At 71.1% G+C, this 57053-nt stretch carries 51 protein-coding genes (1 of these 51 running past the window's edge); 31 read left to right on the top strand and 20 right to left on the bottom strand.

What is annotated here, in order from left to right; genetic code table 11:
• The 3 genes from AC3EO4_RS24595 to AC3EO4_RS24585 form a co-directional block, all read left to right on the top strand.
• Positions 1-444, top strand: the final stretch of a protein-coding gene (locus AC3EO4_RS24595; RefSeq protein WP_379569189.1) for a site-2 protease family protein. Its footprint begins 651 nt before the window's first position; 444 of the gene's 1095 nt are visible here — the last part of the coding sequence; the start codon falls outside the window, past its left edge; its stop codon occupies positions 442-444.
• Positions 445-599: 155 nt separating this feature from the next.
• Positions 600-2000 carry an FHA domain-containing protein gene (locus AC3EO4_RS24590; protein WP_431898039.1) on the top strand — a complete coding sequence of 467 codons (1401 nt, stop codon included), beginning with the start codon at positions 600-602 and terminating at the stop codon, positions 1998-2000.
• Positions 2001-2345: 345 nt separating this feature from the next.
• Complete coding sequence (locus AC3EO4_RS24585) at positions 2346-2693, top strand: tetratricopeptide repeat protein (RefSeq protein ID WP_379568818.1); 348 nt, start codon at positions 2346-2348, stop codon at positions 2691-2693.
• A 588-nt stretch (positions 2694-3281) separates the two neighbouring features.
• Here AC3EO4_RS24585 and AC3EO4_RS24580 read toward each other — a convergent pair.
• Positions 3282-5888, bottom strand: a complete 2607-nt coding sequence (locus tag AC3EO4_RS24580) for an AAA family ATPase (RefSeq protein ID WP_379568816.1) — start codon at positions 5886-5888, stop codon at positions 3282-3284.
• 135 nt (positions 5889-6023) lie between these two features.
• Between AC3EO4_RS24580 and AC3EO4_RS24575 the strand changes: the two genes are divergently transcribed.
• Together AC3EO4_RS24575 and AC3EO4_RS24570 are read left to right on the top strand one after the other, a co-directional pair.
• Positions 6024-7034: a DUF4145 domain-containing protein gene (locus AC3EO4_RS24575; protein WP_379568814.1), complete on the top strand. Its 1011-nt coding sequence runs from the start codon at positions 6024-6026 to the stop codon at positions 7032-7034.
• 4 nt (positions 7035-7038) lie between these two features.
• Positions 7039-7398 (top strand): effector-associated constant component EACC1, encoded by a 360-nt coding sequence (locus AC3EO4_RS24570; RefSeq protein ID WP_379568812.1) that lies wholly within the window; start codon positions 7039-7041, stop codon positions 7396-7398.
• Positions 7399-7455: 57 nt separating this feature from the next.
• Here AC3EO4_RS24570 and AC3EO4_RS24565 read toward each other — a convergent pair whose 3' ends face one another.
• The 3 genes from AC3EO4_RS24565 to AC3EO4_RS24555 form a co-directional block, all read right to left on the bottom strand.
• Complete coding sequence (locus AC3EO4_RS24565; RefSeq protein WP_431898037.1) at positions 7456-7938, bottom strand: hypothetical protein; 483 nt, start codon at positions 7936-7938, stop codon at positions 7456-7458.
• A gap of 115 nt (positions 7939-8053) precedes the next feature.
• Positions 8054-9157, bottom strand: a complete 1104-nt coding sequence (locus AC3EO4_RS24560; protein ID WP_379568808.1) for a GNAT family N-acetyltransferase — start codon at positions 9155-9157, stop codon at positions 8054-8056.
• 12 nt (positions 9158-9169) lie between these two features.
• Entirely contained in the window at positions 9170-11797 is a 2628-nt protein-coding gene (locus AC3EO4_RS24555; RefSeq protein ID WP_431898035.1) for a helix-turn-helix transcriptional regulator, read from the bottom strand.
• An 86-nt stretch (positions 11798-11883) separates the two neighbouring features.
• Here AC3EO4_RS24555 and AC3EO4_RS24550 point away from each other — a divergent pair, with 86 nt between their 5' ends.
• Positions 11884-12732, top strand: a complete 849-nt coding sequence (locus AC3EO4_RS24550) for a tRNA (adenine-N1)-methyltransferase (RefSeq protein ID WP_379568804.1) — start codon at positions 11884-11886, stop codon at positions 12730-12732.
• A gap of 204 nt (positions 12733-12936) precedes the next feature.
• On the top strand, positions 12937-14700 hold the full coding sequence (arc, locus tag AC3EO4_RS24545) for a proteasome ATPase (RefSeq protein ID WP_379568802.1): 1764 nt from the start codon (positions 12937-12939) through the stop codon (positions 14698-14700).
• A 192-nt stretch (positions 14701-14892) separates the two neighbouring features.
• Here the strand turns inward: arc and AC3EO4_RS24540 are convergent, their stop codons facing one another.
• The 3 genes from AC3EO4_RS24540 to AC3EO4_RS24530 are packed head-to-tail and all read right to left on the bottom strand — an operon-like array spanning position 14893 to position 19741.
• Positions 14893-16248: a family 2B encapsulin nanocompartment shell protein gene (locus AC3EO4_RS24540; RefSeq protein ID WP_379568800.1), complete on the bottom strand. Its 1356-nt coding sequence runs from the start codon at positions 16246-16248 to the stop codon at positions 14893-14895.
• Positions 16245-18371 carry a terpene synthase family protein gene (locus AC3EO4_RS24535; RefSeq protein WP_431898033.1) on the bottom strand — a complete coding sequence of 709 codons (2127 nt, stop codon included), beginning with the start codon at positions 18369-18371 and terminating at the stop codon, positions 16245-16247. The genes AC3EO4_RS24540 and AC3EO4_RS24535 overlap by 4 nt, the downstream gene beginning before the upstream one ends.
• Positions 18371-19741, bottom strand: coding sequence for a family 2B encapsulin nanocompartment shell protein (locus tag AC3EO4_RS24530; protein WP_431898032.1), 1371 nt, complete (start codon positions 19739-19741; stop codon positions 18371-18373). The genes AC3EO4_RS24535 and AC3EO4_RS24530 overlap by 1 nt, the downstream gene beginning before the upstream one ends.
• A 133-nt stretch (positions 19742-19874) precedes the next feature.
• Here AC3EO4_RS24530 and AC3EO4_RS24525 point away from each other — a divergent pair, with 133 nt between their 5' ends.
• Both AC3EO4_RS24525 and dop read left to right on the top strand, forming a co-directional pair.
• Entirely contained in the window at positions 19875-21050 is a 1176-nt protein-coding gene (locus AC3EO4_RS24525) for an acyltransferase family protein (protein WP_379568794.1), read from the top strand.
• Between the two features lie 97 nt (positions 21051-21147).
• A complete protein-coding gene (dop, locus tag AC3EO4_RS24520) occupies positions 21148-22662 on the top strand; it encodes a depupylase/deamidase Dop (protein ID WP_379568792.1) in 1515 nt (504 codons plus the stop codon).
• Between the two features lie 221 nt (positions 22663-22883).
• On the opposite strand, the gene AC3EO4_RS24515 is transcribed toward dop, so the two are convergent.
• Positions 22884-23288: a hypothetical protein gene (locus AC3EO4_RS24515; protein WP_379568790.1), complete on the bottom strand. Its 405-nt coding sequence runs from the start codon at positions 23286-23288 to the stop codon at positions 22884-22886.
• A gap of 148 nt (positions 23289-23436) precedes the next feature.
• Here AC3EO4_RS24515 and AC3EO4_RS24510 point away from each other — a divergent pair, with 148 nt between their 5' ends.
• Complete coding sequence (locus AC3EO4_RS24510; protein ID WP_379569187.1) at positions 23437-23646, top strand: ubiquitin-like protein Pup; 210 nt, start codon at positions 23437-23439, stop codon at positions 23644-23646.
• A gap of 444 nt (positions 23647-24090) precedes the next feature.
• Here the strand turns inward: AC3EO4_RS24510 and AC3EO4_RS24505 are convergent, their stop codons facing one another.
• The 3 genes from AC3EO4_RS24505 to AC3EO4_RS24495 all read right to left on the bottom strand — a co-directional run bounded on the left by AC3EO4_RS24505 (position 24091) and on the right by AC3EO4_RS24495 (position 26257).
• Positions 24091-25125, bottom strand: a complete 1035-nt coding sequence (locus AC3EO4_RS24505) for a DNA polymerase IV (RefSeq protein ID WP_431898030.1) — start codon at positions 25123-25125, stop codon at positions 24091-24093.
• A gap of 71 nt (positions 25126-25196) precedes the next feature.
• Positions 25197-25370 carry a hypothetical protein gene (locus AC3EO4_RS24500; protein ID WP_431898028.1) on the bottom strand — a complete coding sequence of 58 codons (174 nt, stop codon included), beginning with the start codon at positions 25368-25370 and terminating at the stop codon, positions 25197-25199.
• 17 nt (positions 25371-25387) lie between these two features.
• Entirely contained in the window at positions 25388-26257 is an 870-nt protein-coding gene (locus AC3EO4_RS24495; RefSeq protein ID WP_431898026.1) for an ABC transporter substrate-binding protein, read from the bottom strand.
• Between the two features lie 190 nt (positions 26258-26447).
• Here AC3EO4_RS24495 and prcB point away from each other — a divergent pair, with 190 nt between their 5' ends.
• The 9 genes from prcB to AC3EO4_RS24450 all read left to right on the top strand — a co-directional run bounded on the left by prcB (position 26448) and on the right by AC3EO4_RS24450 (position 34066).
• Complete coding sequence (gene prcB / locus AC3EO4_RS24490; protein ID WP_379569185.1) at positions 26448-27263, top strand: proteasome subunit beta; 816 nt, start codon at positions 26448-26450, stop codon at positions 27261-27263.
• A gap of 21 nt (positions 27264-27284) precedes the next feature.
• The gene (prcA, locus tag AC3EO4_RS24485; RefSeq protein ID WP_379569183.1) at positions 27285-28034 is read left to right on the top strand and encodes a proteasome subunit alpha; all 750 of its coding nucleotides are present in this window, start codon (positions 27285-27287) and stop codon (positions 28032-28034) included.
• A 334-nt stretch (positions 28035-28368) separates the two neighbouring features.
• Positions 28369-28896 (top strand): hypothetical protein, encoded by a 528-nt coding sequence (locus tag AC3EO4_RS24480; RefSeq protein WP_379568785.1) that lies wholly within the window; start codon positions 28369-28371, stop codon positions 28894-28896.
• A 298-nt stretch (positions 28897-29194) separates the two neighbouring features.
• Positions 29195-30553 carry a Pup--protein ligase gene (pafA, locus tag AC3EO4_RS24475; RefSeq protein WP_379568783.1) on the top strand — a complete coding sequence of 453 codons (1359 nt, stop codon included), beginning with the start codon at positions 29195-29197 and terminating at the stop codon, positions 30551-30553.
• A 121-nt stretch (positions 30554-30674) separates the two neighbouring features.
• Positions 30675-31568, top strand: a complete 894-nt coding sequence (locus AC3EO4_RS24470) for an FKBP-type peptidyl-prolyl cis-trans isomerase (RefSeq protein WP_379568781.1) — start codon at positions 30675-30677, stop codon at positions 31566-31568.
• 60 nt (positions 31569-31628) lie between these two features.
• On the top strand, positions 31629-32519 hold the full coding sequence (locus tag AC3EO4_RS24465; RefSeq protein ID WP_379568779.1) for an FKBP-type peptidyl-prolyl cis-trans isomerase: 891 nt from the start codon (positions 31629-31631) through the stop codon (positions 32517-32519).
• 42 nt (positions 32520-32561) lie between these two features.
• The gene (locus tag AC3EO4_RS24460; protein WP_379568777.1) at positions 32562-32921 is read left to right on the top strand and encodes a hypothetical protein; all 360 of its coding nucleotides are present in this window, start codon (positions 32562-32564) and stop codon (positions 32919-32921) included.
• 10 nt (positions 32922-32931) lie between these two features.
• Positions 32932-33564, top strand: a complete 633-nt coding sequence (locus AC3EO4_RS24455; RefSeq protein WP_431898024.1) for a helix-turn-helix transcriptional regulator — start codon at positions 32932-32934, stop codon at positions 33562-33564.
• Entirely contained in the window at positions 33554-34066 is a 513-nt protein-coding gene (locus tag AC3EO4_RS24450) for a DUF3291 domain-containing protein (RefSeq protein ID WP_431898023.1), read from the top strand. Before AC3EO4_RS24455 ends, AC3EO4_RS24450 begins: the two co-directional genes overlap by 11 nt.
• On the opposite strand, the gene AC3EO4_RS24445 is transcribed toward AC3EO4_RS24450, so the two are convergent.
• Both AC3EO4_RS24445 and AC3EO4_RS24440 read right to left on the bottom strand, forming a co-directional pair.
• Positions 34003-35145, bottom strand: a complete 1143-nt coding sequence (locus AC3EO4_RS24445; protein ID WP_431898022.1) for a monooxygenase — start codon at positions 35143-35145, stop codon at positions 34003-34005. The genes AC3EO4_RS24450 and AC3EO4_RS24445 overlap by 64 nt on opposite strands.
• Positions 35146-35203: 58 nt before the next feature.
• Entirely contained in the window at positions 35204-36262 is a 1059-nt protein-coding gene (locus AC3EO4_RS24440; protein WP_379568769.1) for a DUF3866 family protein, read from the bottom strand.
• A 39-nt stretch (positions 36263-36301) separates the two neighbouring features.
• Here AC3EO4_RS24440 and AC3EO4_RS24435 point away from each other — a divergent pair, with 39 nt between their 5' ends.
• The 7 genes from AC3EO4_RS24435 to AC3EO4_RS24405 all read left to right on the top strand — a co-directional run bounded on the left by AC3EO4_RS24435 (position 36302) and on the right by AC3EO4_RS24405 (position 41692).
• Positions 36302-37249 carry a helix-turn-helix transcriptional regulator gene (locus tag AC3EO4_RS24435; RefSeq protein ID WP_379568767.1) on the top strand — a complete coding sequence of 316 codons (948 nt, stop codon included), beginning with the start codon at positions 36302-36304 and terminating at the stop codon, positions 37247-37249.
• Positions 37246-38214, top strand: coding sequence for a helix-turn-helix transcriptional regulator (locus AC3EO4_RS24430; protein ID WP_431898020.1), 969 nt, complete (start codon positions 37246-37248; stop codon positions 38212-38214). Before AC3EO4_RS24435 ends, AC3EO4_RS24430 begins: the two co-directional genes overlap by 4 nt.
• Before the next feature lie 247 nt (positions 38215-38461).
• Positions 38462-38785: a Sec-independent protein translocase subunit TatA gene (tatA, locus tag AC3EO4_RS24425; RefSeq protein WP_379568763.1), complete on the top strand. Its 324-nt coding sequence runs from the start codon at positions 38462-38464 to the stop codon at positions 38783-38785.
• Positions 38786-38815: 30 nt separating this feature from the next.
• Positions 38816-39649: a twin-arginine translocase subunit TatC gene (gene tatC / locus AC3EO4_RS24420; RefSeq protein WP_379568761.1), complete on the top strand. Its 834-nt coding sequence runs from the start codon at positions 38816-38818 to the stop codon at positions 39647-39649.
• A gap of 3 nt (positions 39650-39652) precedes the next feature.
• Entirely contained in the window at positions 39653-40513 is an 861-nt protein-coding gene (locus AC3EO4_RS24415; RefSeq protein WP_379568759.1) for a diacylglycerol/lipid kinase family protein, read from the top strand.
• 49 nt (positions 40514-40562) lie between these two features.
• Positions 40563-41333: an FHA domain-containing protein gene (locus AC3EO4_RS24410; RefSeq protein ID WP_431898018.1), complete on the top strand. Its 771-nt coding sequence runs from the start codon at positions 40563-40565 to the stop codon at positions 41331-41333.
• A gap of 2 nt (positions 41334-41335) precedes the next feature.
• Positions 41336-41692, top strand: coding sequence for a hypothetical protein (locus tag AC3EO4_RS24405; protein ID WP_379568755.1), 357 nt, complete (start codon positions 41336-41338; stop codon positions 41690-41692).
• A 54-nt stretch (positions 41693-41746) separates the two neighbouring features.
• Here the strand turns inward: AC3EO4_RS24405 and AC3EO4_RS24400 are convergent, their stop codons facing one another.
• Entirely contained in the window at positions 41747-43111 is a 1365-nt protein-coding gene (locus AC3EO4_RS24400; protein WP_431898016.1) for an MFS transporter, read from the bottom strand.
• 53 nt (positions 43112-43164) lie between these two features.
• Here AC3EO4_RS24400 and AC3EO4_RS24395 point away from each other — a divergent pair, with 53 nt between their 5' ends.
• The 3 genes from AC3EO4_RS24395 (at position 43165) to AC3EO4_RS24385 (ending at position 46901) form a co-directional block, all read left to right on the top strand.
• Positions 43165-43773, top strand: a complete 609-nt coding sequence (locus AC3EO4_RS24395; RefSeq protein ID WP_379568751.1) for a TetR/AcrR family transcriptional regulator — start codon at positions 43165-43167, stop codon at positions 43771-43773.
• 30 nt (positions 43774-43803) lie between these two features.
• Complete coding sequence (locus tag AC3EO4_RS24390; RefSeq protein ID WP_379568749.1) at positions 43804-46533, top strand: DEAD/DEAH box helicase; 2730 nt, start codon at positions 43804-43806, stop codon at positions 46531-46533.
• 197 nt (positions 46534-46730) lie between these two features.
• Entirely contained in the window at positions 46731-46901 is a 171-nt protein-coding gene (locus AC3EO4_RS24385) for a hypothetical protein (protein ID WP_379568747.1), read from the top strand.
• Between the two features lie 75 nt (positions 46902-46976).
• On the opposite strand, the gene AC3EO4_RS24380 is transcribed toward AC3EO4_RS24385, so the two are convergent.
• Positions 46977-48404, bottom strand: coding sequence for an RNB domain-containing ribonuclease (locus tag AC3EO4_RS24380; RefSeq protein WP_379568745.1), 1428 nt, complete (start codon positions 48402-48404; stop codon positions 46977-46979).
• A 178-nt stretch (positions 48405-48582) separates the two neighbouring features.
• On the opposite strand from AC3EO4_RS24380, the gene AC3EO4_RS24375 reads away from it, so the two are divergent.
• Positions 48583-49599: a LacI family DNA-binding transcriptional regulator gene (locus AC3EO4_RS24375; RefSeq protein WP_379568743.1), complete on the top strand. Its 1017-nt coding sequence runs from the start codon at positions 48583-48585 to the stop codon at positions 49597-49599.
• Positions 49600-49703: 104 nt separating this feature from the next.
• Here AC3EO4_RS24375 and AC3EO4_RS24370 read toward each other — a convergent pair whose 3' ends face one another.
• The 5 genes from AC3EO4_RS24370 to AC3EO4_RS24350 form a co-directional block, all read right to left on the bottom strand.
• Positions 49704-51908, bottom strand: coding sequence for a xanthine dehydrogenase family protein molybdopterin-binding subunit (locus tag AC3EO4_RS24370; RefSeq protein WP_431898014.1), 2205 nt, complete (start codon positions 51906-51908; stop codon positions 49704-49706).
• The gene (locus tag AC3EO4_RS24365) at positions 51905-52894 is read right to left on the bottom strand and encodes an FAD binding domain-containing protein (protein ID WP_379568739.1); all 990 of its coding nucleotides are present in this window, start codon (positions 52892-52894) and stop codon (positions 51905-51907) included. The genes AC3EO4_RS24370 and AC3EO4_RS24365 overlap by 4 nt, the downstream gene beginning before the upstream one ends.
• On the bottom strand, positions 52887-53411 hold the full coding sequence (locus tag AC3EO4_RS24360) for a (2Fe-2S)-binding protein (protein WP_379568737.1): 525 nt from the start codon (positions 53409-53411) through the stop codon (positions 52887-52889). The genes AC3EO4_RS24365 and AC3EO4_RS24360 overlap by 8 nt, the downstream gene beginning before the upstream one ends.
• Positions 53412-53544: 133 nt before the next feature.
• Positions 53545-54438, bottom strand: coding sequence for a 5'-3' exonuclease (locus AC3EO4_RS24355; protein ID WP_379569181.1), 894 nt, complete (start codon positions 54436-54438; stop codon positions 53545-53547).
• A 60-nt stretch (positions 54439-54498) separates the two neighbouring features.
• Positions 54499-55770 (bottom strand): PP2C family protein-serine/threonine phosphatase, encoded by a 1272-nt coding sequence (locus AC3EO4_RS24350; protein ID WP_379568735.1) that lies wholly within the window; start codon positions 55768-55770, stop codon positions 54499-54501.
• Between the two features lie 145 nt (positions 55771-55915).
• Between AC3EO4_RS24350 and AC3EO4_RS24345 the strand changes: the two genes are divergently transcribed.
• Entirely contained in the window at positions 55916-57025 is a 1110-nt protein-coding gene (locus AC3EO4_RS24345) for a M24 family metallopeptidase (RefSeq protein ID WP_379568733.1), read from the top strand.
• Positions 57026-57053: the final 28 nt, after the last annotated feature.

Raw genomic sequence — 57053 nt, 5'->3', positions numbered from 1 at the left:
GCCAGCTTCATCTGGTTCGGCGCCACCCAGTCGCTGCGCGTGGCCAGGGTCCGCGCCAGGCTCCCGCAGGCCAACGCCCGCGCCCTCGCCCGCCGCGCCATCCCCGTCACCGCCGAGACCCCCCTGTCGGAGGCCCTGCGCAAGGCGGCCGAGGCCTCCGCGGGCGCCATGGTCATCGTCGGCCACGACGGCAAGCCGCTGGCCATCGTCAACGAGGCGGCCGTCCAGGCCACGCCCGAACACCGCAGGCCGTGGGTGAACGTCGGATCCCTCTCCCGCACGATCGAGCCGTCCATGGTGCTGCCCGCCGACCTCACGGGTGAGTCACTGATCGACGCCATGCGCGACGCCCCCGCGGGCGAGTACCTCTTGGTCGAACGCGGAGGCGAGGTCTACGGCGTGCTGGCCACCGCGGACGTCAACAAGGTGTTCAGCGGGGTGTGACCTCTCGTCTGAACGGCCAGGTAGGACTAGTGTTCTGACAAACTGATCACGTACTGCGGATTCGGGGCGAGCAGCTCGGGCCGATACTGTTCCTCCTCGTCTGGGTATGCGTATGGCTGGCGGTTGACCGGCGATTTCCGTGGAGGGAGAGTTCTGTGGCAGAGCAGGGCTTCGGGGTGGTGCGCCCACTGCCGGGCAGCGGGCTGGTCGCCCACATGGGCGGTTTGTTGCTGGTCTGTGACGCGGCTGAGGGAGCGAGCGGCGAGCTGCTCGAGGCACTCCGTGAGAGCGCGGCATCGGGGGCGGACGGTCTCGCGCTGGCCCGCCGTGCCGCACAGGTGTTGTTCAGGACGATGTCGGGCGACCCGGTGACGTGCGCGGTCGCCGGACCCTCGGGCGGCGGCATGGCCGTGCTGGTCAGCGGGGCCGCCTCCGCCGTGGTCGTCACCGACGACGGCGAGAGCAGGCTGTCCGGGCGTGACTCCCTCACCTGGACCGACCGGCTGATCCCCGGACCGGTGCAGCGGGTGGAGCTGTTGCTGCCGGGCACGGGCGAGGCCCACCCCGCGGTCCGCCTCGACGCCGGCGTCGTTCTCGGCGCCGGGCTGCGCGGCGAGGTCGGTCGGCCGGGCGAGGCCCCCGCCAAGCCGAAGGTCAAGCCGCTGGAGACGAGCGAGCTGCCCGCGACGGGCCTGCACTTCGAGCCCGACCTGCTGCCCCCGCCGCCCAGGCAGGAGCCGCCGCAGCCCGAAGAGCCGCCGCAGGTCCAGCCGCCGTCCCAGCCCATGGCCCCCTACCCGATGGGCGCTCCTTCGGGACCGCAGGCCCCCTACGGCCCGCCGCCGCTGCAGGAACCCCACCCGATGCCCGAGCCGCAGCAGCCGGGCCCGCCCATGCAGGGCCCTCCCTCCGGCCCGATGCCGCCGGTCGGCCCGCCCATGCCGCAGGGCCCGCCGCAGGGGCCGGGACCGATGCCCTACGAGGACGTTCCCCACGGCGGGCCCGCCGCGCCCGAACACCACGATCAGCCCCCCTACGGCCCGCCGCAGGAGCCGCAGGGCGAGCAGGAGTCGGCCGACGGCAGGCCCATGGTGTTCGGCGTCGACTGCAAGAACGACCACTTCAACGACCCGCGCTCGCCGTACTGCGTGATCTGCGGGATCGAGCTGGTGCAGCGGACGCTCGTGCCGTACAAGGGGCCGCGGCCGCCGCTCGGCGTGCTGATGCTCGACGACGGCACCTCGCTGCCGCTCGACAGCGACTACCTGCTGGGCCGCGACCCCGAGCGGGCGCCCGAGGTCGCCGGCGGCACCGCCAGGCCCGCCAAGGTCACCAGCCCCGACGGCTCGGTCTCCCGCCGCCACCTGCGGGTCGCGCTCGACGGCTGGGACGTCAACCTGGTCGACCTCGGCTCGGTCAACGGCACCCAGATCCAGCCGCCCGGCGACCCCAACTTCTACGACATCCCGCCGAACGAGCCCGTCACCATCGCCCCGGGGACGACCGTCCGCATCGGCGTCTCCCGCACGATGCGCTACGAATCCCACCGCGGCTGACCACCGGGGCGAGCCACCGGCTCGCCCCGCCGCCCGTCTCCCTCCGATACGGCGCCCCCGCCCCCCTCCGGCACGCCGCCCGTCTGCTTCCGCCCGTCCGTCTCCTCCGGCACGCCGCCCGTCTGCTTCCGCCCGCCCGCCCTCCTCCGGTACGGGCGGCCCGTCTGCTTCTGGCCGCCCGTCTTCCTCCGGTACGGCAAGCCAGGCGAAGCCCACCGCGGTCACCGGTCACCGCCCGTCCGTCACGCCACTCCAGGCGACTCCGGCCGCCGCCGTCACGTCGTCCCCGAGTTGAGTAGCGCGCTACTCAGGCGCACCGGCCGCCCAGGACGGATCATCGAGGGCGTGGACAGCCCGGAACGATACGCGCGAGCCGCCGAAGCGATGGACGCCGGACGGCTGGACGAGGCGCGCAGACTGCTCGAAGCGTGCCTCATGGAGGCGCCCGACCACCTGCCGAGCCGGTTCGACCTGGGGGTGTGCTACCTGCGGATGGAGCTGACCGCCCGCGCGGAGGGCATGCTGCGCAGCGTCACCGCCCTCGACCCGCTGCACGTCGGGGCCCGCCTGTGCCTCGCGGACCTGCTCGTCGCGCAGGGACGCTCCGACGAGGCGCTGACCGAGTATCGCGCCGTTCTCACCCACGATCCCGCCAACCCCAGAGCCCGCCGCGGCCTCCTGGGCCCCTCCTGACCCCGCCCCTCCCGACCTGTCCTCCCCGACCCTGTTCTTCGCGGATCCCCGCCTTCTCCTGACTCCTCCGGAATCCTGCCGCTCCGGGATTCCGCCGCTCCGGATCCCACCCTCTCAGCATCCCGCCCCCGCAGCTCGCCGATCTCCGGAGCTTCAACCCTGCGGAGCCCACGGACCCCGGTCCCCGTGAGCGTCGGCCGGGCTGGCGTGGGTGGTGGTCGGCCGGGGTCCGTCGAACGCCTGCCTCGTGAGCGTCGGCCCGGGGTGGCGTGGGTGGTGGTCGGTTGGGGTCCATCGAACGCCTGCCTCGTGAGGTCGGCCTGGGGTGGCGTGGGTGGTGGTCGGCCGGGGTCCACCGAACGCCCGCCCGTGAGCGTCGGCCGGGGTCTCACGGGAACGTCGGCCGGGGTCCACCGAACACCCGCCCGTGAACGTCGGCCGGGGTGGCGTGGGTGGACGTCGGCCGGAATCCACTGAACGCCCCCGCGGACGCGGCATGTGACGAACCTCAATCCACCCGATGCTCCGCCCCACCGACGCGTTCAGCCGAAATCCCTCCGATCCGAGGGAGGGGACCGGGCGGGCGGGTCAGCGGAAGCGGTTCAGGGCCTTCGCCAGTTCGGCGGGCGAGTTCACGCCCAGCTTCCAGTACGCCTGGTTCCTGTGGTTCATGGCCGTGCGCATCGCGATCCCCAGCTCCAGGGCGATCTGCCGGTGCGACAGGCCCGCCGCCGTCAGCTGCGCGACCTGGAGCTCCCTGTCGGTCAGGTCGGGCGCTGCCAGCCCTCGTAACGCGGGTGTGTCCGGGCCCTGGCACGCTCCAGCCATCGACCATGCCTCTGTGGCGGCCGCGCGTGCCGCCTTCTCACCACGGGAGCGGCGCAGCCGTGCCGCGGCCTGCGCCGCCGCCTCCGCCGCGTGCAGGCGCAGCCCGAGCGCGTCGAAGCCCGCCGCCACGGCCAGCAGCCCGTCCGCGTCTCCCTCCGCCAGCGCCGCCGCGTGCCTGGCGGCCAGCTTCACGCGCGGCCCCTCGTGCACCTCGGCCAGCTCGGCCAGCCGGCGGACGACGGAGGAGGGCGCGCCGAGCCGTACCGCGTCGTGGAGGGCGACCGCCTCGAACGCGGCGAGCCCGCTCTCCCTGCAGTCGGCGGCGGCCGCCAGCGCCAGCTCGACCGCGCGCGCGTTCTCGCCGCCGGCGGCGGCGATCCACACGCGGGTGAGCGCCACCCAGCGCATGAACGCGGTCCACGTGGCGCGGTTGCGGTCCGTGGCCGCCTGGAGGGTGTCGCGGGCGGCGGCGGACTCGCCGCGCAGCGCCTGGGCGGCGGCGTAGGCGGCCATGCAGCCGCCCACGGTCAGCGCCGTCTCGTGGTTGGCGGGCGCGTGCAGGATCAGCAGGGCCGCGCCGAGCTGCCCGCGCAGGGTGGCGGCGTTGCCGCGGGCGAGCGCCAGGCTGCCCTCGCCGCGTGACCAGCCGCGCTGGCCCGCGAGGGCGGCGCGCATGGAGGCGATGGCCTGGTCCATCACGGCCAGGTCGCCGGAGAAGTAGCCGCACATCGACCATGTGGAGTGCAGCGGAGAGACGAGGGCGGGGATCTCGTCGCGCCAGGCCGCCGACTCGTCGAGCGCCTCGCGGACCAGCGCCGCCGCCTCGGTGGTGCGTCCGGCGTAGCAGAGGGCGAGGGCGCGTGAGTTGAGCACCTGGGCGCGCTGGGCGGGCCCGAGTTCCCCCGCGAGCAGGTCAGCGCTGAGCCGTAGCGCGTCGCCTGTGCGGGCGGCCGACGCGGTCAGCCCGAGGCGCTGGACGGCCACCTGGCGGCGCCGCGCCGTCCCCGTCAGGTCCTTCTCGGTGGCGGCGAGCAGGTCGAGGGCGTCGCCGAGCCGGTCCATGCCCCATGCCAGGTTGCTCGCCCTGGCCAGCACGAGGCGGGCCATGGACGGCTCGTCGTCCGGCCGGCGCGTGGCGTCGAGCACGGCCCTGGCCCTGTCGGGCTGCTGGGCGTAGTCGAGGAGCGTGGCCAGCTGGATCGCCGCGGTGGTGCCGCCGCCCGCGTCGAGGGCCGCCTCGCCGAGCCTGATGGCCAGCGGGTAGTCGTGCGCCGACCATGCCAGGCGGGAGGCGTCGAGCAGCGGTCCCGGCGCGGCGCCCAGCCCGCCCGCCAGCCGCCACACCGTCACCCGCAGCGGATCCTCCCTGCGGTGCAGGCCGGTCGACTCCAGCGCGGCGACCAGGTCGGCGTGCCTGCGGCGGCGGCGCAGTTCGGGGCAGCGTTCGCGGGCGACCTCGCCGTAGAGCGGGTGGCCGAGGCGGGCGATCTCCCGCCGCCGGTCGACGCGCACCCTGATCAGCCCGCGCTCCTCGGCCTCCAGCAGCGCCCGCTCGCTGGTGAGCGCGCTCAGCATGCGGGCGCCGATCGGCTCGGCCAGCGCCGTGTACTCCAGCACGTCCTTCAGCTCCGGCGACAGCGCGCCGATCCGCTCGTGGATCAGGTCGACCAGCCGGGGCGCGAGCGGCGGGTCGCCGGTCAGCTTCCACATCCCGTGGATCTCCGACAGCGCGCCCGAGGCGATGGCCGCGCCCACCACTTCGTAGAGGAACAGCGCGTTGCCCTCGGTCACCTCGCCCAGCCTGCGCACGGTGGCGTCGTCGGGCGGGCCGCCGAGCGCGGCGGTCAGCACGGCGGTGACGTCGTCGTCGCTGAGCGGGTCGGTGTCGTAGCGCCGCACGTGACCGTCGCGCCACAGCAGCGTCACCGGATCGGGCGCGGGCTCGCCCGTGCGGAGTGTGGCCACCAGCCGCGCCTGCCCGCCCCTGACCAGCGAGGCGATCACTTCGGCCGAGTGGCTGTCGAGCAGGTGCGCGTCGTCGACCGACAGCACCAGCACCCTGCCCCTGGCGTGGGCGAGCAGTTCGTCGGCCGCCCAGCGCAGCGTGTTGACCAGGTGCGGAGGGTGCTGGCGCGGGATGAGGTCGGCGAGCGCGCCGTTCGGGATCGCGCTGGCCGCCTTGGTCGCCCTGACGCGCAGCAGTGTCACCTTGGCCGCGTGGAAGTGCGTCAGGACCTCGCCGGCCAGGCGTGACTTCCCGACCCCTGCGGGTCCGGCGATGATGACGCCCTGCGCGGTCGGGTCGCGGGCGAGGCGGACCAGGTCGGCGAGTTCGTGTCTGCGGCCCGCGAATGGCCAGCGTTTCATGTTGGCCCCTCGATACCTTATTGTCCTTTTGTGGCGCGATGGGGAGCGAAATTCGACGTCGATTGCCCGGGTTGTGCCCGACCTACTGTCGCACGCGAAGCCGACGGATTACACAGGGTTTTTCTGCCGGAACAGTTGCGGCCCTATTGGCTGGCGGTCTGCCAGAGTTGCGGGCAGGCATTGCTGCTGGAGAACCGCGCCGACGTCGACGACCGTGATCCCGACGAACTGCCCGCCAGGCCCGCGCAGGTGCTGTGGCCGCCGTCGGGGCGGCCGATCGGCGCCGAGGTGCCGCCCGTGGTGCGCCAGGAGCTCACGTACGCTCGCGCGGGCCTGCGCTCGGGCTCGCCCGCCTCGGCCGTCCTGCACGTGCGGCGGCTGTTGGAGGCGGTCTGCGCCGACCACGGGGTGAGCGGGCGCACGCTCTTCCACGCCCTGCGGGAGCTGCGCGGAGGCGGCCTGATCGACGGCTGGCTGCTGGGCTGGGCCGAGGAACTGCGCGAGCTGGGAAACGAGGCCGCCCACCTCGGCGACCACCCGCTGGCGAAGGCCGAGGCGGAGGACGCGGTGCAACTGGCCGAGGCGTTCGTCGACTACCTTTACGTCTTCTCCCGAAAATACCGGTCCTTTCGGGTACGGCGCGGCGCCACCAAAACGCCAAATAACCGAAATGTCCTACGAGACACCCCAGTGATGCGGATTCTTCGTAAATCACAGGTGTCGTTCAGGGTCCATCCCTATCCGCACGATCCGGCCAGAACGAAATCGAGGACGGCGGTCGCGGAGGAGCTCGGCATCCCGCCCATGCGCCTGCTCAAAGCCGTCATCCTCTACCTCGGCGAACACGCCGTCGTCGCCATCGCCCCCAGCGAGGGCGTCATCGACGAGCGGGCGCTGGCCCGCGCCTTCGGGGCCGCCGACGCCAGAGTGGCGGGACTGGCCGACGTCATGCGCATCGGCGAGACGATCGCCGCCGAGATCCTCAGCCCGCTGGCGCTGCCGTACCTGCCGTCGGTGCTGGAGGAGACCTCGGCCGCCGCGGCCTCCGTCTACGTCTCCAGTGGCCGCCACGGCCTCGAACTCGAACTCGACCCCGCCGACCTGGTCCGCCTCACCAGGGCCAGGACCGCCCCGATCGTGAGGTGACAGCGTGCCCGACGTCGTCTTCGAGGGATCCTTCGACGAGCTGGGCTCGCTGGAGGACTGGCTGCGCGACGCCGACGCCCTGCGCGGAAGGACGCGCCTGGAGCACGGCACGCCGGGTGCAGGGCGGATGGGCGGCGAACCGCCCGCGCTGGTGGTGGACGTCGCCTCGCAGGGACAGGCGACGGCGCTGGCCAGGACGGTCGAGTTCTGGCTGCGGTCGCGCGGCAGGCACGTGGCGCTCAGGCTGCGGGTCGGCTCGGAGATCACCGTGGACCTCGACCTGCGGGCCAAGCTGGACACCGAGGCCCTGGTCGCCCAGGTGGCCGCCATCCTGCGTGACGCGCTCGGCACCGCCGCCGACTGACCCCGGCTCCGCCCCGGGCCGCCGCGAGCCCTGCTCGCCGTACGGGGGAGGAGCCCGTCAGGCCGTGAAGGCGTGCACCGAGCGCAGCATGCGCGCGGCCACCTCCAGGCCGCGCGACGCCTCGATCGCGCGGCCCGCGGCCGTCGCCAGCCTGCCGAGCAGGTGCTCCTCACGGTTGGTGAACCGCCGGCCCGCCACCCACAGGTACGCCTGGTCACGCGTGGCCAGCGGTACCGGCACCGCCAGGAATCCCGGCCCGCCCACCGACCAGTCCTGCGGCAGCAGCACCGGATCCGAGGCGATCGCCAGCTCCTTCAGCACCCCGGACTCCAGCAGCCAGCGGCTCACGCCCAGCGGGTCGCCTGGCGCGATCAGGGCATGAGAGGGGTAGGCGATCTCCTGCAGCGGGTCCACGTCCACGAACCCCGCGTACGGCGTGCCGCCCACCGCGGCCGCGCACAGGACCACCCGGTCCAGCAGCGCGCCCGACTCCACATGGGAGAACGAATCGATGAGCTCCTTCACGCAGTCGCTGCTCATGCCTCATCCCCTGACGCCAGGCTCGCCGAGAACGGCGGAGTGTTAACGGGTGGCGACTCGGAGTATTACCGTCAAAACCGCCCGTGGCCACCCCCACATCAGGTAATAGATATTTTCAGCTTCGCCCCGGCCGTAGCAGGAGCCATTCCACGTCGTCTCCGCGGGTCCCGTCGGCGCGCGGGAACAGCTGGCGCTGGACGCCCTCCCTGCTGAACCCCGCCCGCCGCAGCACCTGCTGCGAGGCCTCGTTGTCGACGTCCGTGCCCGCCACGAGCCTGTGCAGCGCCGTGTGGGAGAACGCCCAGTCGGCCAGCAGTCGCACCGACCGCGTCATGAACCCTCTGCCCCTGTAGGCGCGCCGCAGCGAGTAGCCGACCATCGCCTGCCCGATGGAGGGCAGCACCTGCACGAGCTGGATGTGGCCGGCGAACGCGTCCGTCTCCGCGTCGCGGATCGCCAGCTCGGCGCGCTGCCCTGACAGCCACCAGTAGCCGGTGTAGCGGCAGCGCCGCTCGGCGGCGTCGGCCGTCGGCGGCGGCCCGAGCATCCAGTGCGAGACGCTCGGCTCGCCCACCATGGCGTGGAAGGCGCCGGAGTCGCTCGGCGCCAGCTGCGTCAGCCGCACCACCCCGTCCGACAGCTCGCCGCCCTCCAGGAACGGCAGATACTGCGCGGCCGCCTCGCCGGGATCGCCCGCCAGCCTGGCGAAGGCCACGAAGTCGGCGGCCCTGCCGTCCCGTGTGCGCGCCCGTTCCCTCTCGACGCCCTCCTGCAGGTAACCGGCCGCGTAGGCGACGCGGAGGCTGGCCAGGTTCTCCACCTCGGCGCGCAGCTCGATGCGCCGCACCCCCTTGTCGAAGGCCCACTCGGTGACCGCCCGCGTCGCCGCGCTCGCCACACCCTTGCCCCTGGCCCACTCGGCCACCCGGTAGCCGATGGACAGGGCCCCGTGAGAGTCCGGCGGGCGCAACCCGACCGCGCCCAGGTACTGCCCGCTGCCGGCGTCGGCGATCGTGAACTCGGCGCCGCCCTCCGTCCACCGCTGCGCGGCGACCGCGAGATAGGCCTCGGCGTCCTCGATCGTGTACGGCATGGGCAGCCGGTACAGGAACCTGGCGGTGTCGGCGTCGGACGTGGCCCGCACGATCGCGGGCAGATCGTCACGGGAGGGGGGACGCAGGATCAGCGAACCCGTCGAGATCACTTCACGCGGCAACATGGTCCATTGCTATCAATCTCCGTCCCATGGCGGCGAATCGACGTCCAGCAGCGCCGCCAGCTCCGTCCTGCCGTTCACGCCGAGCTTGCCGTAGACCGACTGCAGGTGGTTGTCGACCGTCCTGATCGACAGCACCAGCGACGCGGCGATGTCCTTGCTGGCCAGCCCGGAGGCCGCCAGTCCGGCGATCTCCCTCTCGCGCGGCGTCAGCACCGGCCCCGCCAGGCGGGCCAGCGCGGGCGAGCGGGCGCCCTGGCACGAGGCCGCGTAGGCCGCCGCCCTCGCCGCCGTGGCCCTGCCCTGCTGTGGCCGCCCCCTGGCCCGGTGCGCGGCCGAGGCCTGCGCGCAGGCCTCGGCGGCGTGCAGCAGCATGCCGAGCCCGGCGAACGAGGCCGCCACCCGCTCCAACCCCTCCGCGTCGCCGGCGGCCGCGGCCACCCCGTGCGCGGCGTAGATCGCCGACAGCCTCCCGTCGTGCCGCCGGGCCACCTCGGACAGGCGCGCCTCGACCTTCGCCGCCGCGCCGAACCGCACCGCGTCGTGCAGGGCGACGAGCTCGATGCCGTACAGCTCCTGCGTGCGGGCACGGGCGGCGTGGGCCAGCGCCAGCTCCACCGCGCGCGGCACCTGCCCGCCCGTCGCCGCCACCCAGCGCTGCGCCGAGTCGATCGAGGTCTGCAGCAGGTACAGCACGTCGGTGCGGTTCCGCTCCGCCTCCGCCAGCAGCGCCCTGGCCCTGCTCTGGTCGCCCAGCAGGGCGGTGCAGTGCGCCAGCTCGGCCACGGCCAGCGCGGTGAAGTGGCCCGCGCCCGCCAGCGTCGTCGCCTCCCTGGTGATCCGCGCCGCCTCGCCGACCCTGCCGCGCATCCTGGCGATCTCGCCGTGCCACTGCAGGAACATCCGCCGGAACAGGCGCACCTCGCTGTCCTCGCCCAGCAGCTCCTGGCCGTGCTCGACCACCTGCTCGGCCGCGGCCAGATCGCCGGTGAACAGGTCGGCCAGGTAGCGGCCGGCCACCAGCTTGAGCACCTCCGTGGGCGCGGCGTCGTGCCAGGACTCCTCCACCGCCCTGGCCCGGTCGAACATCCGCCGAGCGTCGGCGCACCTGCCCGCGTACGGCAGGCCGTAGGTGGTGATCCCCAGCGCCATCGCCGTGCCCACGACCGAGCCCGTGTCCTCGGCCAGCATCCGCTCGGCCGCCTCGGCGCACTGGTGGACCTCGCCGCGCAGGATGCGCAGGTTCAGCCGCATGGCCTGCACCATCATCCGCAGCGCAGGGTCCTTCAGCCTCGCCTCGGCGTCGTCGAGCACCGCGTCGGCCTCGGCGGGCCTGCGCAGCCCGAAGTTCAGGTTCCACGCCCGCTGCATCGCCAGCTGTGCCCGCAGCCGGGGGTCACACGGCTCCTCCCACACCGAGGTGAGCGCCGCCTCGGAGTCGGCGAACGACTCCGAGAACGACAGCACGTCCGACAGCGTGATCGCCGCCTCCGCCCCGCCGCCGGCGTTCAGCGCCGCCCAGCCCAGCCTCGCGGCCAGCGTGGCGTCGTGCGCCGCCCACGCGATCCTGCAGCCCGACAGCAGCGGCCCCGGGTCCTTCGCGGTGCCGCTCGCCAGCCGCCACATGGCCGTCCTGACCACGTCGTCGCGCCGCCTGGCGCCCGTGGCCTCCAGCGCCTCGGCCAGCTGCCGGTAGCGGCGGCGGGTGCGCAGCAGCGGGCAGCGCGCCCTGATCGCCTCGCCGTACAGGGGGTGGGCCAGGCGCACCAGCGTCCGCCTGCCGTCGACGAGCACTCTCACGAGGTCCTTGGCCTCCAGGGACTCGACCGCCGCCGCGGGCACCAGACCGGCCAGCAGCTGCGCTCCCAGCGGCTCGCCGAGCGCGATGTACTCCAGAGCCTCCTCCTCGGCCGCCTCCAGCGTGCCGATGCGGACGGCCACCAGCTCGGCCAGCGGGGGAGCGACGGGCGGGGCCGACTCCAGCCGCCACAGCCCCTGCACCCGCACCAGCGCCCCGAGGTCCAGCGCGCCCGCCACCAGCTCGCGCAGGAACAGGGCGTTGCCCTCGGTGAGCCGGTGCAGCCTGGCCACGCTCTGGGACTCCACGGGATCGCCCAGCACCCCCGCCAGGATGCGGCCCACGTCGGGCAGGCTCAGCGGCGCCAGCTCCATCCTGGCCAGGCCCAGGTCCTTCCACAGCGTCACCACCGCCTCGGGCACCGGCTCGCCGCTGCGCAGCGTCAGCAGCAGCTGCGCGGCGGCGTCCTGGGCCATGTGGTGCAGGACCGCCGCCGAGCCGGAATCCAGCAGGTGGGCGTCGTCGACGAGCATCAGCGGCCGCCGCTCGGTCCCCACCAGCGTGTCGGAGATCCACTTCAGCGGGTTGGCGCCCTGGGGGAGCGCCGCCGGCAGCAGGTGGGCGAGCGCGCCGAACGGCAGCTCGCGGGCCGCCATCGAGGCGATGGCGTGCACCGCCGTACGGCCGCGCGAGCGCAGCGAGGTCACCACCTCAAGGGCGAGTCTGCTCTTGCCCGCACCCGCCGGGCCGAAGATGGCGACACCGCAGGTCGCGGGGTCGTTCATCAGCGCCAGCAACCGGTCGGTCTCCTCGATCCGGCCGGCGAAGGGCCACCGTGTCGACACGTGAGGATGTTACGGTCAAGAAGGAGGCAAATACAGGGGGTTGCCATCGGCCGACCGACCCTGTGATTCGCCCTATCCTCATCCCCATGGGTTTTCGCAGGCACGGGCCGTTCCAGGTGGGGGATCAGGTGCAGCTCACCGACCCCAAGAACAAGCGTCACACGATCACGCTCAAGCAGGACGGGGTCTTCCACACGCACAAGGGGGCGATCCCGCACAGCGACCTGATCGGCCAGCCTGAAGGCTCGGTGGTCCGCTCGTCCGGCGGCACGCAGTACCTGGCCTTCCGCCACCTGCTTCAGGACTACACGCTGTCGATGCCGCGCGGCGCGGCCGTGATCTACCCCAAGGACGCCGCCCAGATCGTCGGCATGGCCGACATCTTCCCCGGAGCCCGCGTCATCGAGGCGGGCGTCGGATCCGGCGCGCTGACCTGCTTCCTGCTGCGCGCCGTCGGCGCCGAGGGCAAGGTCATCTCCTACGAGCGGCGCCAGGAGTTCGCCGACGTCGCCCGCAAGAACGTCGAGAAGTTCTTCGGCGGTGAGATGGACAGCTGGCGCCTGGTCGTCGGCGACCTCAACGAGTCCATCGACGAAGGCGACGTCGACCGCGTCATCCTCGACATGCTCGCCCCGTGGGAGTGCGTCGACGCCGTGTCCAAGGCCCTGACGCCGGGCGGCGTGATCTGCGTTTACGTGGCCACGACCACCCAGATGTCGAAGACCGTCGAAACCCTTCGAGAGCACGGGAGTTTCACCGAGCCCCACGCGTGGGAGACCCTGGTTCGCGACTGGCATGTCGAGGGACTGGCCGTACGCCCAGATCACCGGATGATCGGGCACACCGGCTTCCTCGTCACCGCCCGCCGCATGGCGGACGGCGTCACGCCCCCGCCACGGCGCCGACGACCGAAGGGGACCACCGAAGAACTATGACGATTTGGCCACGGCGGTGCCTTGGTGCGTGACACGGGAACAGATGACCGTGTTCATATGCTGGAAGTACTAAACACGCCAATAGGGATTATTCACCGAATACCGAATGTCACTCTACGAACACTTTCCGGGCAGGTAGCGGAAAGCCGGGAGATGGGTAAGGTCCTTAGTAGTCGCTCTCGACTGGGAAGGAGGTGACGGGGCGTGGCAGCTCGCGATGATGCAGAGGCTCGAGCCGCGCAGCGCGAACGGGAGGTCGCTGATCTTTCAACACAGGTCTCCTTCCTGCAGGAGGAGATCACAGCGCTGCGGAGGAAGCTGGCCGAGTCACCCCGTCAGGCCAGGGTCCTCGAGGAGCGTCTCCACGAGGCGCAGGCCAACCTTGCCGCGGTCACCAGCCAGAACGAACGGCTGGTCGCCACACTCAAGGAGGCCAGGGATCAGATCGTCGCCCTCAAGGAGGAAGTCGACCGGCTGGCCCAGCCGCCGTCCGGCTTCGGCGTCTTCCTCGAGGCAAGAGAAGACGGCACGGTGGAAGTCTTCACCGGCGGCCGCAAACTGCGGGTCAACGTCAGTCCCGCAGTCGATGTCGATGTGCTCAAGCGTGGCCAGGAGGTCATGCTGAACGAGGCGCTCAACGTGGTCGAGGCACTCGGCTACGAAGAGGTCGGCGAGATCGTGATGCTCAAGGAACTGCTCGAAGACGGCGAGCGCGCCCTGGTCATCTCCCACGCCGACGAGGAGCGCGTCGTGCGCCTGGCCGAGTCGCTGCTCGGACAGCCCGTCCGCGCGGGCGACTCGCTGCTGCTGGAGCCCCGCTCCGGCTACGTCTACGAGCGCATCCCCAAGTCCGAAGTGGAAGAGCTCGTCCTCGAAGAGGTCCCCGACATCTCCTACGAGGAGATCGGCGGCCTCATGCGGCAGATTGAGCAGATCAGGGACGCCATCGAGCTGCCCTACCTGCACGCCGACCTGTTCCGCGAGCACAAGCTCCGCCCGCCCAAGGGCGTGCTGCTGTACGGCCCGCCCGGATGCGGCAAGACGCTCATCGCCAAGGCCGTCGCCAACTCCCTGGCCAAGCAGGTCGCGGAGAAGACGGGACAGTCGGGCAAGAGCTTCTTCCTCAACATCAAGGGCCCCGAACTCCTCAACAAGTACGTCGGCGAGACCGAGCGGCACATCCGCCTGGTCTTCCAGCGCGCGAGGGAGAAGGCCTCCGAGGGCACCCCGGTGATCGTGTTCTTCGACGAGATGGACTCGATCTTCAGGACCCGAGGCTCGGGCGTCTCCTCCGACGTCGAGAACACCATCGTCCCTCAGCTGCTGTCGGAGATCGACGGCGTCGAGGGCCTGGAGAACGTCATCGTCATCGGCGCCTCCAACCGCGAAGACATGATCGACCCGGCGATCCTGCGGCCCGGCCGCCTGGACGTCAAGATCAAGATCGAGCGGCCGGACGCCGAGGCGGCCAAGGACATCTTCTCCAAGTACCTCATCGCCGACCTCCCGCTGCACCCGGACGACCTGGCCGAACACTCCGACTCTCGCGAGTCCACGATCGCGGGAATGATCCAGAGCGTCGTCGAGCGCATGTACACCGAGAGCGAAGAGAACCGCTTCCTCGAGGTCACCTACGCCAACGGCGACAAGGAAGTCCTGTACTTCAAGGACTTCAACTCCGGTGCGATGATCCAGAACATCGTCGACCGTGGCAAGAAGATGGCCATCAAGCAGTTCCTCGAGACCGGGCAGAAGGGTCTGCGGGTGCAGCACCTGCTGGCCGCCTGCGTGGACGAGTTCTCCGAGAACGAGGACCTGCCCAACACCACCAACCCCGACGACTGGGCCCGCATCTCCGGCAAGAAGGGCGAGCGGATCGTGTACATCCGCACGCTGGTCTCCGGCAAGCAGGGCACCGAGGCCGGCCGGTCGATCGACACGGTCGCCAACACCGGCCAGTACCTGTAGTTCTCTGGTCGAAAGGGCCGTTCCCCACCGGCGGGAGCGGCCCTTTCGGCATCCCATGGGCGCCCCGCTGACCGCCCCACGCCGCCTCCCCGGCGCGCCCGACCACGAAAGGGGCCGCTCGGCCCCGATCGGCCCGAGCGGCCCCTCATCGTGATCCTTCCGGCCGGACGCACCGCGCGCCGGGCCGTACCGCTAGCCGACCTCGACGCTCTCCAGCAGCCCCAGCGCGTCAGGGACCAGGACGGCCGCCGAATGGTAGGCGGTGACCAGGTAGGAGGCGATCGCCTGGTCGGAGATCCCGGCGAAGCGTACAGAAAGGCCGGGCTCCCGCTCGTCCGGCAGCCCCGTGCGGCGCAACCCGATCACACCCTGGTCGTCCTGCCCCAGGCGCATCGCCATGATCGAGGTCAGGCCCCGGTCCGAGACCGGGATCTTGTCGCACGGCAGCAGCGGCACACCCCGCCACGCGATCACCTTCCCGCCCGGGACGTCGGTCGTCGACGGATACACCCCTCGGGCGTTGCACTGCCTCCCGAACGCGGCGATCGCCCTCGGATGGGCCAGGAAGCAGTGCGTCTTCCTCCGCCTGGCCAGCAGATCGTCCAGGTCGTCCGGCGTCGGAGGGCCGTCCCTGGTGTGGACGCGCTGCTTCAGATCGGCGTTGTGCAACAGCCCGAACTCCCTGTTGTTGAGCAGCTCGAACTCCTGTCGCTCCCGCAACGCCTCCACGGTCAGCCGCAGCTGCTGCTCGACCTGATCCATCGGGTCGCTGTACAGGTCGGCCACCCTGGTGTGCACGCGCAGGATCGTCTGGGCCACGCTCAGCTCGTAGACCCTGGGCGCCAGGTCGTAGTCGACGAACGTGCCGGGCAGGCGCGCCTCGCCCACGTGCCCTGCCGCCAGCGCCACCTCCGCCTCGCCGTACCTGTTCTGCGGCCTGACCACGCCCGAAGGCGTCAGATGGGCTCGCAGGGCAGGGGAGCGGCCGAGCAGGCCCCGCAACGCGGGGCCCGGCAACGCCAGCACCGTGCAGGCGGTGATCGCCCGCACCGTGAACGGCCAGCTGGGCGCGCCGCCCGTCAGCAGCGCATCGCCCAGATGGTCACCGTCCGCCAGCCGCCCCAGCTCGGCCGAACCGTCGTAGGCGCCGTGCGCCGACTTGGCCAGCTTGCCGTGAGCGACCAGCAACAGCTCCTCGACAGGAGCGCCCTCCTCGGCGATCACCTGCTCGGGCTCGTACTCCCGCTGCTCGAACAGCCCGGCCAGCTCCGCCAGCGCCTCGGCGTCGGAAAAGCCCCGCAGCGCGGGCAACTCGCACAGCTCGCCGGGCACCACCCGCACGTCGGCGCCCGTCGAGGTGAAGCTCACCCTGCCGTCGCCGACCTGGTAGGAAAGGCGCCGGTTGAGGCGGTAGGAGCCACCCGTCACCTCCACCCACGGCAGCACCCGCAGCAGATGCCGCGGCGAGATCTCCTGCATGAACGGCACGGACTTGGTGGTGGTCGCCAGGTTCCTGGCCGCCGCCGTGCTCAGACTCAACGCGGTCATGACGCGACCCTCCCCAGCAGCGTCCCGATCCTCGTGCCTGCCGTGCCGAGCCCCGTCGGCCCAGGCACCCAGCGGGTGCCCTTCAACGTCGACTCGTCATAGCGCCTGCACTCCCTGTGCCAGCGCAGGATGGCGGCCATCCAGTCGCCCAGCTCGCCCACGTAGTCGGCCACCGACGCCCGCAACGCGGCGTCGGCGTCGATGTCGTCGAGCAGCGCCGGCAGGTCGACCTCGGCCACCTTCTGGAACTGGCGCATCCTCGCCGCCATCAGCGAGCCGACCAGCTCCGCCGCCCTGGGCAGGTCGCAGTCGAAGAACGTCTGCATGACCAGCACCATGTTGTGCAGCTCGCCCTCGAACTCGATCTCCTTCTGGTAGGAGAACAGGTCGTTCATCATGCAGGCGTAGTCGGAGGCCGCGGCGGTCATCGCCGTCATCGGCCGCGACCCCCACACCTCGGCGGGAATCGACCGTCCGGGCGCCAGCCGCGCCAGCGCCATCGTCATGTCGGAGCCGAACGTCCTGCGCCGCATCTCGACGTAGTCGACGGGATCGGGGACCCGGTTCTGGATGTGGTTGGACAGCTCCCACAACCAGCTCTCCGTCATGGCCTCCACCGCCGCCCTGAACGCCGCCCGCCCCTCTGGCGACATCGGCTCGGCCGTACGGGCCCACAGGTCCGCCAGGCCGCGCTCGATCGGGTTGGCCGCCACCGCGGTCACCACCAGATCCAGCGGCATGAACTCCGACAGGCGCCGGTTGAACGCCTTCGCCCCCGTGAAGTCGCGGGAACGGCCGAACACCACCGGCAGGTAGTCGTCGCCGTAGGTGCCCCAGCTCAGCCAGTCGGAGGCCAGGATCAGCCCCTCAAGGCTCGCGTCGGGATCGATCCCCGCCGCGCACAGGGCCAGATCGTAACCGTCGTGACGGGCCCTGTCCCACACCATCGTGTAGAAGCCCATCGCCTCCGCGTAGTCGAGCGTCGCCTCGCGGGCCGCATCCAGATGCGGGTTCTCCCGCGCCTGGAACGGCATGTGGATGTCCGGCAGCGGCAGATGGCCCACTTTCCGGTACGGGACGTGGGCGTGGTTCCTGAGCCCGCCGGGCCCCAGGACGTGCCGGGGCGAGACGTGGAACCCGGTGCGCCCTCCGCCGTTCATGTAGCGGTTGGAGCGCATGTGCCACTCGTGCCCGCCCGACTGCCAGTCCTGAAGGCCCCGCGCGTACAGCAGCACCGCCTCCTGCTCGTGCGGCAGCAGCGCCTGCTCGGCGAACAGGACCGGCAGCTCGGTGAACGTCGTGTGCTCGAACACGTGCAGCCGCGAGGTCAGCAGATCATTGGTGATCTCCGCCGCCTTCTGCGTGTCGCAGCCGAGGAAACGCTCCACGACCAGCACGCAGTTGGACAGCTCGCCCTCCTCCTCCACCTCCCGCTGGTAGGAGAACAGGTCGTTGCGCAGGTGCACCGCGTCGGCGAACGTCTCCGTGAGCACCCTGATCGGACGGCTGCCCGCCACCCGCTCGGGCACCTCCGCGCCCACCGCGTGCTCGACCAGGCACGCCGACCACGGAGCACCGCCCACCTTGCGGCGCTCCTCGATGTACTCGATCGGATTGGACACCTGGCCGTCCTCGATGTGGAACAGCTCCCACATCGACTCCTGCATCAGCTCGTGGTTGGCCCTGGTGAAGCGCTCCCGCCACAGGTCCGACATGCCGGGCACCGTACGGGCCCACAGATCCCGCAGCCCCCTCTCCGCCGGATTCTCCGGTTCGGGCGGATCGTCGGTCATGAACAGATCGAGCCGATCCAGGTACGCCTGGGCACCCGCCACGTCCCGCGTCCGCTTGAAGATCTCGAGGAAGTGGTCGTCGAAGAAGAACACCCACACGTACCAGTCGGTGATCAGATCCAGCTCGACGGCGTCGCACTCCGGATGGGTGTACGCGCACAGCAGGCCGTAGTCCATGCCGTCGAACCGGCGTTCCTCCCAGATCTCCGGATCGTCCAGCATGCCCATCTCCCGCGCCCACTCCTTGGTGTGGACGCGGGCCGACTCGACATGCGGATTCAGCCTGGCTGGGTAGGGACAGTAGAAGTCGGGCAGCTCGAAGGGGCCCATCAGCCGACTTCGACGCTTTCCAGGATGCCCAGCGCGTCGGGCACCAGCACCGCCGCCGAGTAGTACGTCGTCACGAGGTAGGAGATGACCGCCTGGTCGTTGATGCCCATGAACCGCACCGAGAGCCCCGGCTGGTACTCATCCGGCAGGCCCGTCCTGTGCAGGCCGACCACGCCCTGGTTCGCCTCGCCCAGCCGCATCGCCATGATCGAGGTGACGCCCCTGTCGCTGACCGGGATCTTGTTGCACGGCAGCACGGGAATGCCCCGCCAGGCCGGCACGCTCTGCCCGCCGTGGTCGGTGTTCGACGGGTACAGGCCGCGGGCGTTGCACTCCCTGGCGAAGGCCGCGATCGCCCTCGGGTGGGCGAGGAACACCGCGGGGTCCTTCCACACCTTGGACAGCAGCTCGTCCATGTCGTCCGGCGTCGGCGGCCCGCTGCGGGTGTGGACGCGCTGCTTGAGGTCGGCGTTGTGCAGCAGGCCGAACTCCTTGTTGTTGACCAGTTCGTCCTCCTGCCGCTCCCGCAACGCCTCGATCGTCAGCCGCAACTGCTGCTCGGTCTGGTTCATCGGCTCGTTGTAGAGATCGGCCACCCGCGAGTGCACCCGCAGGATCGTCTGCGCGACGCTCAGCTCGTACTGCCTCGGCGCCAGCTCGTAGTCGACGAACGTGCCCGGCAGCCGCGCCTCGCCCACATGCCCCGCCGCCAGCGCGATCGCCGCCTCGCCGAAGGCGTTCTGCGCGTGGCCGTCCCAGTTCGCCGCGTTCTCCAGCCGCGCGTGCAGGGCATCGGAGTTGCCGCGCACCTCGGCCAGCGCCTGCGCCGACAGCGTCAGCACCGTGCACGCCGTCACCGCCGTCGCCGTGAACTCCCACTGGCCGTCCACGCCCACCAGGATCTGCTCGCCCAGGTAGTCGCCGTCGGCCAGCACTCCCAGCACGGTCTCGTTGTCGTAGGCGCCCTGCGCCACCTTGCGCACCTTGCCGTGCGCGATCAGCACCACCGAATCGCGCGGGGTGCCGGACTCCACGATCGTCTCGCCCGGTTGCACCTCCCGCTGGGTGAACCGGCCCGCGAGCGCCGCGAGCGCCTCCTGGTCGTCGAAACCGCGCAGTGCCGGCAGCTCGGCCAGCTCTCCGGGGATGACGCGGACCTCCGCTCCGGTCGAGGTGAACGTGACGCGCCCGTCGCCCACCGCGTACGTCAGCCGCCTGTTGACCCGGTAGACACCGCCGATCGCCTGCACCCACGGCAGCACCCGCAGCAGGTGCCGCGAGGTGATCTCCTGCATCTGGGGAACGGACTTGGTCGTCGTCGCCAGATTGCGTGCCGCCGCTGTACTGAGGCTGAGCTGGTCGTCGGTCATTCCCTCACCTTGTTCGCTCGGAGATGTGCGCCACGTAAAGTTATCCACTGATCACGCAAAGTAAAACCTCTGTAGCGGCAAAGTCTCAGGGGCCACATGGAACCCAACTGTCACAACCCGCCGTCAAAGGGGCGTGCGCAGACGACGGATCACCGCCAGGCCCGCCCAGGCGAGCGGGAGGCTCGCGGAACTCGACCTTCTCCGCTTCATCGCGGCCATGGCCGTCCTCGCCTTCCACTTCTTCGTCGCCTTCGCCTCCGTCTGGGGTCAGCGGCCCTCGGCGCTCTTCCCGTGGCTCGCCCCCGTCGCAGGACTGGGCATCCTCGGCGTCGAACTGTTCTTCGTCATCAGCGGGTTCGTCATCCTCATGACCGTGTGGGGCAGAGGGCTCGGCGCGTTCGCCTGGTCCAGGTTCGTCCGCCTGTACCCGGCCTACTGGCTGAGCCTGGCCGCCGTCGTGATCGTGTACGGCGTGCTCGCCGCCAAGCCGCTCGACCCCAAGTTGTCGGTGGCCGGCTACCTGGCCAACGCCACGATGCTGCAGCGCCTGTTCGACGTCACCGAGATCATGAATGTCCACGACGCGATGGGGGTGTACTGGTCGCTCTGGGCCGAGCTGCGCTTCTACCTGCTCATCTCCATCGTGGTGATCATCGGCGTCACCTACCGGCGCGTCCTGGTCTTCATGGGCGTCTGGCTCGCGGCCGCCTTGGCCGTCGTGGCCCCCGGCTGGTTCGGCTACGAGGTGGCCCTGCTCCGCCACGAGATCGTCACCGAGATCGTCATGCCCGCCTACGCCGGCTATTTCATCGCCGGCATGGCCCTCTATCTCATCCACCGGCACGGCTCGGCGTGGCTGCCGTGGCTGCTGTTCGCCCTCTCGTGGGTCCTGGCCGTCGACTCGGCGATCGACCGTGTGGCCAGGCGCATCAAGGCGGCCGGCTTCGCGGCCATGCCCGTCACGGAGACCGGCGTCGTCTTCACCATCACCCTCATCTTCGCCGTCATGGCCATGGTCGCCCTCGGCTACTTGCGCATGCCGTCCTCGCCCGTCCTCACCGCGCTCGGCGGCACCACCTACCCGCTGTACCTCTTCCACAGCATCGTGGCCGTCGCCCTCATCCCGCCCCTGGTCGGCGCCATGCCCGCCTGGGCCGTCGGCGTGATCGCCACGCTCGTCACCCTGCTCTTGTCGTATCTTGTCTATTCCTGTGCCGAACGGCCCATCCAGCGGCTTCTACGGCCCCGTCGCACCCCGCAAAGCACGCCAATGCCCGCCGTACGGGTGGAAAAGGCGTCGGTGCCATAACTCTGTGACCCTCAGGGACTGTGAAGGGCATAGGCTCGGGCATATAAACGGCGGATAGACAGACCGGACTCTGTAGGCCGGACTACGAGAGGTGCGCATGACGGTGCGTCGGGTGATGGGCATCGAGACCGAGTACGGGATCTCCGTACCCGGCCAGCCAGGCGCCAACGCGATGGTGACCTCCTCCCAGGTCGTGAACGCCTACCTGGCCGCCTCGGCCGCCAGGGCGCGCCGGGCGCGCTGGGACTTCGAGGAGGAGAACCCCCTGCGCGACGCCAGAGGCTTCGACCTCGCCCGCGAGGTCGCCGACCCCAGCCAGCTGACCGACGAGGACCTCGGCCTGGCCAACGTCATCCTCACCAACGGCGCCCGCCTCTACGTCGACCATGCCCACCCCGAGTACTCCACGCCCGAGGTCACCAATCCGCGCGCCGCCGTCATCTGGGACAAGGCGGGCGAGCGGGTCATGTACGACGCCGCCGTGCGCGCCTCCGCCGTCCCCACGAACGCGCCCATCCAGCTCTACAAGAACAACACCGACGCCAAGGGCGCCTCCTACGGCTGCCACGAGAACTACCTCATGCGGCGCGCCACGCCCTTCGCCGACATCGTCCGGCACCTGACGCCGTTCTTCGTCTCGCGGCAGGTCGTCGTCGGCGCGGGCAAGGTCGGCATCGGGCAGGACTCGCGCGGCGAGGGTTTCCAGATCAGCCAGCGCGCCGACTTCTTCGAGGTCGAGGTCGGGCTGGAGACGACGCTCAAGCGGCCCATCATCAACACCCGCGACGAGCCCCACGCCGACCCGGAGAAGTACCGCAGGCTCCACGTCATCATCGGCGACGCCAACATGTCGGAAATATCGACATACCTGAAGCTGGGGACGACGGCCCTCGTGCTCGCGATGATCGAGGACAACTTCCTCACCCGCGACCTCGCCGTCGAGAACCCCGTCCAGGCCCTGCGCGCGGTCTCGCACGACCCCACCTGCCGCTACGAGATCCCCATGCGCGACGGGCGCAGGCTCACCGCCATCCAGCTGCAGATGGAATACCTCGAGCAGGCCCGCAAGTACGTCGAGGAACGCGGCACCGCCACCGAGGAAATGAACAAGGACGTCCTCGACCGCTGGGAATCCGTCCTCACCCGCCTCGCCGAGGACCCCATGCAGCTGTCGCGCGAACTCGACTGGGTCGCCAAGCTCGAGCTCCTCGAGGGCTACCGCACCCGCGACGGCCTCGCCTGGTCGCACCCCAGGCTCCAGCTCGTCGACCTCCAGTACTCCGACATCAGGCCCGACCGAGGGCTCTACAACCGGCTCGTCGCCCGCGGGCGCATGCAGCGCCTGGTCAGCGAGGAGCAGGTCCAGCGCGCCGTCGAGAACCCGCCCACCGACACCCGTGCCTACTTCCGCGGCCGCTGCCTGCGCCAATACAGCGAATCGGTCGCCGCGGCCTCGTGGGACTCCGTCATCTTCGACATCCCCGGCCGCGAATCGCTCCAGCGCGTGCCCACCCTGGAGCCCCTACGCGGCACCAAGGCCCACGTCGGCGAGCTCTTCGACCGCTGTCGTACCGCGGCCGACCTCGTCGCCGCCCTCACCGGCGGCGAGTAGCCGGGGCTCCTGGAATCGGCCTGACACGATCGCCTTCCGCGGCGACGGGCGCCTTCCCCGGTGACGGTGGCCCGCCTCTTTCCGCGCCTGCGGCGACGGTCGCCTTCGCTGGTGACGGTGGCCCGCCTCATTCCGCGCCTGCGGCGACGGTCGCCTTCGCTGGTGCCGGGTGTCCTGCCGTGCCCGTGTCGGCGGTGAAGCGCTCTTGCGCGCCCGTGCGGCTACAGCAGGGAGATGCCCAGGATCAGCGTGCCCGCGGCCAGCGACAGGCCGCCGGCGAACGTGAGCCAGATCAGCCGGCTCGGCTTCGTGTCGCTCGGCCGGATCACCGACAGGAAGAACCCCAGCGGCATCAGGATCGGCGCGGCCACGATCAGCGCGCGCACGAGCGAGCGCATGCCGTCCGACAGGCCGGACTGGTCGATGTACAGCAGCGCCACCAGGCTGAACAGCACCAGCACACCCGCGTGGGCATGACCCGCGCGCCAGAGACCTCGGCGGACCGGATTGTCGTTGTATCCGGGGACGTTCCGCATGAGGAAGGTCAAGAGGGTGACGCCGCCGTAGGCCACGAACGGGACGGTGATGAGGAGCACGCCGGCGGTGCTGAGCGTCGCGGGGGACATCTCGGACCTCCTGAAGAGATGGGCCTCCAGTATTGGATAGGAGTGCTATCCAGTCAACCCCATGAAGATCGCCGGGCTGGGCGCGCGAATTGTCGCCCGGTTCGGGGAAGATATCCAGAAGAGGCAGTCCCCCAAGCGGAGGAAGATCATGGCGAACAGGGACACCGGCGGTCAGAAGCAGACCGGCCGTCGCGAGAACGAGGTCGAGGAGACCGAGGCCTCGGCGGCCAGTGATGTGCAGGAGCGCCAGGAGAAGCTGACCGACGACGTCGACGCGATTCTGGACGAGATCGACGAGGTTCTCGAAGAGAACGCAGAGGAATTCGTGCGCTCATACGTCCAGAAGGGCGGCCAGTAACAAGGCACAACCCGAAGAGGTGCGAAGCGGGCGGGAAGCGCCCGAGGGGGCCGCGGGGCGTCCGGACCGCGGGGAGATCACGGTGCTCTCCGGGTTCGGCAGGCGCACGGCTGACCGGCGTGCGCGGTACCGCGAAGCCTGTTTCCGGGTGAAGTCCACCCGGTGTGTCACACGCGGGCCATGCGTGGGATCAAGATCAAGAATCGCGGTGGAGAGCGGGAACACCCGCTGGAGCACCGCCACGGCATCACCGAGGACGACGACGAGCGGATGCTCGCCCGGCAGGGCGGGCTCTCCGCTGCCCACCGGAGGATGCCCGGCACGCGCATCGGGGTGCCGGGTGCCGACGCCGACACATCGCCCATGGGCCGGGCCGGGACGCGGCTCTGGCTGGACGACGTGATCCCACCGGGGCGCCCCCGCGGCATGACGCGCTGCCGTCGGTTACCGTCGCTCGCCGGTCTGGGTGTATTCGACGGAGACGCCGAGCAGGCGGACGGGGCGGTCCTGCCGGAAGCGGTCGAAGATCGTGAGCGCGGCCTGCTCGATCGTCGCGGCGTCGAGGGTGGGGGCGGGGAGTTTGGCCTGCCGGGTGTGGGTGGTGAAGGGGGCGTGGCGGACCTTCACGGTGACCCGGGTGACGGGGCGCCCCTCGGTCTCCTCGGCCAGCCGCCGGGCCAGCGCGGTGATGTGCTCGCGCATGGCGGCGGGGTCGGTGAGATCGCGGGTGAAGGTGGTCTCGTGGCTGTGGCCGCGGGGGACCCACGGGGTGGTGGTGACGGTGGTCTCGCCCTTGCCGAGGGCGAGGTAGCGCAGCCATGGGCCGTTGGTGGGCCCGAAACGGCCGGCGAGCTCGGCGGGGTCGGCGGCGGCGAGCTGGGTGACGGTATGGAGGCCGAGGTCGGCGAGTTTCTTGCCGGTTCTGGGTCCGACGCCCCACAGGGCGGTGGTGGGGCGCTCGCCCATGGTGGCCTGCCAGGTGTCGGTGGTGAGGCGTGAGACGCCCGCGGGCTTGTTGAACTGGGCGGCGAGCTTCGCCTGGTGCTTGTTGTCGCCGATGCCGATGGAGCAGGTGAGTCCCGTCGCCGCGGTGACGGCGTGCTGGATGTCGCGGGCGAGGGCTTCGGGGTCGTCGGTGGTGGCGCCGAGGAAGGCCTCGTCGAGTCCCCAGACTTCGACGATGACGGGGAAGGAGCGCAGGACGTCCATGACGGCGGCGCCGGCGGCCTCGTAGGCAGGCAGGTCGGTGGGGAGGTAGACGGCGTCGGGCAGGCGTTTGTGGGCGGTGCGCATGGGGGTTCCGGAGTGGACGCCGTGCTGCCGGGCCTCGTAGGAGGCGGTGGCGACGACGGTGCGGGGGGTGGTGGGGTCGCCGTTGCCGCCGACGATGACGGGGCGTCCCCGGAGTTCGGGGTTGCGGAGGATCTCGACGGCGGCCATGAAGGCGTCGAGGTCCACGTGGAGTACCCAATCCCGCATGGGTCCAGTATGGCCGCCCGGGGCGGGCGCGGCCCGGCCGAGCGCAGGGTTCCCCTGACGGTGCGGGCAGGTCAGCCGGCGATGTGGGCGGCGCCGCCGACGAGCCGTTCGAGGGTGTCCCGGTAGGTGGCGGCGGCTCGCTCCGGGCTTCTGCCGCTGACGGCGGCCGCGGTGGCTTCCTGGAGGGCGGCTGAGACCTGGGGGTAGACGGCCAGGGACGGCCGGTAGGCGGTGAGGGGGAACACCTCGTCGGCGATGTGCTTCAGTTGGGGACGGAGCGCCAGAAGGAGTCGCTCTCGGCGAGGATGCCGATCCTGCCGTCGGCGAACGCGGCGAAGGACCGGCCGCGACCGTCGGGCTCCTGCTGGAGCCGGGGGTCGCCGAGCCCTGTGGTGTAGATCTGCCGGTAGAAGGCGAGGACCTCCTTCATGGCGGTGGAGGCGCCGGTCCATTTCCCGCGCGCGTAGATCTCGGAGCCCGTACCCGCGAGGAGGGGCAGGACGCCGTTCATGGTGGTGGCCTCGCCCATGGCGGTGCCCGCGTCGATCTGGACGGGGGTGACGCCCGGGAGCTTCTTCAGCGCGGCACCCGCGTCGAGGATGTCCTGCCAGCTTCCCGGCTGCCAGTCCAGGGGGAGTCCCGCCTGCCGGAAGAGGTTCCTGTTGTAGTAGAGGACGCGGGCGTCGGCGCCGAGGGGCAGGCCGTACCTCCTGCCGTCGAACTGGCCGCGCCCCTGGACGGTCTGCGGGATGTGCGACCAGCCCTCCCACGAGTCGGCGGCGGGTCCCGCGACGTCGGTGAGGGGCCTGAGACGGCCGGACCGGGCCAGCTCGCCGATCCAGAGGCCGTCGAGGGTGATGACGTCGGCGCCCCTCCTCGACTGGAGGTCGCGGGCGATCTTCGTCCTGTACTGCTCGGCGTCGCCGCCGGGCAGGAGGACGACCTTGACGCCTGGGTGGGCCCGTTGGAAGGCGGGTGCGACCCAGGTGGTGATCCAGCCGTCCGCAGGCTCGCCGCCTGCGGCGACGGTGAGGGTGACGGGCGTCTGCCGGGCCGCTCCGTCGATGCCGCAGGAGGAGACGGCCAGGAGCGTCGCCGCCGCGATGAGGGCGGGCGGACGGGGGAGCCGCATGCCCGCCTCCCGGAGAGGTCGTTACGACGTATCGACCATCGCATGGGGCTGCCTGGCCGTAAATGGTTCGCGCTGAGCTGATCGTGGGAAGTGCATGCAACAGCACAACATGAGTAGGGTCGGGCCTAAGGACACTGAGGTTTTTGGAGGGAGTCGCGTGGCACCGAACAGGGATCTGTCCGCCGGCTTGATGAGCCAGCTCTTCGTGAACAACGGAAATTCCTCGTTCTCTGAGTTCGTCGGCAGTCATGCTCCTGACCTGCTGCCGACGCGCGCGCAGACGCTGGCCACGCCGATCGGCGACCAGGTGCCGCACGCGACCACGATCGTCGCCGCCACCTGTGCCGGTGGGGTGGTGATGGCCGGTGACCGCAGGGCGACCTCGGGGAACATGATCTCCCAGCGTGACGTGGAGAAGGTGTTCAGGGCCGACGACTACTCCTGCATGGGGATCGCGGGCACGGCCAGCACGGGTATCGAGATGGCCAGGCTCTACCGGGTGGAGCTTGAGCACTACGAGAAGATGGAGGGCCGCACGCTGTCGGTGGCCGGCAAGGCCAACAGGCTGGCGACGATGATCCGCGGCAACCTGGCGATGGCGATGCAGGGCCTGGTGGTGGTGCCGTTGTTCGCCGCCTACGACCCTGACAGGGACGCCGGGCGGATCTTCAGCTACGACGTGGCGGGCGGCCCCTACGAGCGGGACAGGTTCGACGCGATCGGCTCCGGCTCGATCTTCGCGCGGGGCTCGTTGAAGAAGCTCTACAGGGAGAACGCGCCGGCCGGGGACATCGTGACGGCGGTGATCCAGGCGCTCTACGACGCCGCGGACGACGACTCGGCGACCGGTGGCCCCGATGTGACCAGGAAGATCTGGCCCATCGTCGCGGTCATCGACGGCGACGGCTTCCGCCGCCTGAGCGACGAGGAGGTCGCCGCGGTGGTCGAGCGGATGCTCGAGGAACGCATGATCTCCCCTGACGGCCCCATCGCCCCGCTGTCCTAGAAAGGACCTCCCGACGTGTCCATGCCTTTTGGATATGCTTCGCCCGAGCAGATCATGCGCGACAAGGCCGACTACGCGCGCAAGGGCATCGCGCGTGGCCGCAGCGTGGTCGTGCTGCAGTACGCCGACGGCATCCTGTTCGTCGCGCCGAACCCGTCGCGCGCGCTGCACAAGGTGAGCGAGATCTACGACAAGATCGGGTTCGCCGCGGTCGGCCGCTACAACGAGTTCGAGGAGTTGCGGCTGGGCGGCATCCGCTATGCCGACATCAACGGCTACACCTACGACCGTTCGGACGTGACGGGCCGCGGGCTGGCCAACCTGTACGCGTCGAATCTGGGCCGGATCTTCACCGAGTCGATCAAGTCGCTCGAGGTGGAGGTCGTGGTGGCCGAGGTGGGCGACACGCCCGACGGTGACGCGATCTACCGGTTGACGTTCGACGGCTCGGTGTTCGACGAGCACGGGTTCGCCGCGATGGGCGGGCAGGCCGAGGCGGTGGCGGCGAGGCTGAAGGAGCGCTACCAGGAGGGGATGGCCCTGGGCGACGCGCTGGAGGTGGCGCTGGTGGCGCTGACCGAGCCGGGCGGGGAGCGCCCGCCGGCGGGTCAGCTGGAAGTGGCGGTGCTCGACCGCAACCGGGAGCACCGCAAGTTCCTGCGCCTGACGGGGCCCCGCCTGGAGCGGCTGCTGCGCGCCGCGCCCGCGGCCCCGCAGCAGGACGACACGCCGACGGCCCCCGAGCCCGACGCGGGCGACGGCACCGAGTAGCCCGCCGCGCCCCTCGCGAAGGGGCCCGTACGGCAAGCCGCGAGACGGCCACCGGGGTCACCCGGTGGCCGTCCGTCGTTCACACGTGCTCCAGCGGGACTTCGGCCCGGCGCCGTCACGTCACCGTGCTTGCTCCACTGGGACGTCGGTGCCCGGCGCCATCACGTCGCCGTGCTTGCTCCAGCGGGACTTCGGCCCGACGTCGTCACGTCGACCGTGCGACCGGCGCGGCCCGATCGGGCGCGTTCCACGCCAAACCCACAAGGGCACAAATGTGAGCGGGATCACACGATCTTCGTAGAACCGTGGCTCCAGGTTTGGGATCAAAACCCGTGTGAAGACGAGAAACCTCGCGGCCGGTGTGGCCGCGGTCGCCTGTTCGCTGGTCATGGTGGGCGGAGCCGCGCACGCGGCGACCGGGGCCGCCCCCAAGTTCAAGGCGCCGGAGATCTTCGGCAAGACGTTCCAGGCCGACCCGGGCCACGACTTCACCAAGGGCATCCACTCCAGGCGTGACGGCATCCTTCGCGGCTGGATCACCGATGTCCAGAGTGACGGCACCGCCGAGTACGAGCCGATCAAGTGGCGGCCCGGCAAGGAGACCGAGGGGTACTTCGTCGGTCCGCCGGAGGGCGACGTGATGGCCTACGCCTCGCCGATCGCCAAGAAGGCGGTCTATCTGAGCGCCTTCGGGTGCAGCACCCGCACCGCGTTCATGACGGTCGATCGCAGGACGGGGCTGGGCAACAAGAGCTGCTCGCGCTCGGTGCTGGTGAAGCGGGCGGCGAAGACCAGGGTGCCTTCGCTCATCACGGTCTACAAGGGGCAGATCGTGAAGGTGCAGGAGATCTACACGCCGTGAGCGTGGCGGGACCGTCCGCGGGGGCGGCGGTCCCGCACGCCCGCCTTCGCGGTGGTGCCCGGCGTCCGCCGGGCGGCCGGTTGTCCCCGTGTTCCATGCGCTGCTCTCACGGAGGCGAGCAGCGCCAGCCCGTCGCGGGCGCGGCGCGTCCTGTGGTGGGGCGCCCGGCGGTCGGCGCGGGACCGCCGGGCGCCGTCCCGCCCGGGGCGCGCGCCACCGGGAGGACATGAAGTTGAAAGAAAATCGAAACACGCCAAGATCTCTCCCGCTGGCGATTTCGGGGAACTAGTGTGAGGTGATGGATCGTCGCATCTTCGGGCTGGAGAACGAGTACGGCGTGACCTGCACGTTCAGGGGGCAGCGCAGGCTGTCGCCGGACGAGGTCGCCCGCTACCTGTTCCGCCGGGTCGTGTCCTGGGGCCGATCGAGCAATGTCTTCCTCCGCAACGGCGCGCGTCTGTACCTCGACGTGGGCAGCCACCCCGAGTACGCAACACCAGAGTGTGACAACGTCATCGAGCTCGTGACCCACGACAAGGCGGGCGAACGGATCCTCGAGGGCCTGCTCGTCGACGCGGAGAAGCGTCTACGCGAAGAGGGCATCGCCGGTGACATCTACCTGTTCAAGAACAACACCGATTCGGCAGGCAACTCCTACGGCTGCCACGAGAACTATCTGGTCGGCAGGCACGGCGAGTTCGGCCGCCTTGCCGACGTGCTGATCCCCTTCCTGGTCACCCGGCAGATCATCTGCGGCGCAGGCAAGGTGCTGCAGACGCCGCGCGGTGCCGTCTACTGCGTCTCGCAGCGGGCCGAGCACATCTGGGAGGGCGTCTCCAGCGCCACGACCAGGTCCAGGCCGATCATCAACACGCGCGACGAGCCTCATGCCGACGCCGAGCGTTTCCGCCGGTTGCACGTCATCGTCGGCGACTCCAACATGAGCGAGTCGACGATGCTGCTGAAGGTGGGCGCGACCGACCTGGTGCTGCGGATGATCGAGGCGGGCACGGTCATGCGCGACCTGTCGCTGGAGAACCCGATCAGGGCCATCCGCGAGGTCTCCCACGACATGACGGGACGCCGCAGGGTCCGCCTGGCCAACGGCAGGGAGGCCTCCAGCCTGGAGATCCAGCAGGAGTACCTCACCAAGGCCAAGGACTTCGTCGACAGGCGCGGCGGCGACCCCGTCGCCCGCAGGGTGCTGGAGCTGTGGGAGCGCACGCTGCACGCGGTCGAGACCGGCAACCTCGATCTCGTCTCCCGCGAGATCGACTGGGTGACCAAGTACCAGCTCATCGAGCGCTACCGCAAGAAGTACGACCTGCCGCTGTCGAGCCCGCGCGTGGCCCAGCTCGACCTGGCCTACCACGACGTGCACCGTCGGCGCGGCCTGTACTACCTGCTGCAGAAGCGCGGCGCGGTCGAGCGCGTGGCCTCCGATCTGAAGATCTTCGAGGCCAAGTCGGTGCCGCCGCAGACCACCAGGGCGCGACTGCGAGGGGAGTTCATCCGCAAGGCGCAGGAGAAGCGGCGCGACTTCACCGTCGACTGGGTGCACCTCAAGCTGAACGATCAGGCGCAGCGCACCGTGCTGTGCAAGGACCCGTTCCGCAGCGTCGACGAGAGGGTGGACAAGTTGATCGCCGGAATGTAGAGGGCTTTTGCGGTTTACTTATCGGGCTCGTACACGCTCTTCGGATAGTGTGGCGCGGACCTGTCCGACTCTCTTGGGGAACTCCATGCGCCGCCGCCTGGCCGTACTAGCAGCAGCACCTTTGATCTTCGCCGCAGCCTGCGGCACGCAGACGGGCGGCGGCGAAGCCGCCTCGAGCCCGAAGGTCACCGGAAACGTGGGCGCCAAGCCCTCGGTGACCTTCCCCCAGGGCAACCCGGCCAGCAAGTCGTCGATGGAGGTGCTCAGCCCGGGTTCGGGCGCGAGCGTGGCCAAGGGCGACACCGTGTTCGTGAACCTGTCCGTCTGGAGCTGGGACGGCAAGCAGAACACGCTCGAGGGCTCGACCTACGACACCAAGAAGACCGAGCCGATCACCGTCAACGACCAGATGCCGAAGGTCATGATCGACGGCTTCGGCAAGACCAAGCTCGGCGGCCGTTTCATGACGGTCGTGGCCAACGACAGCTACACCTCGCAGGAGCTGGCCCAGGCCAAGCAGAACGGCATGGACACCTCCAAGCCGCGGGTGTTCGTCTTCGACCTGATCTCCACGCTGCCGAAGGCGGCCACCGGCAAGGCGACCGACCCGGGCGTCAAGGGCGTGACGGTGACCAGCCCCGGCGGTGACGCGGCCCCGACGCTGACCACGAAGTCCTCCGCCAAGCCGCCGGCCAAGCTGATCAACGAGACGGTCATCGAGGGCACCGGGCCCGAGGTGAAGAAGAACCAGTCGGTCGTCGTCCACTACACGGGCAAGCTGTGGGGGACCGACAAGCAGTTCGACTCCAGCTGGGGCAAGGACCCGTTCACCCTGCAAGGTGTCGGCACCGGCCAGGTCATCAAGGGCTGGGACCAGGCGCTGGAGGGCGCGAAGGTCGGCAGCCGCCTGCTGCTGGTGATCCCGCCGAACCTCGGCTACGGCGACACCCCCTCGGGCGCGATCCCCGCCAAGAGCACGCTGGTGTTCGTGGTCGACGTTCTGGGCGCTTACTGACGGAAAATCTGATAGACCAGTGGCCTGCCCCCAGGCCGCTGGTTGATCAGGAGGACGTCCGTGCGCCTGCTCCTGCTGCTGGTTCCGCTGGCGCTGTTGACCGCGTGCACGGGCGCGCCGGCCGCTGACGATCTCGACCTGAAGGTGGGCGGGCGGTTCGGCCACAAGCCGAGCATCGTCTTCCCCGCGGGCAAGCCGTCGGCGGATCTGCAGATCGACGAGCTCACCGCAGGCAAGGGCGCCAGGCTGGCCAAGGACGACGTGGCGATCGTGCAGTACACCGCGCACGTGTGGGACGGCAGGGAGAACCGGCTGGTCGACTCCAGCTTCAACCGCGGCACCCCTGCCGCCTTCCCCGTAGGGCAACTGCTGCCCGGCCTGGACAAGGCGTTGCAGGGCCGTGCGGTCGGCAGCAGGGTGATCGCCTCGATCCCGCCCGCCGAGGGCTTCGGCGCGAACCCGCCGCAGGGCATCAGCCCTGACGACGACCTGTTCTATGTGATCGACATCCTCGGCTCGCACGCCAGGAACGCGCACGCCTCCGGCTCCGGCAGCCTGGCCGGCGTCAGGGTGAGCGGCCCGGAGCGGCCGAGGCTGTCGATCCCGTCGGGTCCCGCGCCTGATGCGTTCGCGGCCAAGGTGCTCAAGCGTGGCGACGGGCCGCGGACCGAGGCGGGGCAGCTGCTGGTCACCCAGCACGAGGGCGCGGTGTGGGGCAGCCGCAAGATCTTCGACTCCACGTGGAAGTCAGGCCAGCCCAAGGCGTTCACGATCGGTGAGGGCAGCGTCATCAAGGCCTGGGACAGGGCGCTGGTGGGCGTGCCGACCGGCAGCAGGGTCCTGATGATCGTCCCGCCGTCCGCGGGGTACGGCGCGACGGGCCACCCGCAGTTCGGCATCACCGGCGCGGACACGCTGGTGTTCGTTGTGGACGTCCTGGCCGCCTACTAGGCCGGGGTTGTGCGCCCCGCCGCGGCGGGATTCGATGTGACGATGATCCGCGTACTCGTGTCGCTGGCGATCGCCACAGCTCTGCCTCTGGGCCTCGCTCCCGCCGCACCCGCGGCGGCGGCCCCGCGCGACTTCTGCTCAGGGGTGCCCGCTTCGCGCTGCCTCTACGGCGGCGATGTCGGACAGGCGTGGGCGATGGCCTACGCCACCTCCGCGTCGTCGGCCGAGAAGCTGGCCGCCAGGCTCCTGTCGAACGCGAAGGCGGTGCGCAAGGCGGCGGGCGCGCCGCAGGACATGGACATCTGGGTGGTCAAGGGCAAGGACTGCTACCGCACGTACCTGGGCCGCAAGCCCAGCCGCGGGTGCACCTACCAGCACGTGGCCCGGCACTTCGGCTCGTAGACTCGCCGCTGTGAGCGACCTCGAGGCCCTGTCCCAGTTGAGCGATCCCGTCCGCCGCAGCCTGTACGCCTACGTCGCGGGCGATGGCGGCGACGTGGGGCGCGGCGAGGCCGCCGAGGCGGCGGGGGTGTCGAGGACGCTGGCCGCCCACCATCTCGACAGGCTGGTGGAGGCCGGCCTGCTGGAGGCGGGCTTCAGGCCGCAGGAGCGCAAGGGGCCCGGCAGCGGCCGGCCCGCCAAGGTCTACCGGCGGGCGGCGGCCGAGCTGTCGGTGAGCCTGCCGCCGCGTGACTACGGCGCGCTCGCCTCGGTGCTGGCCGACGTCGTCGAGCTGCTCGGCGGCGAGGAGCAGGCCGAGCGGGCGGCGCGGGCGGCGGGCCTGCGCATCGCGGCGGACGGCGGCGACCCGGTCGAGACGCTGCGGGCGCGCGGCTACGAGCCGTACGTCGAGGAGGGCGTCGTCAGGCAGCGCAACTGCCCCTTTCACGCCCTGGCCCAGGACTACCCGCTGCTGGTCTGCTCGATGAACCTGGCCCTGTGCCAGGGCCTGCTGGAGGGGCTGGGTGAGGATCCCGGCAGGGCGGCGCTCGATCCGCGACCGGGTGAATGCTGCGTCACCCTTTCTAAAACTAATGAAGATTGACATAGTGGTGCCCATGCATCTCGCCCAGTTGAACGTCGCACACCTGCGCGCCCCCCTCGACACGCCCGAACTCGCCGACTTCGTCGCCAACCTCGAACCCGTCAACGTGCTCTCCGACGCGGCGCCCGGCTTCGTGTGGCGGTTGAAGGAGAGCGAGCAGGACCCGACCCTGACCGTCCAGCACGACTACGGCGACCACCTGGTCATCAACTTCTCGGTGTGGGAGTCGCGCGAGACCCTGTGGAACTTCGTCTACAAGAGCCGCCACCTGGCGGTGCTGAAGCGCCGCAGGGAGTGGTTCCTGCAGATGGCCGAGCCGTACACGGTGATGTGGTGGGTCCCCGCGGGCACCATCCCGACCCTCGCGGAGGGGATGGACAGGCTCGAGCGCCTCAGGGCCGAGGGGCCGGGCCCCGAGGCGTTCACGTTCAAGGACTTCTACGAGGCCACCACGATGCCCAGGCACATCTCGTCCTGGGTGCCCTCGCCCCAGACGACGTAGCGCGGCGGCAGGTCGCGCAGCAGCGGCAACCGGGCGCGCAGCGAGGCGTCATGGGTGCACGTGGTGCGGATCGTGTCGCCTGGCTTGACGGCGACCGGCTTGGCCAGCGGCTGGAGCGCCTGGTTGTCGAAGTTGTACTGCGGGACGTCGAGGAGGGTCTGGGCGCCGGGCTTGCCCGGGTTCAGCTCCACCTTGATGGCACGGCCGAGCAGGTGCATGTGCCCGGCCAGCGCGTGCAGGGTGGCGGGCTTCTCGATCGGCATGTCGCAGTGCTGGGTCGGGCCGGGGACGGGCTTGCCGCCCGAGCACCACGTGACCAGCTGGGTGGTGAGCTCCTTGGCGTCGCTGCTGAAGCGGCGGCCCACGTCGGCGATGGCCGCCTCGCGCTCGCACAGCGCGCCCTTCTCCTCGGCCGTGCAGGGCAGCTCGATCGGCGCCATGAACAGCTCGGTGCGCAGTGGTGTCAGCTTGCCCGTGGTCAGGCGCAGCCTGACGCTGGACTGGTCGCTGCCCGCGGGCCGGTCGCCGATGGCCAGCGTGCTGTAGTGGACCTGCATGACCAGCGCGCTGCCCGCCGCCATCGGGTAGCCGAGCTTCGGATCGAGCAGGATCTCGCTGGTGCCCGGCGCCCAGTGGCCGATCCAGTCGGCATCGCCCACGCCCGCGTCGCCGAAGCAGCCCCAGCCCTCGCCCGGCTCCTTGGCGTCGTAGGCGCGCACCTCCGCCACCTTGTCGGCGTCGACCCTGAACAGGATGGCGTGGTGGACCACGTCACCGTTCTGCGCGCTGAACTGGGTGCCGGTCAGGAAGGTGTCGGGCGCCGTCAGCTTCGGGTCGATGAGGAAGCAGCGGTACTCGTCGGTGCCGCCGTTGGGTGGCTTGGGCGTGTACGGCCCGGGCATCGTCAGCGTGACGAACCGCTCACCCGCACGCGCGGGTGCGCTGACGGGCGCGGCCGTGGCGGTGCCGTGCAGGCTCCCGTGCTGCCCGGCGTGCGGCCTGTTCGCGACCCCGCTCGCACCGCAGGCCGTCGCGACGAGCGCCAAGATCGTGAGGAGCACGATGCGTGTTCGCTTCATCGCTTCACGATCCCCGACGGGCGGCCCGCCGTCCTCCCTCCACGGGAGGATCTGCCCCCTACCCCAGAAGGGTGACCGCGTGCCGTCCCGCCGCCGCCGAGGCCAGGAAGTAGGCCAGGTCCTCCTCCAGGCCGCGCCCCATCGTCGACAGCTTGACCGGCGACTCCAGCAGGGCCTCGTACAACCCGTCGACCGGCACCGAGACCAGCTCGTGCCGTACGGCAAGCAGCTCGGCCTGGTCGCGCACCCGCTCGCCGAACTCGCCCGGCAGCTCGGGCACCACCACCTGCGCCTCGGACAGCGCCACCCTGCCGTAGGCGGTCAGCGAGTGGTGGGAGACGCCGATGTGCCGCTCGCGCCTGTCCCCCTCGCTGACGCGCAGCGCCGCCACGGGCCGCCCGCCCAGCACGGCGGCGGCGTTGACGGCCTCGCCCGCCGACACCCCCGAGAACCCCCAGCGGGTCCCGGTGCCGAGGTTGCCCGGGCCCTGGGCGACGATCGCCACGTCGGCGTGCAGGACGTGCCTGGCCGCCAGCAGCCCGGTGTGGGTGGTCACGGCCTCGACGTCACCGCCGAAGGCCTGCCCGACGGTGACCACGCCCGCCAGCCAGCCCACCTCGCGCAGCTTCGCGCAGGCCATCGAGAACCAGGCGGGCAGCGCGCCGCCGTCCAGCATCACGTAGGCCACCCGCGGCCGCGGTGACATCCCGCACAGGATGGGCGGCAGCGCCGAGTGCAGATCGGCGACCACGACCGGCATCCCGTCGAGGGAGTCGGCCTCGCGCAGCAACTCGTGGAAGGGGGAGTCCTGCTCGTCGGCGCCGAGCACGGTGGCCTGCAGCGGGGTGTAGCGGGCCTTCACCAGGTGGCCGGGACCTTCAGGATCTTCCGGCAATCTGTTCGGGACGGCCACCACCATGGCGTAACCTCCCGTACCGAGACCCATCGCGAGTGCGGTCGTGTTGAGCAGCACCTCGTCACCTGGTTCGGGACGCCCCACCAGCAGGGGATAGGCCAGCGCCCTGCATGTCCCCTCGGGCACGGTGACCTCGAGCTCCATTGCTCCCGGCCACTCGCGCCGGATCCGGACAACCTCGCCCTTGCGCCATCTGATCACGGAGGCAGGGTAGCGTCGAACGAGTGAGGAGAAGGGCAGATGTCGCGCCGTAAGACAGAGCGGTTGCTCAATCTTGTGATCTGCCTGCTCGCGACGCGCCGCCCGCTGTCGGCAGAGCAGATCCGCCACGCCGTGCCCGGCTACGACCGCGACGGCGACGAGGCCTTCCAGCGGATGTTCGAGCGCGACAAGAACGAGCTGCGCGAGATCGGCATCCCCATCGAGGTGCACCGCGACCCGTGGGAGGACGAGCCCGGCTACCGGATCCAGCGCGAGGCCTACGAGTTGCCGGAGATCACGCTGGAGCCCGACGAGGCGGCCGTGCTGGGCCTGGCGGCCCAGGTGTGGCAGCGGGCCAGCCTGGCCGAGGCGGCCAGCGGCGCGCTGCTGAAGCTGCGCGCCGGCGGCGTCGCCACCGACGCGGGGCCCGGCGAGGCGCTGGAGCTGCGCGTCGACACCCGCGACCCGTCCTTCCCCCCGCTGTGGGAGGCGGTGCGCGACAGGCGGGTCGTCCGCTTCGACTACCGGCCCGCGGCGGGTGAGTCGGTCCGCACCCGCACGGTCGAGCCGTGGGGGGTCATCAGCCGGCGCGGCAGGTGGTACGTCGCGGGCTTCGACCGCGACAGGCAGGCGCCGCGGGTGTTCAGGCTCAGCCGCATCTCCGGCCAGGTGGCCGCGGTGGGCAGGCCTGGCGCGGTCGAGGTGCCCGAGGGGGTCGACCTGCGCTCGATGGTCGGCTTCCCCGAGGAGGCGATGGAGGAGCGCACCGCCGTTCTCCGGGTCCGCCAGGGCGCGTGCGAGGGACTGCGGCAGGTCGCCCGCTCGGTGCGGGAGGGAGAGGACGGATGGGACACGGTGGAGCTGGTCTTCGCCGACCCCGAGCGGCTGGCCGGATGGATCGCCAGCCTGGGAGCCGATGTGATGGTGGTGGGTCCGCCCGACGCCAGGGAGGCCGTGATCGCACGGCTGAAGGGGGCACTGGTATGAGTTCCACCGCGGACAGGCTGCCGAGACTGCTGGCGCTGGTGCCGTACCTGATGTCCCATCCCGGGGCGCAGGTGGGCGAGGTGGCGGCGGTCTTCAGGCTGAGCGAGAAGCAGCTCATCGACGACCTGCAGCTGGTGTGGATGTGCGGACTGCCCGGCCACACCCCCGGCGACCTCATCGACGTCTCCTGGGACGGCGGCGAGATCATCATCGACAACGCCGAGACCATCGCCCGCCCGCTGCGCCTGGGCATCGACGAGGCGAGCGCGCTGCTGGTGGCGCTGCGGATGCTGTCGGCCACCCCCGAGCTGGCCGAGTTCGCGCACGGCGACGCGCTGCCGCGCGTGATGGCCAAGCTGGAGCAGGCGGCGGGCGAGGGCGCCGCGGCCGTCAGCAGCCAGTTCGCGGTGGACGTGGAGTCGGCGCCTGACGCCGCCGCCAGGGTGCGCGAGGCGCTCGTCGGAGGGCGCAGGCTGTCGCTGCGCTACTACGTGCCGGGACGCGACGAGGTGACCCCTCGCGAGGTCGACCCGACCAGGCTCGTGGTCGCCGACGGCCGCACCTACCTGGAGGGCTGGTGCTACAGGGCCGAGGCGATGCGGCTGTTCAGGCTCGACCGCATGCTGACCGTCGAGGTGCTCGACGTCCCCGCCGACCCGCCCGCCGGCGCCGAGCCGATCGACGTCACCCAGGGCGTCTTCAGGCCGTCGCCCACCGACGAGCTCATCGTGCTCGAGGTGACGGCCGCGGGCAGGTGGGTGGCCGAGTACTACCCGTACGAGCAGGCCGAGGAGCTCGGGGAGGGGCGGCTGCGGGTCACGCTGCGCGCCCGTGACGAGGACTGGACGCTCAAGCTCGCGCTGCGCCTGGGCGACACCGGCAGGATCGTCTCGCCCCCGGCGTTGGCCGCCAGGGTGCAGCAGGAGGCCGAGCGGGCACTGTCGCTGTACGCTCAGGCGTCATGACCTGGATCTACGTGGCGGTCGGGATGGGCGCGGCCGGCATCGCCGTGCTGGGGTTCGTGGCCGTCCGTGTCCTGGTCGCCGCGAGGGAGCTGAGCGCCGAGGTGCGGCGCGCAAGTGCCCAGCTCACGGCCAGAGGGAAAACAATAGGGGCTCGAAATGGGGCGAACGGGAGTGCAGGGGATGAGACTGTGCTTCCGGCAGCGTACGATCGAGCGTGAGATTGCACCTCGCTCAATAAGGATGTTTCATGCCGAACCTCGGAGTGCCTGAGCTCCTGATCATCGCCTGCGTGCTGGTCCTGCTGTTCGGGGCCAAGAAGCTGCCGGAGATGGCACGGGGCGTGGGCAAGTCGCTGCGCATCTTCAAGGCCGAGACCACCAAGCTGCGCGAGGACGACGACGACGCCGGCGTCGCGCAGGCGACCGTGCAGGCTCAGCCTCAGCCGCAGGCCCAGCCCGTCCAGCCGTTGCCCGCCGCCGCCCCCGCGCTGTCGCCCGAGGAGCAGGCCCGTCAGCTCGAGGAGCAGGCCGCCAAGCTTCGCGCGCAGGCCGCCGCCAACAAGAACGCCTGACAACACCCTCATCTCACCAGGGACTGCTGAATGGTGCTGTTCAAACGGCCGGCCAAGGCCTCCGTCGACGATGAGGGGCGCATGCCCCTCATGGAGCACCTGCGCGAGCTGCGCAACAGGCTCGTCATCGCGCTTCTCGCGTTGATCGTCGGCGTGGTCATCGGGTTCTTCCTCTTTGATCCCGTGTGGGTCTTCCTGAAGGAACCGTTCTGCGAGAACACCGCGGCCCAGCAGCTGCGTCCCGGGCAGTGCACTTTGGTCACCGGCGGCATCTTCCAGTCCTTCTTCACCACGCTGAAGGTCTCGGCGATGGTGGGCATCCTGGTGTCCTCGCCCGTCTGGCTCTACCAGATCTGGGCCTTCGTCACCCCCGCCCTCTACCGCAACGAGAAGCGCTACAGCGTGGCGTTCCTGGCGATCGCCGTCCCGCTGTTCCTCGGCGGCGGCGCGCTGGCCTACTTCATCATGGACACGAGCCTGGCGATCCTGCTGGGCTTCGCGCCGGCCGACACGGTCGCGGCCATCCAGATCGACGAGTACCTCGACTACGTGCTGATCATGCTGGTGATCTTCGGGGTGTCGTTCGAGCTGCCGCTGCTGCTGGTCTTCCTCAACATCATCGGCGTGCTGTCGCACGCGACGGTCAAGAAGCACCGCCGCACCGTGGTGTTCCTCATGTTCGTCTTCGGCGCCGTCATCACCCCCGGTGGCGACCCGCTGACGATGATGGCGCTGGCCGCGCCGATGGTGATCCTCTACTTCCTGGCCGAGGCCTTCATCTTCCTGAGGGAGCGGCGCAGGCCGCAGGACCCGGACGAGTTGCTGTCCGACGACGAGGCCGCCCCGCTCAACCTGGACGACTGACGGGTGGACCTCGCTCTCTTAGTCAACCCCTCCGCCGGGGGCGGCAGGACGCTGCGCCTGCTCGAACCCGTGGTTCGCAGGCTGCGCACGGGCGGCGCGGACGTGAGCGTGATCGTGGGCGACGGCCCGGCCGACGCTCTGGAACGAGCCTGTACGGCCGTCGCCGAACGCCCTGACGCGCTGGTCGCCTTCGGCGGCGACGGTCTGGTCCACCTGGCGGTTCAGGCGGTCGCCGGCACCGAGGTGCCGCTGGGCGTCATCCCCGCGGGCACCGGCAACGACTTCGCCGCCGCGATGGGCCTGACCGGCCGCGACCCGGTCAGGGCGATCCTGCGGGGCAGGACACGCGTGGTCGACGCCGCCAGGATCGGACCCGACGAGTGGTTCGCCAGCGTGATGTGCTGCGGCTTCGACTCCAGGGTCAACGAGCGGGCCAACGCGCTCACCTGGCCGCCCGGCATGGCGAAGTACCTGGTCGCGGCCGCGGGCGAGTTGCGCTCCTTCCGCCCCATCGCCTTCAGGCTCACGGTCGACGGCGAGGTCGCCGAGCACGAGGCGATGCTGGTGGCCGTCGGCAACACCTCCTCCTACGGCGCGGGCATGCGCGTCTGCCCCACCGCCGAGCCCGACGACGGCCTGCTCGACGTCACCATCCTCGGGGCGGTCGGCAAGGCGTCGTTCGTCCGCTCCTTCGCCGGCGTCTACCGGGGCCGCCACGCCTCCCATCCCGCCGTCACCATGCTGAAGGCGCGCAGCGTCACGCTGGAGGCGCCCGACGTGGTCGCCTACGCCGACGGCGAGCGCATCGGCCCGTTGCCGCTCACCTGCACGGTCTCGCCCGGAGCGCTGCGCGTCCTGATTTGAGTAGTGGCCTACTCAGGCGCGGCCGGACCCGGCGGGTCACGATGGGGGCATGCCTCGCCTGATCGTCATCCACCCTCCGGCGCTGGAGGGGACCGTGCTGCTCGTGGGGGAGCGGCGGCAGGTGATCGGCCGCGGCTCGTCGGCCGACCTGCGGCTGGACGACCCGCATCTGAGCGCCGTGCACGCCGCCGTCGTGCCCGCGGCCGGCGGCGTGACGATCGAGGACCTCGGCTCCCGCAACGGCACGGTCGTGGGACAGGAGAGGGTGTCGAGACCCCGGCGGCTGCGGGACGGCGACGTCGTCAGGCTCGGCACCGTGCACGCCCGCTTCGAGGACGACGGCGGCGGCGAGCGAGGCCAGACCATGGCGATGCCCGCGGCGGTCAGCTACCACGTGGGCAGGCAGGAGGCGGGTCAGCTCAACAACGTCGCGGGCAACCAGTACAACAACCACTACGTCCAGCAGCGTGACAGCTTCCTGCGGCAGGTGGCCGCCTACCGCAGCAAGGCCAGGAGCGTGTTCTGGCTCGGCGTCCTGATGATGTTCGGGGGAGCGGCGGCCTACGCGGCGGTGCTCATCAAGGGCATGGGCGACTTCCAGAGCTCGTTCACCAGCGGGCGCATGCCCGAGGACTTCCCCTTCGGGCCCGACGTGGGGCTCGGTGTGCCGGTCGGGCTCATCGCCTTCGCGGTCGGGTTCGTGGGCAACATCTTGTTCTGGGTGGGGCTGATCATGCAGATCGTCGCGGCGGCGCGGGCGCGCAGGGTCGACGTGGATCCCCGGCACTCGTGGAACTCGCCCGCCGTACGGAGGAGATAGCGGTGGTCTTCAACATCGGTTCGCAGCAGGGCAACATCAACAACGTGGCGGGGGACCAGACGATCCACGGGGGGCAGCAGGCGTTCGTCGGCGGCGGCCCGGCCGACTGGGCGGACCGGCTGGCCGAGGCGCTGCGCGGGGCGGGGCTGCGCCAGGAGGCGGCGCAGGCCGAGGCCGTGCAGGCGGAGCTGGCGCGGGCGGAGCCCGACCGCCAGGCGATCGCGGGCAGGTTGACGACGATCGCGCAGGCGGTCGGCGCCGTCGCGGGCGCGGGTACGGCGCTGCGCGAGCCGCTGGCGGCGCTGGCCGACTGGCTGGGGGCCTTGGGAGCGCCGATCCTGCGGATGATCGGCCTTTGATCTACATTGTAAAGGCGCGCGCTCGGGTGTCCGCCGCCGCGACGGACCCCGGGCTCAGCACTGCGCGGCGACGGGTTCGGCCCGCCGTCCGGTCCTGAGGAAGGCCGTCAGGGCCAGCGCCAGTGCCATGACCCCGGCCCCGGACAGGAACACCACATCGATGCCGGTGACGAGCGAGCCGTTCGCCGCCACCCTGGTGAGGATCACGCCGAAGATCGCGGCGCCGAGCGCCGAACCCAGGATCTGGGTGAAGCGGATGGCTGTCGTGGCCACGCCGAGTTCGGAGGCGGGCACGGAGTTCTGGACCAGGAAGATGACGATGCCGAGGATCTGGCCGAGGCCCAGCCCGAACAGCAGCAGCTCCAGGCCGAGGGTCCAGGGGGAGGTGTCGACGGCGAGTCGCCCGAGCAGGACCAGCGCGGCGGTGACCATGGCGGTGCCGGCCAGCAGGAACGGCTTGCTGGAGTGGCCCCGGCCGATCAGCACTCCCGACGCCATGCCGGAGACGATCATGCCCGCCGCCATCGGCAGCAGGTACAGGCCCGAGTCCGTCGCCTCGACCCCGGCGACGGCCTGAAGGTAGACGATCGTGTAGAACAGGCCGCCCGTCATGCCGGCGCCCGTCAGGAACTGCAGGGGCAGGGCGACGCGCAGGACGGGGTCGCGGAACATCGACAGCGGCAGGATCGGCTCGGGCGCGGTGGCCTGGCGCCAGAGGAAGGCGGCCAGCAGCGCCACGTCGGCGACGATCAGCTCTGTCAGGCCGTGCTCGACGATCAGCAGGAACAGGGCGGCCGCCGCGGCGACCAGGGCGGCGCCGAGGTAGTCGATGCGGCGGTGCCGGCCGCCGTCGCCGAGGTCGAGCGACATCGCCGCGCTGACGAGCGCCAGCAGGCCGAAGGGCAGGTTGATCAGGAAGATCCACCGCCAGCTGACCTGGTCGGTGAAGAGGCCGCCGAGGAGTGGTCCCGCGACCAGGCCGACCCCCGCGAGCAGGCCGCCGGCTCCGCCGCCCGCCGTGGCTCGCTGTTCGGGCGGGGTCAGGTGGGCGACGACGACGAGGGTGACGCTCATCAGGCCGCCCCCGCCCAGGCCCTGGATCGCGCGGGAGGCGATGAGCTGCGGCATGTCCTGCGACAGCCCGCACAGCGCCGAGCCGAGCAGGAACAGGGCGATGGCGGCGAGGTAGACGCGCTTGGCGCCGTGGACGTCGCACAGCTTGCCGTACAGGGGGAGGGCGGCTGTGGCGGCCAGGGCGTAGGAGGTGACCAGCCACGGCAGGCGTTCGAGGCCGTGCGCGGGGTCGAGGTCGGAGACGATCGCCCACGAGGCGGTGGAGACGATGTTCTGGTCGAGCACGGCCATGACGAGCGTGATCAGCACGCCCGTCATGGCCCAGCCCTTCTGCGCTGGAGACATGAATCTAGACTGGGTCAAAGTTTCGACCGAGTCAATATAGGTATGCTCATGGCGTGGGGCTGCGCGAGCGCAAGAAGCTGGAGACCAGGCAGGCGATCCACGACGCCGCGATGGAGCTGTTCGGCGAGCGCGGCTTCGACGAGGTGTCGGTCGTGGAGATCGCCGCCAGGGCCAAGGTCTCGAAGATGACGGTCTTCAACTACTTCCCGACCAAGGAGGACATCGTCCTCGCGCCGATGGAGGACGACCTCGGCGAGATCCCCGCCCTCATGTCCGACCGGCTGCCCGGCGAGTCCGTCGCGGCCACGGCACGGCGGCAGTTCCTCGACGCGCTGGCCAGGCACGCCCCCGAGACCGGCCTGTGCGACCGCCCAGAGTTCCTGCGCCTGCTCAACCTGATGCGCCGGACCCCTTCGCTGGCGGCGCGCATGCTGCTGTTCCACGTCAAGGCCGAGGGGAGGCTCGCCACCGCGCTGGGCGAGGACGAGCGCGCGCCGTACGCGGCCAGCATGATCTACGGGCTCTGGCGCACCCTGCAGACGCAGAACACCACCCGCATCTACCTGGGGCAGAGCGCCGAGCAGGCCTACCCCGCGGCCGTCGGGGCGGCAGAGAAGGGGTTCGCGGTCCTGGCCGACGGGCTCGGTGACTACCTGGCCTGACCGGAATGGCGGTTTCGGTAGGGTGGTGGTATGACAACGCCAGCGGAACGCTACGCGGCCTTCCGTGAAAAGTACGGGGATGACGGCGCCGCGCTCGGGTCGTTTCGGGGGCACTACGAATTCGACCTGGACGAGTTCCAGCTCGATGCCTGCCGGGCGCTGGAAGCGGGAGACGGAGTCCTCGTGGCGGCCCCCACCGGTTCGGGCAAGACGGTCGTCGGCGAGTTCGCCGTCCACCTGGCCCTGCAGCAGGGCCAGAAGTGCTTCTACACCACCCCCATCAAGGCGCTGTCCAACCAGAAGTACAACGACCTGGTCAAGCGGTACGGCACCGCCAAGGTCGGCCTGCTGACGGGCGACAACAGCGTGAACGGCGACGCGCCCATCGTGGTCATGACCACCGAGGTGCTGCGCAACATGCTCTACGCGGGCTCGGCCACGCTGGCAGGGCTGGGCTTCGTGGTAATGGACGAGGTCCACTACCTGGCCGACCGCTTTCGCGGCGCGGTGTGGGAAGAGGTCATCATCCACCTGCCCGACTCGGTCAGGCTGGTGGCGCTGTCGGCGACGGTCAGCAACGCCGAGGAGTTCGGCCAGTGGATGGGCGAGGTGCGCGGCGACACCACGGTGATCGTCGACGAGCACCGGCCCGTGCCGCTGTGGCAGCACATGATGGTCGGCAACAGGGTCTACGACCTGTTCTCCTCCGACGACGGCGACAACCTCATGCGCATCAACCCCACGCTGATGCGCCTGACCCGCGACGAGGAGCGGCTGGCCGGCGGCAGGGGCAGGCGAGGGTACGGCAGGCCGCAACGCTTCCGCCCACCCGACCGCGCCGCGATCATCGACAAGCTCGACTCCGAGGGCCTGCTGCCGGCGATCACCTTCATCTTCTCCCGCGCGGGCTGCGACGCGGCCGTCATGCAGTGCCTGTACGCGGGCATCAGGCTCACCACTGAGCGCGAGAGCCACGAGATCCGCCAGATCGTCGACGAGCGCACCGCCCACCTGCCCGACGAGGACCTGGCGGTGCTCGGCTTCCTCGAGTGGCGCGACTGCCTCGAACGCGGCCTGGCCGCCCACCACGCGGGCATGCTGCCGGCCTTCAAGGAGGTCGTGGAGGAGCTCTTCACCCGCGGCCTGGTCAAGGCCGTCTTCGCCACCGAGACGCTGGCGCTCGGCATCAACATGCCCGCGCGCAGCGTGGTGATCGAGAAGCTCGACAAGTGGAACGGCGAGACCCACGCCGACCTCACCCCCGGCGAGTACACCCAGCTCACCGGCCGCGCAGGCCGGCGCGGCATCGACGTCGAGGGCCACGCGGTCGTGGTGTGGCAGCCCGGCATGGACCCGATCTCGGTCGCCGGTCTGGCGGGCACCCGCACCTACCCGCTGCGCTCCAGCTTCCAGCCCTCCTACAACATGGCCGTCAACCTGGTCGGACAGTTCGGCCGCGAGCGCGCCAAGACCCTGCTGGAGGCGTCGTTCGCGCAGTTCCAGGCCGACCGGGCGGTCGTCGGGATCGCCAAGCAACTGCGCAAGCACGAGGAGGCGCTGGAGGGCTACCAGGAGGCGATGCACTGCCACCTGGGCGACTTCACCGAGTACGCCGGGCTGCGCAGGCGCCTGTCAGACCGCGAGACCGAGCTGTCCAAGCAGCGCGGCGCCGCCCGCAGGGCCGCGGCCGTGCGCTCGCTGGAGGAGCTGAAGCCCGGCGACGTGATCCGCGTGCCGGGCGGGCGGCGGGCCGGGCTCGCCATCGTGCTCGATCCCGGGCTCAACCCGCGAGGGCACGGGCCCAACCCGCTCGTGCTCACGATCGGCAAGCAGGTCAAGAAGCTCGACCCGGACGACTTCCCCGTGCCGGTCGAACCGCTCGAGAAGATCCGCATCCCGCGTAACTTCAACGCCCGCGCCCCCAAGGAACGCGCCAACCTCGTCTCCTCACTGCTGGCCAAGATGGGTGACCGTGACCTCGGCAAGCCGGCGCGCGCCCGCGACCACGCGGTGGAGGACGAGGAGATCGCCGAGCTGCGGCGGCTGATCCGCCAGCACCCCTGCCACGGCTGCGCCGACAGGGAGGATCACGCCCGCTGGGCCGAGCGCTACTACAAGCTGCTGCGCGAGACCGAGGGGCTGCGCCGCCGCGTCGAAGGCCGCTCCCACGTCATCTCGCGCACCTTCGACCGGATCTGCGGGGTGCTGGAGCAGCTCGGCTACCTGGAGGGCGAGACCGTCACCGGCGAGGGCCGCCGCCTCGGCCGCCTCTACACCGAGCTCGACCTGCTGACCGCCGAATGCCTCAGGACGGGGCTGTGGGAGGAGCTCGACCCCGCCGAACTGGCGGCGTGCGTCTCGGCGCTGGTGTTCGAGTCCCGCCAGGCCGACGACGCCAGGCGGCCCAAGATCCCCGCCGGCAAGGCCCAGGACGCGCTCACGGCGATGATCAGGCTGTGGGGCGAGCTGGAGGGCATCGAGAAGGACAACGGGCTGTCGATCATCCGCGAGCCCGACCTGGGGTTCGCGTGGGCGGCCTTCCGCTGGACCAAGGGCCACAGCCTCGACGCGGTCCTGATGGACGGGATCAACGGCAACGAGCTGGCGGCGGGCGACTTCGTGCGCTGGATCAAGCAGCTCATGGACCTGCTGGGGCAGCTCGGCAACGCCGCCCCTCCCGGCAGCAAGGTCAAGCAGACGGCCAACAAGGCCATCGACGCCATGCGACGCGGCGTCGTCGCCTACTCCTCGTTGTCGTGAGCGACGCCGCCCGCCGTGTCGCACGGCGGGCGGCGCGGGCTCGCCCTACAGGCGGGGCGGACGACGGGGCGGGTGGCTGACCGGCCGGTCAAGGTGACGTGGTCGTAGGTTCACCTAAGGTCACCTTCGCGCCAGTTTTCCGGGTGATCACAGCGGAAATGCCCATCTCGGAAGGTCTCCCCCGCCTGGAGGTTGGGATGTTCGCTCTCATCGCTGCCCTGCTGTTCGTGCTCGCCCTCGTGTTCGAGATCGCCGGTGTGGCGGTCGGCGGCGTGATCACCGTCGCCACTCTCGGCACCGCCGGCCTGCTGTGCGTCGCCCTCCACCTCATGGGCGTCGGCGCGGGCTGGAGCGTCCTCAAGAAGTGAGTCACCGGTAGCACCCGAACCGGGCCGCGCGCGGGTTCCCCCGGCTCCGCGCGCGGCTCTCGCTTCCCGGGAGTCTCAGGCGACGGTGAAGCGGACCTCGCGGGTGTTGGGGTCGGCCTGGGTGAGCCGGACCCTGACCGACTGGCCGAGCGGCAACGGGGAGCCGTCGCAGCGGGCCACGACGGCGGGGTCGGTCAGCTGGACCAGGCCGCCCGGGCGGCGCTCGTCGATGTCGAGCACGACGGCGTCGAAGCTCTGCCCGATCCTGTCCCGCAACATGAACGCCTCCACCAGGTCGATCGAGGCCCGCTCGACCGCGTTCGCGCGGCGGCCGGTGGTGGACATGATCTCCGGCAGGCCCGCCAGCGCCTCCTGGATCTCGGCGGGCACGGGCTCGCCCGCGGCGATCGCCAGGCACACCTCCGTCGCGTAGCGGTCGACCAGGCGCCGCAGCGGCGCGGTGACGTGCGCGTACGGCGCGGCCACCGCCGAGTGCTCGGCCAGCTTGGGCGGCTCGCCGTCGAAGGCGACGTAGCCGGAGCCGCGCAGCAAGATCTTCGACTCGTTGAGGAAGGCGGCGTGGGAGGGGACCTTGGGGTCGAGGTCGTGCACGACGTCGCCGTAGGAGGCGCCCTCGGGCCACGGCACGCCGAGCGCGAGGGCGGCCCTGCGCACCGTCGCCAGGTCGCGGGGCTGCGGCGGCGGGAGCACGCGCAGCACGCCGATCTCCGCGTCCAGCATCATCGAGGCCGCGCACATGCCGGTCAGCAGTGAGATCTGCGCGTTCCACGCCTCCGACGGCATCGGCGCCCGGTACTCCAGGCGGTAGCCGCCGTCGACGGCGACGACCTCCTGATCGGGGGTGGGCAGGGTGACGCCGCCGCGGGCCCGCTCCAGGTTCAGGCGCAGCCGGCCGACCTCGGCCAGCAGCTTCAGCGTGCCGTCGGCGGTGCCGGTTTCGACGGTGGCCTGCACGTAGTCGTAGTCGAGCCGCTCGCGGCTGCGCACCAGCGAACGCTGCACGTCCACGCCGATCAGGTCGCCCTCGGCGTCCAGGTCGATCCGCCACACCGCGGCGGGCCTGATCACGCCGGGCAGCAGGCTGGCCGCGCCCTCCGACAGCACCTGCGGATGCAGCGGCACCTTGCCGTCGGGCAGGTAGACCGTCTCCCCGCGCAGGCGCGCCTCGGCGTCGAGCGCGTCGCCCGGCCTGACGAACGCGCCGACGTCGGCGATGGCGTACCACACGCGGTAGCCGCTGCCCAGCGCCTCGATGAAGACGGCCTGGTCCAGGTCCATGGAGCCGGGCGGGTCGATGGTGACGAACGGCAGTTCGGTGAGGTCCTGCCTGGCGGCGTTCGCTGGGGCGCCTGCCACGCGCGCGGCCTCGGCCAGCGCGGCCTTGGGGAACTCCTCCGGCAGCTTGATCTCGCGCCTGATCCGCTCGAATCCGTCCGCCAGCCGCGGGTGGACATCTCCGGACACTCGGATGTTCGTGCTCACCTGATCAACTTATCCCTAGATGGCAGCATCCTCGAGGCAGGGTCCGGGACCGGGCGGGCTGGGCGGGCAGAACGGCCCGAGCCCCCGCGACCGCTCCCATTCCGGACGCGGTCGCTAAACCGTTCCAGAGTCTGCGGCCCCTTCTCTCGCTAGACTCCCGGCGAGAGGAAGGGGAGCCGTGGGGCGACCGACGATTGCCGACATCGCCCGCAGGGTGGGGGTGTCCAAGGGCGCGGTCTCCTTCGCGCTCAACGGCAGGCCAGGCGTCAGCGAGGAGACCAGGGCGCGCATCCTGCGCGTGGCCGAGGAGATGAACTGGCGCCCGCACAGCGCCGCCAGGGCGCTCGGCGGGGCTCGGGCCGAGGCGGCGGGCCTGGTCATCGCCAGGCCGGCCAGGACCATCGGGGTGGAGCCCTTCTTCGCGCACCTGCTGTCGGGCCTGCAGGCGGGACTGTCGGCGGGCGCGGTGGCGCTGCACCTGCTGGTCGTGGAGGACACCCAGGCCGAGATCGAGATCTACCGGCGGTGGGCCTCGGAGGGGCGCGTCGACGGGTTCATCCTGGTCGACCTGCAGGTACGCGACCCGCGTGTCGAGGTGCTCGACGGACTGGGCGTGCCGGCCGTGGTGCTCGGCGGTCCCGGCCCCCACGGATCCCTGTCGTGCGTGTGGGCCGACGACAGGGAGGCGATGCTGTCGATCGCCGACTATCTGGCCGCGCTCGGCCACACCAGGATCGCGCACGTGGCGGGGCTGCCCGCCTTCCGCCACACCCAGCGGCGGATCAGGGCGCTACGCGACTCGGCGCGCAGGCTCGGCCTGGAGGAGGTCGTCTCCGTGCCGACCGACTTCAGCGACGCGCAGGGCGCGGCGGCCACCAGGGCGCTGCTGTCGCGGCGCGAGCGACCCACGGCGATCGTCTACGACAGCGACGTCATGGCCGTGGCGGGGCTCGGCGTCGCCGCCGAGATGCGCGTCCCCGTGCCGGGGGAGCTGTCGATCGTGGCGTTCGACGACTCGGTGCTGGCCAGGATCGTGCACCCCACGCTCACCGCGCTCTCGCGCGACACGTTCGCGCTGGGCAGGACGGTGGCCCAGACGCTGCTGGAGACGATCGCCGACCCGGCCGCCCCGCTGAACGTCAAGACGCCCACACCCAGGCTGACCGTGCGAGAGAGCACGTCGGCGAGGAACTGAACCGCTTTAGCGAGGACCGACCCCACCGAGGACCGGCCCCGCCGAGGACCGGCCCCGCCGAGGACCGGCCCCGCCGAGGACCGGCCCCGCCGAGGGCCGGATCGTCAGAGGAGCTGGTCGATCATGATCGGCAGCGAGCGGATCCGCCTGCCGGTGGCGTGATAGACCCCGTTGGCGATGGCGGCGGGGATGCCGACCAGGCCGATCTCGCCGACACCCTTGACCCCGATGGGGTTGAACCGGTCGGGCCGACCGACGAAGATCACCTCCATCTCGGGGACGTCGGCGTTCACCGGGATCAGATAGTCGCCGAGAGTGGCATTGGCGATGCGCCCGGTCCCCGCGTCGGTGACCACCTCCTCGAACATGGCCATGCCGATCCCGCCGACCGTGCCGCCGATGATCTGGCTGGTCGCGGTCTTCTCGTTCAGGATCCGTCCGGCGTCGATCACCGAGACGATCCTGGCCACCCTGAGCAGCCCGAGGCTTGGGTCGACCCGCACCTCCACGAACCTCGCGCCGAACGGGCCCGCGGGCGCCAGCCCGAGCTGTTGGGAGTCGGCAGGCGTGCTGGCGCCGTTGGCCGTCAGCTCCGCCAGGCCGTGCGCGGAAAGGATGTCGGCGTAGGACTCGCCGCGCTCCGGCGATCCTGTGCGGTGGATCCGGCCGCGCCCGACGCTGACCTCGTCGACGGTGCATCCCGCCAGCGGTGAGGTGGGATCGTCGCGGACCGTGTCCAGGAAGGCCCGCACGAGGTTGCGGCAGGCGGCGTGGATCGCGCTGCCCAGGCCGGCGGTGAGACCTGAGCCGCCCGCCTGGGCCCCCGGCGGCAGGTCGCTGTCGCCGAGCTCGAAGGTGACGCGCTCCAGGTCCAGCCCGAGGAGCTCGGCCGACAGTTGGGCCATCACCGTGTAGGTGCCGGTCCCGATGTCGGTCACCGCGCTGCGCACCAGCGCGGTCCCGTCCCGGCGCACGGTCGCGCCGGCCTGGCACGGCGCCTGGTACCAGAAGAAGGAGACGCCGGCCAGGCCGTACCCGACCAGCCAGTCGCCGTCGCGCATCGAGCCGGGCTCGGGAAGGCGGCGTGACCACCCGAAGCGCTCGGCGCCGACCTCGTAGCACTCGCGCAGCGCCTTGCTCGACCACGGCAGGTCGAGCTGCGGGTGCCTGTCGGCGTAGTTACGCAGTCGCAGCTCGAGCGGATCGATGCCCAGGATGCAGGACAGCTCGTCCATGGCCGACTCCAGCGCGAAGTTCCCCTGTGCCTCGCCGGGCGCGCGCATCGAGTTGCACCAGGTGACGTTCAGCCGGACCTGCCTGTCCCTGGTGGAGACGTTGGGGCAGGCGTACGCCGAGGCCGTGCCCGCCGCGCACGCTTCGATGTTGTTCCCTTCCATCTGCAGGGTCGTGGTGCTCTCGTGGTCGAGGGCGACCAGCCGCCCGTCGCGGGTGGCGCCCATCCTGATGCGCTGCTCCGTGGACGTGCGGTGACCGATGCCGGTGAACATCTCCGGACGGGTCAGCACGAGCTTGACCGGACGACCCACCATGCGCGCCGCCAGCGCCGCCAGCACGACGTGCGGCCAGGCGCGCAGCCCGGCGCCGAACCCGCCGCCGACGAACGGCGCCAGCACCCGGACGCCGCTTTCCGGGACCGCGAACACCTGGGCGAGCGCCGTGCGCACATAGCCGGGCCACTGGGTGGCGTCGTGCACGGTGAGGGCGTCGCCGTCCCAGGCGGCGACGGTGGCGAACAGGCCCATCGGGCTGTTGGCGTTGGGCGCGGTGGTGTAGGTCGCCTCGAACCGCACCTCGGCGGAGGCCAGGGCGGCCTCCGGGTCGCCGCGCGTGCTGTCCACGCCCCCAGGGTCGGTGAGCAGCTCCGCCCGCGGATCGTGCATGTCGGTCACCGGCTCGGCCGCCTCGTAGTCCACCCGCACCCGCCGGGCGGCGGCGGTCGCCTGCTCGGCGGTGTCGGCCACCACCATGGCCAGGTACTGGCCGTAGTGAAGGATCCGGTCGTCCTGCAACGGCGGCGGCGGGGCGGAGAGGAACGTGTCGGGTGCGCGCCCGAGCGGGGGCGCGTTCTCGTGCGTGATGACCGCCAGGACGCCCGGCGCGCTCTCGGCCGCGCCCGTGTCGAGACCGCTGATCCGCCCGGCGGCGATGGTGCTGCGGACGAGCGCCACGTGGGCCAGGTTCGGGAAGCCGAAGTCGTTGGGATAGCGCGCCGCGCCGGTCACCTTCTGGGGGCCGTCGACCCGGTCCACTCCCTCGCCGACCAGCTCGACGTGCTCGAGCGTCGTCATGTCGCTCCTCCCGCAACGGTCCGCAGGGCGCGCACCAGCGTGCGCTCGGCCAGCTCGACCTTGAAGGCGGTGCCCTCCACGGTGAACGGGTCGCGGACGGCCGCCTCGGCCGCCGCGGTGAAGGTCCGCAGGTCAGCCGGCGCTCCCCGCAGGATCTCCTCGGCCTCGGGCACGCGCCACGGGATCGTCGCGACGCCGCCGAGGGCGACGCGTGCCTCGCCGATCACGTCGCCGTCGAGCCGCAGGGCCACGGCCGCGGACGTGAGCGCGAACTCGTACGAGACCCTGTCACGGATCTTGAGATAGGTGGAGCGCGTGCCCGCAGGGAGCAGCGGGATCTCCACGGCGGTGATCAGCTCGCCCTGGGCGAGCACGTTCTCCACGTCGGGCGTCTCCCCTGGAACCAGGTAGAACCCGGTCAGCGGAACAGAACGCTCGCCGTCCGCCCCAAGAAGGCGCACCACCGCGTCCAGCGCCACGAGCGGCACCGCCATGTCGGAGGCGTGCAGGGCGATGCAGTGCTCGCTCGCGCCCAGGATCGCGTGCATCCGGGCCGCGCCCTCCACCGCGGCGCATCCGGTGCCGCGCCGCCGCTTGTTGCAGGCGGGGACGGTGGGGTCGCGGAAGTACCGGCAGCGGGTGCGCTGCAGCAGGTTCCCGCCGATGGTCGCCATGTTCCGCAGTTGGACGGAGGCGCTCAGCAGCAGAGACTCGCGCAGGAAGGGCAGCCGCTCGGCCACCGTCGGGTCGGCGGTCAGTTCCTCCATCGTGGTCAGCGCGCCCACGCGCAGCAGGTCCCCGCTGCGGGTGATGCCGCCGAGCGGCAACCGGGTGATGTCGATCAGCCGGTGGGGCGCGAGGACCCCGTCCTTCATCAGGTCCAGCTGGGTCGTGCCGCCGGCGAGATAGGACGCGGCCGGATCGGCGCTCACCGCCGCCACGGCCTGGCCCACCTCGCGCGCCCTGACGTACTCGAACTCACGCATGGCCGCCACCCGCCCCCGCGACCTCGCGGATCGCCGCGACGATGTTGGGATAGGCGCCGCACCGGCACAGGTTGCCGCTCATGAACTCGCGGATGTCCGCGTCCGACCCGGCGCGCTCCTCGGTCAGCAGGCACACCGCCGACATGATCTGACCGGAGGTGCAGTAGCCGCACTGGAAGGCGTCGTGGCGCACGAACGCCTCCTGCACCGGATGGAGCGCGCCTTCGACCCCGAGGCCTTCGATGGTGGTGATCGCCCGGCCTTCGCACTGCGCGGCCAGCGTGAGGCAGGACAGGATCCGCCTGCCGTCCGCGATCACGGTGCAGGCGCCGCAGGCGCCCTGGTCGCAGCCCTTCTTGGTGCCGGTCAGCTCCAGCGCGTCCCGCAGGGCGTCCAGCAGGGTGACACGGGAGTCCAGGTCGAGCCGGTGCTCGACGCCGTTGACGGTCAAGGTCACCGCGACCCGCGGCACGGACGTCCCCGAGGGTCGTCGCGGATGAGCCCCGTCGTGAGCCATGTCCCCTCGATTCCGGCGCGGCACATGCCGCGGCCTCGCGGGGGGAGGTCTCTTCCGACCGACTATACGCCGCCGATTCGTCCGGATTCGTGGTGATCGATGGCGAGAGCGTCCGTGCTCGGCCAGGCCCGCGTCACCGGGACAGGGCCTCCAGCAGGCGGTTGAGGGGCCCGTCGAGCCCGTAGCGGTCGGCCAGCCGAACCAGCGCCTCGGGGTCGCGAGGCTTGGCCGGCAGGGCGAGGTCGGTCTCCGGCAGCGGCGTGGAGTCGGCGACCTTGACCACCTCGGGGGCGACGTCGAGGTAGTCGCGGGCGGCCGCCAGCTTGGTACGGCACCCTGCGGGGAACCCGTCGGTCTGCCCCGCGTCGAGCGCGGCCAGCATCGATTCGAGGGAGCCGAACCGGGTGATCAGCGAGGCCGCGGTCTTCTCGCCGACGCCCGCGACGCCCGGCAGCCCGTCGCTGGGGTCGCCGCGCAGGGTGGCGAAGTCCGCGTAGCCGCGGCCGGGGATGCCGTACTTGGCGGCGACGAACGCCTCGTCGACCACCTGCAGGTTGCGCACGCCCCTGGCGGTGTAGAGGACGCGGACCGGGCGGGAGTCGTCGACGAGCTGGAACAGGTCGCGGTCGCCGGTGACGATGTCGACGGCGCCGCCCGCCCGGTGGGTGAGGGTGCCGATGACGTCGTCGGCCTCGTAGCCCGCGGACTGCAACCTGGCGATGCCGATCGCGTCGAGCACCTGCTCGATCACGGGGATCTGCGGTACCAGCGTGTCGGGCACCTCCTCGGTGTCGCCGAAGGCCACCCTGTGCGCCTTGTAGGTGGGGATGGCGGCCACCCTGAAGGCGGGCCGCCAGTCGGCGTCCATGGTGGCGACCAGCTCGGCGGGCGCGTGCTTGCGGACCAGTGTGGCGATCATGTCGATGAGGCCGCGCACGGCGTTGACGGGCATGCCGTCGGGCGCCGTCATCGACTCCGGGATGCCGTAGAAGGCCCTGAAGTAGAGCGACGGGGTGTCGAGAAGCATCAGCACCCGTCTATGGTCGCACTCCCGCGTCCTTTCGGTGGCCGCTCGTCGTCCCGGGGGCTACTGGCGGATTCCCGGCCCCACGATGCCGACGGCGAGCAGGCAGGCGTCGTCCTCGGGGTTGGAGCCGCCGATGCCGGCCAGCAGCCTGTCGAGGCCCGCGTCGAGGTCGTAGGCGGGCAGCTCGCGCGCCGCCGCCACCGCCAGGGCCAGCCCCTCGTCGAGGTCGCGGGTGCGCCGCTCCACCAGCCCGTCGGTGAACAGCAGCAGCAGGTCGTCCGGCCGCAGCTCGATGCTGGCCAGCTCGTACGGCTGCTCGCCGGTCGCCCCCAGCAGCACCCCGTGCGGCGGATCGAGCTGCTTGGCCGTGCCATCACGCACCAGGATCGGCGCGAGGTGGCCGGCCTGACCCCAGGTGAAGACGTTGGTGGCGGTGTCGAGGTGGCCGATCACCGCGGTCGCCGTCGTCTCGACCAGGCGGTGCAGCACCAGCTCGTTGAGCCATTGGAGCAACTGGTCGGCGGGCTGCCCCGTCATGGTGAGCCCGATGAGCGCGTGGCGAAGCTGGGCCATGTGCGCGATGGCGGGCAGGCCGTGCCCCGAGACGTCGCCGATGGCCAGCAGCAGCCGGCCGTCCGGCAGCCCCGCCGCCTCGAACCAGTCGCCGCCCAGGTTGGCGGAGTTGCCGGCCGGCACGTAGCGGACGGCCACGCGCGCCTGCGGCAGGTCGAGGCAGCCCACAGGCTCGGGCAGGATCGCCTCGCGCATCGCGATCATCACGTGCCGTTCCTCGGCGGCCCGCTCGCGGGCCTCGAGCAGCTGGCGGCGCGACTCGGTCATGATGCGCTCGGCCCTTCGCCGCCCCGTGATGTCCTGGACGACGCCGTGGACGCCGATGGGCCCGCCGGCGCCGATGAGCGGTTCGAGTACCATGCGCAGGTTGCGGATCTCGGCGCCGCGCCTGATCCTGAATTCGGCCTGGACCGGCTCGACGCCCTGCACGACCGTCCACAGCAACTGGTCGAGGGCGGCCAGGTCGGTGGGTTCGACGCAGGCGGCCAGGTCGGGCAGGCTGATGGGCCCTTCGGCGGGGTCCCTGCCGAAGATGACATAGACGTGGTCGGACCAGGCGGCCGCGCCGGTGCGCAGGTTCCACTCGGCCCAGCCCATGTTGCCCAGGCGCTGGGCGTGGGCGAGCTGGACGGCGAGGGCGTCGGCCGCCTCGCGCTGCTGGATCTGATCGGCGAGCTGGCGCACGAGCTCGCCGGCCGTCATCGGCCCGCCGGGCCGCCGGTCGCCAGGGGAGGGGAGGGGCGGCTGAGGGCCGCCCACGACGCCGACCATAAGGGGCTCACTTCTCGAATGGCTGGAACGGGACAATTGCCCACGGTAAGTGATCGTCCTGGAACGGAGTGTAGCGACGGCATGCGAGTTGTGAGAGCTTTTCATGGAATGTGGCGAGGGTAGATTGGCCTCTGTGACGTCCCAAGACCTTTACCCCGTGTCCCGCCTCGCCGCCGCCCAGGAGGCCACCGCCAAGGCCGGCCTCGACGCGCTGTTGCTGACCCCAGGCCCCGACCTGCGTTACGTGAGCGGATACGAGGCGCTCCCGCTGGAGCGGCTGACCTGCCTGGTGGTGCCCGCGAGCGGCGAGTCGTTCATGATGGTTCCACGACTGGAGCTTCCCGCGGCGCAGGCCTCGCCCGCCTCGCGCCTCGGCCTCGACTTCGTGGCATGGGACGAGACCGACGACCCCTACGACGTCGTCGCCTCGCGCCTCGGCAGGGTCGCCAAGGTGGGGCTGGCCGACCGGATGTGGGCCATGGCCTCGCTGCGCTTCCGCGCCGCCATGCCGTCCACCGAGCAGGTGCTGGCCGGCACGGTGCTGCGCGAGCTGCGCATGCGCAAGTCGGCCGCCGAGGTGGCCGCGCTGCGCGAGGCCGGCGAGGCCATCGACGCCGTGCACCGCCAGGTGCCGCAGTTCCTCAAGGCCGGCCGTACGGAGAGGGAGGTCGGCAAGGACATCCACGACGCGATCCTCGCCGCCGGGCACTCCACCGTCGACTTCGTCATCGTCGCCTCGGGGCCCAACGGCGCCAGCCCGCACCACGAGGTCTCCGACCGTGTCATCCAGGCCGGTGAGCCCGTGGTCGTCGACATCGGCGGCCAGTTGCACAACGGCTACTGCTCCGACTCCACCCGCACCTACTGCGTGGGCGAGCCGCCCGCCGACTTCGCCGCCTACTACGAGGTGCTGCGGCAGGCGCAGGACGCCGCCTGCGCCGCGGTACGGCCCGGCGTGACCTGCGAGTCGATCGACGCGGCGGCCAGGTCGGTGATCGAGGACGCGGGCTACGGGGAGTACTTCATCCACAGGACGGGGCACGGGATCGGCATCGAGACGCATGAGGAGCCGTACATCGTGTCGGGCAACACCGAGCCGATGGAGGCCGGGTTCGCGTTCTCGGTCGAGCCCGGCATCTACCTGCCTGGACGCCACGGCGCCAGGATCGAGGACATCGTCGTGTGCTCCGAGGACGGCGGGGAGCGGCTCAACAACACCCCGCGCGAGCTCGTGATCGTCTGACCGGCGGGGGGGGGAGGGGCAAAGGGCG

Source organism: Nonomuraea sp. bgisy101 (assembly GCF_057708945.1).
The sequence above is the reverse complement of the archived record's forward strand: the minus strand, read 5'-3'. Positions and strand labels throughout refer to the sequence as shown.

Bases quoted from the DNA above. Each gene is read 5' to 3' on its own strand.
- AC3EO4_RS24530 (WP_431898032.1), bottom strand. From the start codon at position 19,741: ATGACCGACGACCAGCTCAGCCTCAGTACAGCGGCGGCACGCAATCTG.
- AC3EO4_RS24495 (WP_431898026.1), bottom strand. From the start codon at position 26,257: ATGCGGCTCCCCCGTCCGCCCGCCCTCATCGCGGCGGCGACGCTCCTG.
- prcB (WP_379569185.1), top strand. From the start codon at position 26,448: ATGAGCCAGCTCTTCGTGAACAACGGAAATTCCTCGTTCTCTGAGTTC.
- AC3EO4_RS24580 (WP_379568816.1), bottom strand. From the start codon at position 5,888: ATGAAACGCTGGCCATTCGCGGGCCGCAGACACGAACTCGCCGACCTG.
- tatC (WP_379568761.1), top strand. From the start codon at position 38,816: ATGGTGCTGTTCAAACGGCCGGCCAAGGCCTCCGTCGACGATGAGGGG.
- AC3EO4_RS24370 (WP_431898014.1), bottom strand. From the start codon at position 51,908: ATGACGACGCTCGAGCACGTCGAGCTGGTCGGCGAGGGAGTGGACCGG.
- AC3EO4_RS24445 (WP_431898022.1), bottom strand. From the start codon at position 35,145: ATGAAGCGAACACGCATCGTGCTCCTCACGATCTTGGCGCTCGTCGCG.
- AC3EO4_RS24430 (WP_431898020.1), top strand. From the start codon at position 37,246: ATGAGTTCCACCGCGGACAGGCTGCCGAGACTGCTGGCGCTGGTGCCG.
- AC3EO4_RS24435 (WP_379568767.1), top strand. From the start codon at position 36,302: ATGTCGCGCCGTAAGACAGAGCGGTTGCTCAATCTTGTGATCTGCCTG.
- AC3EO4_RS24365 (WP_379568739.1), bottom strand. From the start codon at position 52,894: ATGCGTGAGTTCGAGTACGTCAGGGCGCGCGAGGTGGGCCAGGCCGTG.
- AC3EO4_RS24560 (WP_379568808.1), bottom strand. From the start codon at position 9,157: ATGTTGCCGCGTGAAGTGATCTCGACGGGTTCGCTGATCCTGCGTCCC.
- prcA (WP_379569183.1), top strand. From the start codon at position 27,285: ATGCCTTTTGGATATGCTTCGCCCGAGCAGATCATGCGCGACAAGGCC.
- AC3EO4_RS24565 (WP_431898037.1), bottom strand. From the start codon at position 7,938: ATGAGCAGCGACTGCGTGAAGGAGCTCATCGATTCGTTCTCCCATGTG.
- AC3EO4_RS24360 (WP_379568737.1), bottom strand. From the start codon at position 53,411: ATGGCTCACGACGGGGCTCATCCGCGACGACCCTCGGGGACGTCCGTG.
- AC3EO4_RS24515 (WP_379568790.1), bottom strand. From the start codon at position 23,288: ATGTCCCCCGCGACGCTCAGCACCGCCGGCGTGCTCCTCATCACCGTC.
- AC3EO4_RS24540 (WP_379568800.1), bottom strand. From the start codon at position 16,248: ATGACCGCGTTGAGTCTGAGCACGGCGGCGGCCAGGAACCTGGCGACC.
- AC3EO4_RS24460 (WP_379568777.1), top strand. From the start codon at position 32,562: ATGATCCGCGTACTCGTGTCGCTGGCGATCGCCACAGCTCTGCCTCTG.
- AC3EO4_RS24390 (WP_379568749.1), top strand. From the start codon at position 43,804: ATGACAACGCCAGCGGAACGCTACGCGGCCTTCCGTGAAAAGTACGGG.
- dop (WP_379568792.1), top strand. From the start codon at position 21,148: ATGACGGTGCGTCGGGTGATGGGCATCGAGACCGAGTACGGGATCTCC.
- AC3EO4_RS24535 (WP_431898033.1), bottom strand. From the start codon at position 18,371: ATGGGCCCCTTCGAGCTGCCCGACTTCTACTGTCCCTACCCAGCCAGG.
- pafA (WP_379568783.1), top strand. From the start codon at position 29,195: ATGGATCGTCGCATCTTCGGGCTGGAGAACGAGTACGGCGTGACCTGC.
- AC3EO4_RS24450 (WP_431898023.1), top strand. From the start codon at position 33,554: ATGAAGATTGACATAGTGGTGCCCATGCATCTCGCCCAGTTGAACGTC.
- AC3EO4_RS24355 (WP_379569181.1), bottom strand. From the start codon at position 54,438: ATGCTTCTCGACACCCCGTCGCTCTACTTCAGGGCCTTCTACGGCATC.
- AC3EO4_RS24385 (WP_379568747.1), top strand. From the start codon at position 46,731: ATGTTCGCTCTCATCGCTGCCCTGCTGTTCGTGCTCGCCCTCGTGTTC.
- AC3EO4_RS24400 (WP_431898016.1), bottom strand. From the start codon at position 43,111: ATGTCTCCAGCGCAGAAGGGCTGGGCCATGACGGGCGTGCTGATCACG.
- tatA (WP_379568763.1), top strand. From the start codon at position 38,462: ATGCCGAACCTCGGAGTGCCTGAGCTCCTGATCATCGCCTGCGTGCTG.
- AC3EO4_RS24550 (WP_379568804.1), top strand. From the start codon at position 11,884: ATGGGTTTTCGCAGGCACGGGCCGTTCCAGGTGGGGGATCAGGTGCAG.
- AC3EO4_RS24505 (WP_431898030.1), bottom strand. From the start codon at position 25,125: ATGCGGGATTGGGTACTCCACGTGGACCTCGACGCCTTCATGGCCGCC.
- AC3EO4_RS24510 (WP_379569187.1), top strand. From the start codon at position 23,437: ATGGCGAACAGGGACACCGGCGGTCAGAAGCAGACCGGCCGTCGCGAG.
- AC3EO4_RS24410 (WP_431898018.1), top strand. From the start codon at position 40,563: ATGCCTCGCCTGATCGTCATCCACCCTCCGGCGCTGGAGGGGACCGTG.